The organism is Pantoea sp. LMR881, assembly GCF_027157825.1.
In the GTDB taxonomy this organism is placed as follows: Bacteria; Pseudomonadota; Gammaproteobacteria; order Enterobacterales; family Enterobacteriaceae; genus Pantoea; species Pantoea haifensis.
In genome coordinates this window covers 1,672,062-1,729,732 of record NZ_JAPVOK010000002.1, presented here as the reverse complement: position 1 = coordinate 1,729,732, position 57,671 = coordinate 1,672,062, and the positions used below count along the sequence as shown (strand labels likewise).

The 57,671-nt window shown below is 52.8% G+C and carries 34 protein-coding genes, 12 pseudogenes, 1 riboswitch and 1 other annotated feature (2 of these 48 cut by a window edge); of the genes and pseudogenes, 26 read left to right on the top strand and 20 right to left on the bottom strand.

Annotated features, from left to right (window positions below; genetic code table 11):
* Positions 1-317: the 5' portion of a two-component system response regulator ArcA gene (gene arcA, locus O3W44_RS09975; protein WP_215847679.1), read on the bottom strand. Its footprint begins 400 nt before the window's first position; only the first 317 of its 717 coding nucleotides appear in the window; its start codon is at positions 315-317; its stop codon lies beyond the left edge, outside the window.
* A gap of 596 nt (positions 318-913) precedes the next feature.
* Here arcA and O3W44_RS09970 point away from each other — a divergent pair.
* From O3W44_RS09970 to thrC, 5 genes and pseudogenes are all read left to right on the top strand, one after another.
* A pseudogene (locus tag O3W44_RS09970) lies at positions 914-1,616 on the top strand (tRNA/rRNA methyltransferase).
* Between the two features lie 185 nt (positions 1,617-1,801).
* Positions 1,802-1,870 (top strand): thr operon leader peptide, encoded by a 69-nt coding sequence (gene thrL / locus O3W44_RS24965; protein ID WP_442954665.1) that lies wholly within the window; start codon positions 1,802-1,804, stop codon positions 1,868-1,870.
* Positions 1,809-1,926: a sequence feature (Thr leader region), on the top strand. (Overlaps the previous gene by 62 nt.)
* Before the next feature lie 25 nt (positions 1,927-1,951).
* Positions 1,952-4,414: a bifunctional aspartate kinase/homoserine dehydrogenase I gene (gene thrA, locus O3W44_RS09965; protein ID WP_269292937.1), complete on the top strand. Its 2,463-nt coding sequence runs from the start codon at positions 1,952-1,954 to the stop codon at positions 4,412-4,414.
* Between the two features lie 2 nt (positions 4,415-4,416).
* Complete coding sequence (gene thrB / locus O3W44_RS09960; RefSeq protein WP_269292936.1) at positions 4,417-5,346, top strand: homoserine kinase; 930 nt, start codon at positions 4,417-4,419, stop codon at positions 5,344-5,346.
* A gap of 3 nt (positions 5,347-5,349) precedes the next feature.
* A pseudogene (gene thrC, locus O3W44_RS09955) lies at positions 5,350-6,635 on the top strand (threonine synthase).
* Between the two features lie 69 nt (positions 6,636-6,704).
* On the opposite strand, the gene yaaA reads toward thrC, so the two are convergent.
* The gene (gene yaaA / locus O3W44_RS09950; RefSeq protein WP_269292935.1) at positions 6,705-7,478 is read right to left on the bottom strand and encodes a peroxide stress protein YaaA; all 774 of its coding nucleotides are present in this window, start codon (positions 7,476-7,478) and stop codon (positions 6,705-6,707) included.
* A 209-nt stretch (positions 7,479-7,687) separates the two neighbouring features.
* Here yaaA and tal point away from each other — a divergent pair, with 209 nt between their 5' ends.
* From tal to nhaR, 7 genes and pseudogenes are all read left to right on the top strand, one after another.
* Complete coding sequence (gene tal / locus O3W44_RS09945) at positions 7,688-8,641, top strand: transaldolase (RefSeq protein ID WP_269292934.1); 954 nt, start codon at positions 7,688-7,690, stop codon at positions 8,639-8,641.
* 122 nt (positions 8,642-8,763) lie between these two features.
* Positions 8,764-9,351, top strand: a complete 588-nt coding sequence (mog, locus tag O3W44_RS09940) for a molybdopterin adenylyltransferase (protein ID WP_269292933.1) — start codon at positions 8,764-8,766, stop codon at positions 9,349-9,351.
* Positions 9,352-9,456: 105 nt separating this feature from the next.
* A pseudogene (locus tag O3W44_RS09935) lies at positions 9,457-10,753 on the top strand (MFS transporter).
* A 200-nt stretch (positions 10,754-10,953) separates the two neighbouring features.
* Complete coding sequence (dnaK, locus tag O3W44_RS09930; protein ID WP_269292932.1) at positions 10,954-12,864, top strand: molecular chaperone DnaK; 1,911 nt, start codon at positions 10,954-10,956, stop codon at positions 12,862-12,864.
* 104 nt (positions 12,865-12,968) lie between these two features.
* Positions 12,969-14,114, top strand: coding sequence for a molecular chaperone DnaJ (gene dnaJ / locus O3W44_RS09925; protein ID WP_269292931.1), 1,146 nt, complete (start codon positions 12,969-12,971; stop codon positions 14,112-14,114).
* A 164-nt stretch (positions 14,115-14,278) separates the two neighbouring features.
* Positions 14,279-15,457 carry a Na+/H+ antiporter NhaA gene (gene nhaA, locus O3W44_RS09920; protein WP_269292930.1) on the top strand — a complete coding sequence of 393 codons (1,179 nt, stop codon included), beginning with the start codon at positions 14,279-14,281 and terminating at the stop codon, positions 15,455-15,457.
* Positions 15,458-15,467: 10 nt separating this feature from the next.
* Positions 15,468-16,349 (top strand): annotated as a pseudogene (gene nhaR, locus O3W44_RS09915) (transcriptional activator NhaR); the annotation flags it as partial.
* A 69-nt stretch (positions 16,350-16,418) separates the two neighbouring features.
* On the opposite strand, the gene rpsT reads toward nhaR, so the two are convergent.
* A complete protein-coding gene (gene rpsT, locus O3W44_RS09910) occupies positions 16,419-16,682 on the bottom strand; it encodes a 30S ribosomal protein S20 (RefSeq protein ID WP_006117633.1) in 264 nt (87 codons plus the stop codon).
* A gap of 306 nt (positions 16,683-16,988) precedes the next feature.
* On the opposite strand from rpsT, the gene ribF reads away from it, so the two are divergent.
* The 9 genes from ribF to O3W44_RS09865 all read left to right on the top strand — a co-directional run bounded on the left by ribF (position 16,989) and on the right by O3W44_RS09865 (position 29,944).
* Positions 16,989-17,915, top strand: a complete 927-nt coding sequence (ribF, locus tag O3W44_RS09905) for a bifunctional riboflavin kinase/FAD synthetase (RefSeq protein ID WP_269292929.1) — start codon at positions 16,989-16,991, stop codon at positions 17,913-17,915.
* 29 nt (positions 17,916-17,944) lie between these two features.
* On the top strand, positions 17,945-20,761 hold the full coding sequence (gene ileS, locus O3W44_RS09900; RefSeq protein ID WP_269292928.1) for an isoleucine--tRNA ligase: 2,817 nt from the start codon (positions 17,945-17,947) through the stop codon (positions 20,759-20,761).
* Positions 20,761-21,267, top strand: a complete 507-nt coding sequence (gene lspA, locus O3W44_RS09895) for a signal peptidase II (RefSeq protein ID WP_269292927.1) — start codon at positions 20,761-20,763, stop codon at positions 21,265-21,267. The genes ileS and lspA overlap by 1 nt, the downstream gene beginning before the upstream one ends.
* Before the next feature lie 3 nt (positions 21,268-21,270).
* The gene (gene fkpB, locus O3W44_RS09890; protein WP_269292926.1) at positions 21,271-21,741 is read left to right on the top strand and encodes an FKBP-type peptidyl-prolyl cis-trans isomerase; all 471 of its coding nucleotides are present in this window, start codon (positions 21,271-21,273) and stop codon (positions 21,739-21,741) included.
* Positions 21,722-22,675, top strand: coding sequence for a 4-hydroxy-3-methylbut-2-enyl diphosphate reductase (gene ispH / locus O3W44_RS09885; protein ID WP_269292925.1), 954 nt, complete (start codon positions 21,722-21,724; stop codon positions 22,673-22,675). Before fkpB ends, ispH begins: the two co-directional genes overlap by 20 nt.
* A 220-nt stretch (positions 22,676-22,895) precedes the next feature.
* Positions 22,896-23,711, top strand: a complete 816-nt coding sequence (dapB, locus tag O3W44_RS09880) for a 4-hydroxy-tetrahydrodipicolinate reductase (protein ID WP_269292924.1) — start codon at positions 22,896-22,898, stop codon at positions 23,709-23,711.
* A gap of 468 nt (positions 23,712-24,179) precedes the next feature.
* Positions 24,180-25,328, top strand: coding sequence for a glutamine-hydrolyzing carbamoyl-phosphate synthase small subunit (carA, locus tag O3W44_RS09875; protein ID WP_269292923.1), 1,149 nt, complete (start codon positions 24,180-24,182; stop codon positions 25,326-25,328).
* 13 nt (positions 25,329-25,341) lie between these two features.
* Positions 25,342-28,563, top strand: coding sequence for a carbamoyl-phosphate synthase large subunit (gene carB, locus O3W44_RS09870; protein ID WP_269292922.1), 3,222 nt, complete (start codon positions 25,342-25,344; stop codon positions 28,561-28,563).
* A gap of 241 nt (positions 28,564-28,804) precedes the next feature.
* A complete protein-coding gene (locus tag O3W44_RS09865; protein WP_269292921.1) occupies positions 28,805-29,944 on the top strand; it encodes a porin in 1,140 nt (379 codons plus the stop codon).
* Between the two features lie 40 nt (positions 29,945-29,984).
* Here O3W44_RS09865 and O3W44_RS09860 read toward each other — a convergent pair whose 3' ends face one another.
* Entirely contained in the window at positions 29,985-30,362 is a 378-nt protein-coding gene (locus O3W44_RS09860) for a DUF805 domain-containing protein (RefSeq protein WP_269292920.1), read from the bottom strand.
* Positions 30,363-30,634: 272 nt separating this feature from the next.
* On the opposite strand from O3W44_RS09860, the gene folA reads away from it, so the two are divergent.
* Both folA and O3W44_RS09850 read left to right on the top strand, forming a co-directional pair.
* Positions 30,635-31,117, top strand: coding sequence for a type 3 dihydrofolate reductase (gene folA / locus O3W44_RS09855; RefSeq protein WP_269292919.1), 483 nt, complete (start codon positions 30,635-30,637; stop codon positions 31,115-31,117).
* A 92-nt stretch (positions 31,118-31,209) separates the two neighbouring features.
* Positions 31,210-33,093, top strand: coding sequence for a PhoX family protein (locus O3W44_RS09850; RefSeq protein WP_269292918.1), 1,884 nt, complete (start codon positions 31,210-31,212; stop codon positions 33,091-33,093).
* A 37-nt stretch (positions 33,094-33,130) separates the two neighbouring features.
* Here O3W44_RS09850 and apaH read toward each other — a convergent pair whose 3' ends face one another.
* The 6 genes and pseudogenes from apaH to lptD form a co-directional block, all read right to left on the bottom strand.
* Positions 33,131-33,988, bottom strand: a complete 858-nt coding sequence (gene apaH / locus O3W44_RS09845) for a bis(5'-nucleosyl)-tetraphosphatase (symmetrical) ApaH (protein ID WP_269292917.1) — start codon at positions 33,986-33,988, stop codon at positions 33,131-33,133.
* Between the two features lie 58 nt (positions 33,989-34,046).
* A complete protein-coding gene (apaG, locus tag O3W44_RS09840; protein WP_269292916.1) occupies positions 34,047-34,424 on the bottom strand; it encodes a Co2+/Mg2+ efflux protein ApaG in 378 nt (125 codons plus the stop codon).
* A gap of 3 nt (positions 34,425-34,427) precedes the next feature.
* Positions 34,428-35,249: a 16S rRNA (adenine(1518)-N(6)/adenine(1519)-N(6))-dimethyltransferase RsmA gene (gene rsmA, locus O3W44_RS09835; protein ID WP_269292915.1), complete on the bottom strand. Its 822-nt coding sequence runs from the start codon at positions 35,247-35,249 to the stop codon at positions 34,428-34,430.
* Positions 35,242-36,232, bottom strand: a pseudogene (pdxA, locus tag O3W44_RS09830) (4-hydroxythreonine-4-phosphate dehydrogenase PdxA). The gene rsmA and the pseudogene pdxA overlap by 8 nt, the downstream one beginning before the upstream one ends.
* Entirely contained in the window at positions 36,222-37,517 is a 1,296-nt protein-coding gene (gene surA, locus O3W44_RS09825) for a peptidylprolyl isomerase SurA (RefSeq protein WP_269292914.1), read from the bottom strand. Before surA ends, pdxA begins: the two are co-directional and overlap by 11 nt.
* 54 nt (positions 37,518-37,571) lie before the next feature.
* Positions 37,572-39,985, bottom strand: a pseudogene (lptD, locus tag O3W44_RS09820) (LPS assembly protein LptD).
* Positions 39,986-40,131: 146 nt separating this feature from the next.
* On the opposite strand from lptD, the gene djlA reads away from it, so the two are divergent.
* Positions 40,132-40,941, top strand: coding sequence for a co-chaperone DjlA (gene djlA, locus O3W44_RS09815; protein ID WP_269292913.1), 810 nt, complete (start codon positions 40,132-40,134; stop codon positions 40,939-40,941).
* Between the two features lie 125 nt (positions 40,942-41,066).
* Here the strand turns inward: djlA and rluA are convergent, their stop codons facing one another.
* The 3 genes and pseudogenes from rluA to polB all read right to left on the bottom strand — a co-directional run bounded on the left by rluA (position 41,067) and on the right by polB (position 47,179).
* Positions 41,067-41,726 carry a bifunctional tRNA pseudouridine(32) synthase/23S rRNA pseudouridine(746) synthase RluA gene (gene rluA / locus O3W44_RS09810; RefSeq protein ID WP_269294413.1) on the bottom strand — a complete coding sequence of 220 codons (660 nt, stop codon included), beginning with the start codon at positions 41,724-41,726 and terminating at the stop codon, positions 41,067-41,069.
* Positions 41,727-41,757: 31 nt separating this feature from the next.
* Entirely contained in the window at positions 41,758-44,664 is a 2,907-nt protein-coding gene (gene rapA, locus O3W44_RS09805; protein ID WP_269292912.1) for an RNA polymerase-associated protein RapA, read from the bottom strand.
* Between the two features lie 155 nt (positions 44,665-44,819).
* Positions 44,820-47,179, bottom strand: a pseudogene (gene polB / locus O3W44_RS09800) (DNA polymerase II).
* 168 nt (positions 47,180-47,347) lie between these two features.
* On the opposite strand from polB, the gene O3W44_RS09795 reads away from it, so the two are divergent.
* Positions 47,348-48,112, top strand: coding sequence for a DedA family protein (locus O3W44_RS09795; protein ID WP_269292911.1), 765 nt, complete (start codon positions 47,348-47,350; stop codon positions 48,110-48,112).
* On the opposite strand, the pseudogene thiQ reads toward O3W44_RS09795, so the two are convergent.
* From thiQ to sgrR, 4 pseudogenes are all read right to left on the bottom strand, one after another.
* Positions 48,109-48,808, bottom strand: a pseudogene (thiQ, locus tag O3W44_RS09790) (thiamine ABC transporter ATP-binding protein ThiQ). The gene O3W44_RS09795 and the pseudogene thiQ sit on opposite strands and share 4 nt — an antisense overlap.
* Positions 48,792-50,401 (bottom strand): annotated as a pseudogene (thiP, locus tag O3W44_RS09785) (thiamine/thiamine pyrophosphate ABC transporter permease ThiP). Before thiP ends, thiQ begins: the two co-directional pseudogenes overlap by 17 nt.
* Positions 50,377-51,362, bottom strand: a pseudogene (gene thiB, locus O3W44_RS09780) (thiamine ABC transporter substrate binding subunit). Before thiB ends, thiP begins: the two co-directional pseudogenes overlap by 25 nt.
* Before the next feature lie 45 nt (positions 51,363-51,407).
* A riboswitch (TPP riboswitch) is annotated at positions 51,408-51,512 on the bottom strand.
* Positions 51,513-51,546: 34 nt separating this feature from the next.
* A pseudogene (gene sgrR / locus O3W44_RS09775) lies at positions 51,547-53,207 on the bottom strand (HTH-type transcriptional regulator SgrR).
* Positions 53,208-53,462: 255 nt separating this feature from the next.
* On the opposite strand from sgrR, the gene O3W44_RS09770 reads away from it, so the two are divergent.
* Positions 53,463-54,629: an MFS transporter gene (locus tag O3W44_RS09770; protein ID WP_269292910.1), complete on the top strand. Its 1,167-nt coding sequence runs from the start codon at positions 53,463-53,465 to the stop codon at positions 54,627-54,629.
* A gap of 43 nt (positions 54,630-54,672) precedes the next feature.
* Here the strand turns inward: O3W44_RS09770 and leuD are convergent.
* The 3 genes and pseudogenes from leuD to leuB form a co-directional block, all read right to left on the bottom strand.
* Positions 54,673-55,277, bottom strand: a pseudogene (gene leuD, locus O3W44_RS09765) (3-isopropylmalate dehydratase small subunit).
* A gap of 3 nt (positions 55,278-55,280) precedes the next feature.
* Complete coding sequence (gene leuC, locus O3W44_RS09760; RefSeq protein WP_269292909.1) at positions 55,281-56,687, bottom strand: 3-isopropylmalate dehydratase large subunit; 1,407 nt, start codon at positions 56,685-56,687, stop codon at positions 55,281-55,283.
* Positions 56,688-56,691: 4 nt separating this feature from the next.
* Positions 56,692-57,671, bottom strand: the 3' portion of a protein-coding gene (gene leuB, locus O3W44_RS09755; protein WP_269292908.1) for a 3-isopropylmalate dehydrogenase. 112 nt of this gene lie beyond the right edge of the window; only the last 980 of its 1,092 coding nucleotides appear in the window; the start codon falls outside the window, past its right edge — the gene reads right to left on this strand; its stop codon occupies positions 56,692-56,694.

Genomic DNA, 57,671 nt, shown 5'->3' with positions numbered 1-57,671 from the left:
TTAAACGGTTTGGTGATGTAATCATCCGCGCCGATTTCCAGGCCAAGAATTTTATCTACTTCGTTATCACGACCGGTCAGAAACATCAGTGCTACGTTTGCCTGTTCACGCAACTCGCGCGCCAGCAGAAGGCCATTTTTGCCAGGCAGGTTGATGTCCATAATCACTAAATTGACGTCATTGTCGGTCAGTACCTGGTGCATTTCGGCACCATCGGTCGCTTCATACACCACATAACCTTCAGCCTCAAATATGCTTTTGAGGGTGTTACGCGTGACCAGTTCGTCTTCAACGATAAGAATGTGCGGGGTCTGCATATTTCGCTACCTAAAATTTGCCAACAAATCGAAAACAGGGCGTACAGCGGTTATTCGTTCCGTGTAGAGAGCGACATAGTGCGCTGAACCGTTGTACGAAATTATGTTTTGATAAACTTTCAATCAACGTCAACAACAGTGTTAGCTCAGCCAGTCAGGATGAAAATTGCATGCCCCGGGATGGCACATATCCTAACTGCATTAACAGCAACCTAACAGCACCAACAACATCCGATAAGCATAAAAACAACGCTTCGTTGACTTATATCAAGTGCAATTGTAGCACGTTAACACTTTTGTGAAAAACTTCTCTTAGAATGCCTGCTTAGCTCACAAAAAGCAGCATTTTTGCTACATTTTCATTGGGTGGTTAAATAACAGAAACCTTTGGGGATTAATATTTCATTAAGCTGAAATTTAAGGGTTTTATGTTATTTTTTATACTTATGCCTCGCCAGTGAGTAAATTTTGCCATACCCGCTATTTTTATAAGTTTTAACATTATTAACATTGTCTTTTCTTAAACGGCTATGCCGCTCAGGATCGCATCGACGTGTTACTCTATGGCGGAATATTAATAAACTAATGGAATTATCATGCGTTTCCCCCTGATTTTAGTTTCGCCCGCCCGGGCAGAAAATATCGGTGCTGCCGCCCGCGCAATGAAAACCATGGGATTTAGCGAACTGCGTATTGTTGCCAGCGATGCGTGGCAAGATCCCGCTGCACGGCGCGTGGCGCACGGTGCGGGGAGATTCTCGATAATGTGCAAACCTTTGACACCCTGGCGGATGCGCTGGCAGACATTGACTTCTCTGTAGCGACAACGGCACGCAGTCGCGCCAGGTTTCGCTATTACGCAACGCCAGCACAGGTTGAAACGCAACTTCAGGAAAAGCGCCAGTGGGTAAACAGCGTGGCATTGGTTTTTGGTCGTGAAGATAGCGGGCTGACTAACGAAGAGTTGGATCAGGTTGACCTGCTCACCGGTATTCCGATGGCCAATGATTACCCTTCGCTTAATTTAGGGCAGGCGGTGATGGTGTATTGCTATCAGCTTTCGGCGCTTAATCAGGTTGCCGCGCCTGTCGTGCAGCAGGCGGATGCTCAGCAGTTAAAAGCGTTGCGCCAACGACTTCAGCAGCTAATGGTGCAACTGGATGTCAGTGATGACGAGAAAATGTCGGACTGGATTAATCAACGCATCGGTTTGCTCGAACAGCGCGACAGCGCCATGCTTCACCGTCTGCTTCATGACATAGAAAAAAACTTATAGATAAATCATCGGGAAAAGCATGATTTTTTAGCCACAGATCGTAGGGAATCAGGCTAGCACAAACGATCTGCTCAGGTTTTTTTCAGATAACGAAAATGTGCGCATTGACCCCAAATGACATAATCGACAAATTCGTTGACTTAACCCGCACTTTGCTTTACTTCTGGAAGGCAGACGGACAAACAAAGACAGACAGAAATAAATCTAAATGCGTAACTTCAGCCTGAACAACACAATTATTACCACCACCATTACCACAGGTAACGGTGCGGGCTGACGCATACAGGAAAAACAGAAAAAAGCCCGCACCTGACCAGTGCGGGCTTTTTTTCGGCTCAAATTCAGGAGAGTTTACATCATGCGAGTGCTGAAATTCGGCGGGACTTCGGTGGCTAATGCGGAACGGTTTCTGCGTGTAGCCGACATTCTGGAAAGTAATGCGCAGCAGGGACAGGTTGCAACCGTGCTCTCAGCACCAGCCAAAATCACCAATCATTTGGTGGCGATGATCGAAAAGACCATCAGTGGCCAGGATGCCGTGCCGAATATCAGCGATGCCGAGCGCATTTTTGCTGATCTGTTACGCGGCTTAGCCGATGCGCAACCGGGCTTTGATTATGACCGTCTGAAAACCCGCGTTGATGTAGAATTTGCCCAGCTAAAGCAGGTGCTTCATGGCATCAGCCTGCTGGGACAGTGTCCGGACAGCGTCAATGCTGCCATTATCTGTCGGGGTGAAAAACTCTCCATTGCGATTATGGAAGCACTGCTGCAGGCGCGGGGATGGGGTGTCAGCGTCATTGACCCGGTCGAAAAACTTCTGGCGGTTGGACATTATCTTGAATCCACTGTTGATATCGCTGAATCTACCCGGCGTATTGATGCCAGCCGCATTCCGGTCGATAACATGATTTTGATGGCGGGTTTCACCGCCGGAAACGAGCGCGGCGAGCTGGTGGTGCTGGGCCGCAACGGCTCAGATTATTCAGCGGCCGTGTTAGCCGCTTGTTTACGCGCCGACTGCTGTGAAATCTGGACCGATGTTGATGGCGTTTATACCTGCGATCCGCGTCAGGTGCCTGATGCGCGCCTGCTCAAATCGATGTCTTACCAGGAAGCGATGGAGCTGTCCTACTTTGGCGCAAAAGTGCTGCATCCCCGTACCATCGCCCCGATTGCCCAGTTCCAGATCCCCTGCCTGATTAAAAATACCGCCAATCCCCAGGCACCGGGCACCTTAATTGGTGGCGAAAGCGTGCAGGATGACATGCCGGTAAAAGGCATTACCAACCTGAATAACATGGCGATGTTCAACGTCTCCGGCCCAGGTATGAAAGGAATGATCGGCATGGCGGCTCGCGTATTTGCCGCCATGTCGCGTACCGGTATTTCCGTGGTATTGATTACCCAGTCCTCTTCTGAATACAGCATCAGCTTCTGCGTTCCCCAGAGTGAGCAGGCGCGTGCGCGTCGCGTACTGGAAGACGAATTCTATCTGGAGCTAAAAGACGGATTGCTCGATCCTTTGGATGTGATTGAGGAGCTGGCGGTGATCTCTGTGGTGGGCGATGGCATGCGCACTTTGCGTGGCATCTCGGCCAAATTCTTCTCGGCGCTGGCGCGCGCCAACATCAATATCGTCGCGATTGCGCAAGGATCGTCTGAACGTTCAATTTCCGTGGTGATAAACAACGATGATGTGACAACTGGCGTACGCGTGGTTCATCAAATGCTGTTTGCGACCGATCAGGTCATTGAAGTGTTCGTGGTGGGCGTTGGCGGTGTGGGTGGGGCATTGCTCGATCAATTGCATCGCCAGCAGGCGTGGCTGAAGAAAAAACATATCGATCTGCGCGTTTGCGGTATCGCTAACTCGCGAGCGTTGTTAACTAACGTGCACGGTGTTGATTTAAGCAACTGGAAAGCGGCACTGAGCGAAGCCAAAGAGCCTTTTAATCTGGGACGCCTGATTCGCCTGGTTAAAGAGTATCACTTACTTAATCCGGTGATTGTTGACTGTACTTCAAGCCAGGCGGTTGCCGATCAGTATGCTGATTTCCTCGCCGATGGTTTCCACGTGGTGACACCTAATAAAAAGGCCAATACCTCGTCATGGAATTATTACCAGCAAATGCGTGCCGCTGCGGCAAAATCGCGCCGTAAATTCCTCTATGACACTAACGTGGGGGCGGGCCTGCCGGTAATTGAAAACCTGCAAAACCTGCTTAACGCGGGGGATGAACTGATTAAGTTTTCCGGCATTCTTTCAGGTTCGCTGTCGTTTATTTTCGGTAAGCTGGATGAGGGCATATCTCTCTCCGAAGCAACCAAAATGGCGCGTGAGATGGGCTTCACTGAACCCGATCCGCGTGATGATCTCTCCGGCACCGATGTGGCACGTAAACTGCTGATTCTGGCTCGTGAAGCGGGTTATCAGCTGGAGCTGAGTGACATTGAAATCGAACCGCTGTTAAGCGAAAGCCTGACCGGGATTAAAGATGTCGAAGCGTTTATGCAGCGTCTGCCGGAACTGGATAACGCCTTTGCGGCACGGGTAGCGAAAGCGCGTGACGAAGGTAAAGTGTTACGCTTCGTTGGCGCTATCGAAGAAGGCGGCGTATGCAGGGTAAAAATCGATGCCGTAGATGGCAATGATCCACTCTACAAAGTTAAAAATGGCGAGAACGCGCTGGCGTTTTACAGCCGCTACTATCAACCCATTCCGCTGGTATTACGCGGATACGGTGCGGGAAATGATGTGACGGCAGCCGGGGTATTCGCCGATCTGCTGCGCACGCTGTCGTGGAAGTTGGGAGTTTAATAATGATAAAAATTTATGCACCGGCCTCAATTGGTAACGTCAGCGTCGGCTTTGATGTGCTGGGTGCGGCAGTTTCGCCGGTGGATGGTTCATTACTGGGTGATTGTGTTTCTGTTGAAGCGGCAGAGAGTTTCAGTCTGACCAACGCGGGTCGTTTTGTCAGCAAGCTGCCCGACGATCCCAAAGAGAATATCGTGTATCAGTGCTGGCAGCGTTTCTGCGAAGCGATTGGCAAAACCGTGCCAGTAGCGATGACGCTGGAGAAAAACATGCCAATCGGCTCCGGGCTGGGCTCCAGTGCCTGTTCGGTGGTGGCGGGTTTGATGGCAATGAATGAGTTCTGCGGCAAGCCACTCAACGATACTGAATTGCTGACGCTGATGGGTGAGCTGGAAGGGCGTATTTCGGGCAGCGTACATTATGATAACGTTGCACCCTGTTTCCTGGGCGGTATTCAACTGATGCTGGAAGAGAACGGCATCATCAGCCAGGAGGTGCCGGGTTTTGACGACTGGTTATGGGTCATGGCGTATCCCGGCATTAAAGTCTCTACCGCTGAAGCGCGTGCGATTTTGCCTGCGCAATACCGTAAACAGGATTGCATCAAGCATGGGCGCTTGCTGGCTGGTTTCATTCACGCCTGCCATACGCGCCAGCCTGAGCTGGCCGCTAAACTTATGCAGGATGTGATTGCCGAACCGTACCGTACCAAACTGCTGCCTGGCTTTGCCGAAGCGCGTCAGGCTGCGCAAGATATTGGTGCGCTGGCGTGCGGAATTTCGGGGTCTGGTCCAACACTTTTCGCCGTTTGCAACCAAATGGAAACGGCCCAGCGGATGGCCGACTGGCTGAGCCAGCACTATCTGCAAAATGATGAAGGCTTCGTCCATATTTGCCGTCTTGATACGGCTGGCGCACGTAAACTGGGATAACGCATGAAACTCTACAATCTTAAGGATCACAACGAGCAGGTCAGCTTCGCCCAGGCGGTGAAACAGGGGCTGGGTTCGCAGCAAGGGCTGTTTTTTCCGCTCGAACTGCCAGAGTTCGAACTGACCGACATCGATGCCATGCTCGAAATGGATTTTGTCAGCCGCAGCAGTAAGATTCTCTCTGCCTACATCGGCGATGAAATTCCTGCGCATCAACTGGCGGAGCGTGTCAACGCCGCGTTTGCCTTCCCGGCCCCGGTTAAGCAGGTAAGCGATGATGTGGCCTGCCTGGAGCTGTTTCACGGCCCGACGCTGGCTTTCAAAGATTTCGGCGGTCGTTTCATGGCCCAGATGCTCTCTTACGTGAGCGGCAGCGATGAGCAGATTACTATTCTGACCGCTACTTCCGGTGATACCGGTGCAGCCGTTGCGCATGCTTTCTACGGTATGGAAAATGTGCGCGTGGTGATCCTTTATCCGCAGGGTAAGATCAGCCCGCTGCAAGAGAAGCTGTTCTGTACCCTGGGTGGCAACATTGAAACCATCGCGATCGATGGCGATTTCGATGCGTGTCAGGCGCTGGTGAAGCAAGCGTTTGACGATCAGGAACTGAAAAAGCGATTGGCCTGAACTCAGCCAACTCTATCAATATCAGCCGCCTGCTGGCGCAGATTTGCTACTACTTCGAAGCGGTGGCGCAGCTGCCACAAGAGAAGCGCAATCAGTTAGTGGTGTCGGTACCGAGCGGTAATTTTGGCGACTTAACGGCTGGCCTGCTGGCGAAATCGCTTGGCCTGCCGATCAAGCGGTTCATTGCTGCGACCAATGCTAACGATACCGTGCCGCGTTTTCTCGGCAACGGCGCATGGCAGCCAAATGCGACAGTAGCGACGCTGTCAAATGCGATGGATGTGAGCCAGCCGAATAACTGGCCGCGCGTGGAAGAGCTGTTCCGTCGCAAAACCTGGCGTTTAACCGATCTGGCTTACGGCGCGGTAACGGACGAGACGACCAAAGCCGCAATGCGTGAACTGGCGGCAATAGGTTATGTGTCTGAACCGCACGCGGCAATTGCCTGGCGTCTGCTGCGCGATCAGTTGCAGGAGGGCGAATATGGCCTGTTCCTGGGCACTGCACATCCGGCAAAATTCAAAGAGAGCGTGGAAGAGATTCTGGAGCAGAAGCTGACCATTCCCGATGAATTAGCTTCACGTGCTGATCTGCCGCTGCTGTCGCATCAGATGAAAAGTGATTTCGCTGCGCTGCGTGCATTTTTGCTGAAACAATAAGGGCAGGGGCCTTTGCACGGCCCCAACCCGATATTCCCCCGCAGGGCGGGGGAATAGCCCTCTCAGGCTTTACTGTTCCGCGCGTTTAAACACCAGTTCATTATCGCTGCTGCTGGCAGCATCAAACACATAGCCATCCACATCAAACTGCTTCAGCTGTTCGGGGGTTTGCAGACGCTGTTGAATGACATAGCGGCTCATCAGTCCGCGCGCTTTTTTGGCGTAGAAGCTAATCACCTTAAACTTGCCGTTCTTTTCATCCAGGAATACCGGTTTGATTAACCGCGCCTGTAATTTCGTCGGCTGGACTGATTTGAAATACTCATCGGATGCGAGATTAATCAGCACATCATCGCCTTGCTCTGCCAGCGCCTCGTTCAGCGTTTGAGTGATGATATCGCCCCAAAAGCGATAAAGATCGCTTCCAGCCGGTGTTGCCAGCTTGATCCCCATTTCCAGGCGATAGGGCTGCATTAAATCCAGCGGGCGCAGCACACCATACAGGCCAGACAGCATACGCAAGTGCTGCTGGGCGAAATCAAAATCATCGTCATTGAAACTTTCGGCCTGTAAGCCGGTATATACGTCGCCCTTAAAGGCCAGAATTGCCTGACGCGCATTATCAGGCGTGAACGCGGGCTGCCAGCTGTTAAAGCGTTCAGCATTGAGGTGAGCCAGTTTGTCGCTGATACCCATCAATGACGCAATATGTGCCGGTGATAGATCACGCGCCACGTCGATTAATTGTTGTGATTTTTCTAACAACGCGGGCTGGGTAAAACGCGGGGTTGCCAGCGGACTTTCATAATCCAGTGTCTTGGCAGGAGAAATCACCATCAACATATTTGCTTCCTCGTATAACCCCTGTTTTAACAGGGTATTGGCTTATTATTTGGCCTCGCAGTGTAACAAAAAAGCGGCAGCGATCGGCAAATCGCAGCTATTCGTTGGCGCTATCGTAAACGGCATTCGCTGACCTTGCGCCACCGTTAGTGCGTGATATTATCGCAACAGCCTTTTTCACCCTGACAGTTAACTAAGAGAAAAGAACCATGACGGACAAATTGAGTTCCTTGCGTCAACTGACCACCGTGGTGGCCGACACCGGTGATATCGCAGCCATGAAGCTGTACCAGCCGCAAGACGCGACTACCAACCCTTCTTTAATCCTCAACGCCGCGCAAATTCCTGAATACCGCAAACTGATCGATGAAGCGATTGCATGGGCGCGCGATCAAAGCAGCGATAAAGAAGAGCAGCTTCAGTTGGTTTCTGACAAGCTGGCCGTCAACATTGGTCTGGAAATTCTCAAACTGATCCCGGGTCGTATTTCGACTGAAGTGGATGCACGCCTCTCTTACGACACCGAAGGCAGCATCGCTAAGGCGCGCAGCCTGATCAAACTTTATAACGATGCCGGCATCAGCAACGACCGTATCCTGATCAAACTGGCTTCAACCTGGCAGGGCATCCGCGCAGCAGAGCAGCTTGAAAAAGAAGGCATCAACTGTAACCTGACGCTGCTGTTCTCCTTCGCTCAGGCGCGTGCCTGTGCCGAAGCGGGCGTGTTCCTGATCTCTCCGTTTGTTGGCCGTATTCTTGACTGGTACAAAGCGAATACCGACCAGAAAGAGTACGCCGCGCATGAAGATCCAGGCGTGGTGTCTGTGTCTGAAATCTATAACTACTACAAGCAGCACGGTTATGAGACGGTGGTCATGGGTGCCAGCTTCCGCAATGTTGGCGAAATCATTGAGCTGGCAGGCTGCGATCGTCTGACTATTTCTCCGGCTTTGCTGAAAGAGCTGGCAGAAAGTGAAGGCACTATTGAGCGTAAACTGAGCTACAGCGGCGAAGTAAAAGCGCGTCCAGCGAAAATGACGGAATCTGAGTTCCTGTGGCAGCACAACCAGGATCCTATGGCTGTGGCAAAACTGGCGGAAGGCATTCGTAACTTTGCCGTTGACCAGGGCAAACTTGAGAAGATGCTGGCAGAACTGCTGTAATCTTGCGCCGTGGCGGCATCTGCCGTCACGGTTTCCCTTTCCGTCCCTTTCGCTTTGTATTATCCTTCCGCTATTCCCCTTTTACTCCGCCACAGTGCGGTAAATTACAGCGAACCAAAACAATGAACACATTACGCATTGGGTTGATCTCCGTATCCGATCGCGCCGCAAATGGTATTTATCAGGATCAAGGCATTCCTGCGCTGGAAAGCTGGCTGAACAGCGCCATCAGCACAGCGTTTGAGGTCGAAACACGCTTAGTGCCCGACGAGCAGCATATGATTGAACAGGCCATTTGTGAGCTGGTTGATGAACGCTTTTGTCATTTGGTGTTGACCACCGGCGGCACAGGCCCGGCCCGTCGTGACGTTACGCCGGACGCCACGCTGGCTGTCGCTGACCGTGAGATGCCTGGCTTTGGCGAGCAGATGCGCCAGATTAGCCTGCAATTTGTGCCCACAGCGATTTTATCGCGTCAGGTTGGCGTGATCCGTAAACAGTCTTTAATTCTGAACCTTCCGGGCCAGCCGAAATCGATCAAAGAAACGCTGGAAGGGGTAAAAGATCAGCAGGGCAAGGTCATTGTTCCAGGAATTTTTGCTGCTGTACCTTATTGTTTACAGCTTCTGGAAGGGCCATACGTTGAAACTCAGCCCGATGTTGTAGCAGCTTTTCGCCCTAAAAGCGCGATACGTGAGATAAATAACTAAATATTCTGCTTTTCAGGCATAAGCTATAGCCTGGCTGGTGTGGTAAAAGATTGACGGTATAGTAAGCGAAGCTTTACATCCGTTCTCTTTTGCCTCTGGAATATTATGGAATCGAATCACACTCAGCGCCTGAGCGGCCAGGATTACAAAACCCTTTCTTTAGCCGCCCTTGGAGGCGCGCTGGAATTCTACGACTTCATCATCTTTGTGTTCTTCGCTGCGGTGATTGGCGAGCTTTTTTTCCACCCGATATCCCTGAATGGCTGCGCCAGTTGCAGACATTTGCCATTTTGCCGCAGGCTATCTGGCCCGTCCGCTGGGGGCATAGTAATGGCGCATTTTGGCGATAAAGTGGGTCGCAAAAGATGTTCAGCCTGAGTATCTTACTCATGGCGCTGCCAACGCTGGCGATGGGTGCATTACCGACCTATCAAACGCTTGGCATTGCTGCGCCGTTATTGATGCTGCTGATGCGCGTGTTACAAGGCGCAGCTATCGGCGGTGAAGTGCCGGGAGCCTGGGTTTTTGTCGCTGAACATGTGCCGCAAAAGCGCGTCGGGTTTGCCTGCGGAACACTGACTGCGGGGCTGACCGCCGGGATTCTGCTCGGTTCGCTGGTCGCCACAGCCATCAACAGCACCTTATCGCCAGCGGCGATTGCCGAAAGCGGCTGGCGTATTCCGTTCTTTCTTGGCGGCATTTTTGGCTTGATCGCCATGTATCTGCGCCGCTGGTTGCATGAAACGCCGGTATTTCAGCAGATGCAGCAACGTAAAGCACTGGCGGACACCTTGCCACTGAAAACCATTCTGGCCAGCCACAAGCGTGGCATTGCGGTCTCTATGCTGCTCACCTGGCTGCTTTCTGCCTGTATTGTGGTGGTGATTTTGATGTCACCGACGTTAATGCAAAAGCAGCACGCTGTACCGGCGGCGCTCAGTTTACAGGCCAACAGCCTGGCCACCGTGATGTTGCTGGCCGGTTGTGTCATAGCCGGTTGGTTAGTTGATCGTTTCGGTGCAGCGCGCGCATTAATAGGGGGTCGCTGTTGCTGGCAATTTGCAGCTGGAATTTCTATCACCAGCTTGATAATGGCGTGCAGGCACTCTTTTTCAGCTACGGCCTGGCGGGACTGAGCGTTGGCGTGGTGGGTGTTGTGCCTTTTGTTATGGTCAGCGCCTTTCCTGCTGCGGTACGTTTTACCGGCATCTCCTTTTCCTACAACGTTGCTTACGCCATTTTCGGCGGGCTGACACCCATTTTCGTCACGCTTATTTTACGACTGACCCCGCTGGCACCAGCATGGTATGTGCTGGCACTGGCGCTGATCGGGGTGCTGGTGGGGCTTTATCTGCACAGCCAACAGGGCCGTGCAAGCATCATGAGTGAGGTAAGCGCCTGACTTTTCGGTTACGCCCAGGTTTTTTTGCAAAATTTTTTTCATTTAACCCTTGATGCGCTTCGAAGCGGCCCCATTTAGTTGTCATCGAGCGTTGTGAGCGTTTGAAAAAAAGCATGTGACGGCAGTTGAAAGCAAACAACCCGCCCGCATAACAGGTTCACAACCCAAATTGGCAAAGAATTTAAGTGGGAGACGTTTAGATGGGTAAGATTATTGGTATTGACCTGGGCACAACTAACTCTTGTGTTGCGATCATGGATGGCACTAAAGCTCGCGTGCTGGAGAACGCCGAAGGCGATCGTACCACGCCTTCAATTATCGCTTACACCCAGGATGGCGAAACGCTGGTTGGTCAACCAGCTAAACGTCAGGCTGTTACTAACCCGCAGAACACCCTGTTCGCGATCAAACGTCTGATCGGTCGCCGTTTCCAGGACGAAGAAGTACAGCGTGATATTAAAATCATGCCGTACAAAATCACTAATGCAGACAATGGTGATGCCTGGCTGGAAGTAAAAGGTCAGAAAATGGCACCACCGCAAATTTCTGCAGAAGTGCTGAAAAAAATGAAGAAAACCGCGGAAGATTACCTCGGTGAACCCGTAACTGAAGCGGTTATCACCGTTCCAGCTTACTTTAACGATGCACAGCGTCAGGCCACCAAAGATGCAGGCCGCATCGCGGGTCTGGAAGTGAAGCGTATCATCAACGAACCCACCGCTGCTGCACTGGCTTACGGTCTGGACAAAGGCCAGGGTAACCGCACTATCGCGGTATACGACCTGGGCGGTGGTACGTTCGATATCTCTATCATTGAGATCGACGAAGTTGACGGCGAAAAGACCTTCGAAGTTCTGGCGACTAACGGTGATACCCACCTGGGTGGTGAAGACTTCGACAGCCGCCTGATTAACTATCTGGTTGCAGAATTTAAGAAAGATCAGGGCATCGATCTGCACAACGATCCGCTGGCAATGCAGCGTCTGAAAGAAGCGGCAGAGAAAGCAAAAATTGAGCTTTCTTCTGCGCAGCAGACTGACGTTAACCTGCCGTACATCACTGCAGATGCGACCGGTCCTAAGCACCTGAACATCAAAGTAACGCGCGCTAAGCTGGAGTCACTGGTTGAAGATCTGGTTGCACGTTCTATTGAACCGCTGAAAGTGGCGCTGCAGGATGCTGGCCTGTCAGTATCTGACATCAATGATGTCATTCTGGTGGGTGGTCAAACACGTATGCCGCTGGTTCAGGCAAAAGTAACGGAATTCTTCGGCAAAGAGCCACGTAAAGACGTGAACCCGGACGAAGCAGTTGCCGTAGGTGCTGCGGTTCAGGGTGGTGTACTGGGTGGTGACGTTAAAGACGTACTGCTGCTGGACGTAACCCCGCTGTCGCTGGGCATCGAAACCATGGGTGGCGTGATGACGTCGCTGATCAGCAAAAACACCACCATCCCGACTAAGCACAGCCAGGTGTTCTCAACAGCTGAAGACAACCAGAATGCCGTGACCATTCACGTGCTGCAGGGTGAGCGTAAGCGTTCAGGTGATAACAAATCACTGGGCCAGTTCAACCTCGACGGTATTCAGCCAGCACCACGCGGTATGCCACAGATTGAAGTGACTTTTGACATCGATGCTGACGGTATTCTGCATGTGTCGGCTAAAGACAAAAACAGCGGTAAAGAGCAGAAAATCACCATCAAAGCCTCTTCAGGTCTGAACGACGAAGAGATCGAAAAAATGGTGCGTGAAGCGGAAGCGAACGCTGAGTCTGACCGTAAGTTCGAAGAGCTGGTACAGACGCGTAACCAGGGCGACCAGATTGCTCACAGCACGCGTAAGCAGCTGGAAGAAGCTGGTGACAAACTCTCAGCTGACGACAAAGCGCCAATCGAAGCGGCACTGGCTGCGCTGGAAACTTCACTGAAAGGTGAAGATAAAGCGGACATCGAAGCCAAAATGCAGGCGCTGATGGAAGTTTCCAGCAAACTGATGGAAGCTGCGCAGCAGGCTCAGGCAGGCGCAGCAGATGCGGGCGACGGGTCAGCGAAGAAAGATGACGATGTTGTTGACGCTGAGTTCGAAGAAGTTAAAGACAACAAGAAATAATTGCCCCTGACCGGGCGCGACGGTTGGCCTGACAACCGTTGAAACCAGCACGGGCGTAGGAGTTCTCTCCACGCCCGTGCGATCATGTTAAGGGCTAAATAAAAATGGCGAAGAGTGATTACTACGAGATTTTAGGCGTCGCCAAATCCGCAGACGAGCGTGAAATCAAAAAGGCTTACAAACGCCTGGCAATGAAATTTCACCCGGATCGTAATCCCGGGGATAAAGAAGCCGAAGCAAAGTTTAAAGAGGTCAAGGAAGCCTACGAAATTCTGACTGACGCGCAAAAGCGTGCAGCCTACGATCAATACGGTCATGCAGCGTTTGAACAAGGCGGCATGGGCGGCGGTGGATTCGGTGGCGGCGGCTTTGGCGGCGGCGGCGCAGATTTCAGTGATATCTTTGGCGACGTATTCGGTGACATCTTTGGTGGTGGACGCCGTCAGCGCGCATCCCGTGGCGCCGATTTACGCTACAACATGGAGCTGACGCTGGAAGAAGCGGTACGCGGCGTGTCCAAAGAGATCCGCATTCCAACGCTGGAAGAGTGTGAGGTTTGCCACGGCAGCGGCGCGAAAGCGGGAACCAAACCGCAAACCTGTTCAACCTGCCATGGTGCAGGTCAGGTGCAGATGCGTCAGGGCTTCTTCACCGTGCAGCAAGCTTGCCCAACCTGTCACGGTCGTGGCTCGGTAATCAAAGATCCGTGCAGCGCGTGTCACGGTCATGGACGTGTAGAGAAGTCAAAAACACTGTCTGTGAAAATCCCGGCAGGCGTGGATACGGGCGATCGTATTCGCCTGAGTGGTGAAGGTGAAGCGGGCGAACATGGCGCACCAGCGGGCGATCTTTACGTTCAGGTTTCGGTGAAGAAACACCCTATTTTCGAGCGCGAAGATAATAACCTTTACTGCGAAGTACCGATCAACTTCGCGATGGCGGCACTCGGCGGCGAAATTGAAGTGCCGACGCTTGATGGTCGCGTGAAGCTGAAAGTGCCGTCTGAAACGCAAACCGGCAAACTGTTCCGTATGCGTGGTAAAGGCGTGAAGTCAGTGCGCGGCGGCGCAGTAGGTGATTTATTGTGTCGCGTTGTGGTAGAAACCCCGGTTAGCCTCAACGAGAAACAGAAAAACCTGCTGCGTGAACTGGAAGAGAGCTTTGGCGGCCCGACCGGCGAACACAACAGTCCGCGCTCAAAAAGCTTCTTTGATGGCGTTAAAAAATTCTTTGACGATCTGACGCGTTAAGTTTTTTTAGCGGGAAAAAGCCAGCGCAGTGCGCTGGTTTTTTTTATTCTTTTCCATAACTCGTAATTTACGTGTGATCACTCATAAATAACCTGTTTTTTTCGAGCTATCATTGTCGTTACTCTGGGAGTCTTTGATTTCCCTCTGGACAAGGACAATGGTGAATGAATATCAGACTCAAAAAATTCCTTAACAGCGACGCAACAGGTGGGGTGGTATTAATTATCGCTGCGGCACTGGCGATGTTTTTAGCGAATAACAGCACTACTCAGCAAGCTTACGCCGACATGCTGGCCATTCCGGTACAATTCCGCTTTGGCGAGCTGAACATCAGTAAAAATCTGCTGTTGTGGATCAATGATGCGCTGATGGCACTGTTTTTCTTGATGGTTGGACTGGAGGTGAAGCGCGAGTTAGTTATGGGCGCGCTGGCTAAACGTGAACAGGCTATTTTCCCGCTGATTGCGGCGCTGGGAGGCATGCTCGCGCCGGGTCTGATTTTCTTACTGTTTAATGGCGCCGATGTAGACACCCGCAGTGGCTGGGCCATTCCAACGGCAACCGATATCGCTTTTGCGCTGGGGGTGCTGGCATTATTAGGCAGCCGTGTACCGCCTGCTTTAAAGATCTTCCTGATGGCGCTGGCGATCATCGACGATCTCGGTGCCATCGTGATTATCGCGCTGTTTTACACCTCTGATCTCTCTCTGTTTTCACTGAGCATTGCCGCAGCAGCGATTGTGGTTTTGGCGGTTATGAACCTGCTGAACGTACGCAATACCGGACTTTACCTGCTGGTCGGCATAGTGCTGTGGACCGCTGTACTGAAGTCAGGCGTACATGCCACCTTAGCCGGGGTTGTCGTGGGCTTCCTGATCCCGCTGGCGAAAAAAGAGGGACGTTCGCCCGCCATTCATCTGGAGCATGCGCTGCATCCGTGGGTACGCTGGCTGATCTTACCGCTGTTTGCCTTCGCAAATGCGGGTGTGTCTCTGGATGGCGTCTCATTTAACAGCCTGTTCTCTCTGCTGCCACTGGGGATTGTTGCAGGGCTACTGATTGGCAAACCATTAGGCATTACGTTATTTTGCTGGCTGTCGGTAAAAACGGGCCTGGCTAAATTACCGGCGAACACCGATTTTCGCGATATTGCTGCGGTGGGCGTGTTGTGTGGCATCGGTTTTACCATGTCGATTTTTATTGGTTCACTGGCCTATGGCGACAGCAATGCAGAACTCATCACTCTGGCGAAACTGGGCATCTTAATCGGATCGGTTCTTTCTGCCGTATTGGGTTATCTGATCCTGTGGCGACGCCTGGCGCAGCGCAGCGTGAGTCATTGAGAACGCAGCTATGCCACATATTAACTACAACCATCTTTATTACTTCTGGCACGTCTGCCGCGAAGGCTCTGTTGCTGGCGCGGCCGAAGTGCTGTTTCTGGCACCGCAAACCATCACCGGTCAAATCAAGGCGCTTGAAGAGCGCCTTCAAGGCAAGTTGTTCCGGCGTCAGGAAGGGGGATTAGTGCCCACCGAACTGGGCCAGTTAGTGTTTCGCTATGCCGACCGCATGTTTATGCTGAGTCAGGAAATGTTGGATATCGTTAACTATCGCAAAGAGTCGCACCTGCTGTTTGATGTGGGGGTTGCAGATGCGCTTTCTAAGCAGCTGGTCAGCAAAGTATTAGAAGCGGCGGTGGTGTCGGATGAGAAGATCCACCTGCGCTGTTTCGAATCGACGCATGAAATGCTATTAGAGCAGCTCAGTCAGCATAAACTGGATATGATCCTGTCGGACTGCTCGATCGACTCCACGCAGCAGGAGGGGCTGTTCTCGGTAAAACTGGGTGAATGCCCGATCAGTTTTTGGTCAACGCAGTTGCCGGAATTGCCTTTTCCGGCGTGTCTGGAAACGCGCCGTTTATTGATTCCAGGCCGTCGTTCAATGCTGGGGCGTAAGATCCTTAACTGGATCAGCAGTCAAGGTTTGCAGGTAGAAATTCTGGGTGAGTTTGATGATGCTGCCTTAATGAAAGCCTTTGGCGCCCAGCAAAATGCCATCTTTGTCGCGCCAAGCCTGTATAGGCAGGATATCTATCAGGGTGACGAAATCGTTGAGATTGGTCGGCTGGATGCGGTGCTGGAAGAGTATCACGTCATTTTCGCGGAACGCATGATTCAGCATCCGGCGGTACAGCGTATTTGCCATCGCGATTTTAGCGCGCTGTTTGCGTTACGATCAGCAGACGAAAAAAACCGGCTTAGCGCCGGTTCTTTCAACAAAGCGATTAACAACGGGCAATTAAGCCAGTTTGTTGATCTGTGCAGTCAGGTTTGCTTTATAACGTGCAGCTTTGTTTTTGTGGATCAGACCTTTAGCAGCCTGACGGTCCACGATTGGTTGCATTTCGTTGAATGCGTTCTGCGCAGCAGCTTTGTCGCCTGAAGCGATCGCCGCGTATACTTTCTTAACGAAGGTACGCATCATAGAGCGGCGGCTTGCGTTATGCTTACGGCGTTTCTCAGATGTTACGGCGCGTTTCTTAGCTGATTTGATATTAGCCAAGGTCCAACTCCCAAATGTGTTCTGTATAGACAAATCAAAGGCCGAGGACTATGCCTTTTGAACCTTCTTTTGTCAATGGATTTGTGCAAATAAGCGGCGTTTTATAGACGACACTCGGTTACGTATTTGATGGCGCAAGATTCTACCAGCTTCCCCTGCCTGAATACAGTATTTCGCGACAAAATTCTTCTGCCGACCCGCTGTGACAGTAAATGAGCCTCATAAAGCAGGAAAGGCGTGCTGACGGGTTAACCTTCGCCGGTTTCAAGGGTATAATCCGCCGATTTCCATCGGTTTGAGTCAGCCATGAAGTTTATCCGCGGTATTCATAATCTTAACGAGCAGCATCGCGGCTGCGTTCTGACCATTGGTAATTTCGATGGCGTGCATCGCGGTCATCAGGCCCTTCTCTCCCAGCTGCGCGAAGAGGGACGCAAACGACATTTGCCGGTGATGGTCATGCTGTTTGAGCCGCAGCCGCTTGAGCTGTTTGCAGGTGAAAAAGCACCGGCTCGCCTGACGCGCCTGCGTGAGAAGCTTAAGTATTTGGCTGAAGCGGGCATTGATAACGTGCTGTGCGTGCGTTTCGATCGCCGCTTTGCTGCCCTGTCAGCGCAAGGTTTTATCTCGGAGCTGCTGGTTAAAAAGCTGGGCGTAAAATTCCTCGCGGTTGGCGATGATTTCCGCTTTGGCGCTGGTCGTCTGGGCGATTTCCTGTTATTACAGAAAGCCGGTGCAGAATATGGCTTTGATGTCATCAGCACGCAAACTTTCTGTGACGCTGGCAAGCGAATCAGCAGTACCGCAGTACGTCAGGCATTGGCTGAGGATGATTTTGCGTTGGCGCAATCGCTGTTAGGTCATCCTTTCAGTATTTCAGGCCGCGTAGTGCACGGTGATGCACTGGGACGCACGCTTGGTTTTCCTACCGCGAACCTTCCACTACGCCGCGTCGTCTCGCCGGTGAAGGGCGTTTTTGCGGTTGAGGTTCATGGTTTGACATCGCAACCGCTCCCGGGTGTGGCTAATATTGGCACGCGCCCGACGGTAAAAGGTTTACGCCAGCAGCTTGAAGTTCACCTGCTTGACATCAATATGAACCTATACGGTCAGCACATTGACGTGGTGCTGAAGAAGAAATTACGAAACGAGCAGCGCTTTGCCTCACTGGAGGCGTTGAAAGAACAAATTGCGAAAGATGTGGTAACGGCCCGGCAGTTCTTCGGGCTTTAACCTGAGCAAAAAACGGAATCGAGAATCTGATGAGTGACTATAAATCTACCCTGAATTTGCCGGAAACGGGGTTCCCGATGCGTGGCGATCTGGCCAAACGCGAACCGGGGATGCTGCAACGTTGGTATGATGACAACCTTTACGGCATCATCCGCGAAGCCAAAAAAGGGAAAAAAACCTTTATCCTGCATGATGGCCCTCCTTACGCGAACGGCAGCATTCATATCGGTCACTCCGTTAACAAGATTCTGAAAGACATTATCGTTAAGTCGAAAGGCATGGCGGGTTATGACTCGCCTTACGTTCCAGGCTGGGACTGCCACGGTTTGCCTATCGAGCACAAAGTTGAGCAGATGATTGGCAAGCCGGGAGAGAAAGTCTCTGCGGCTGAGTTTCGTGAAGCGTGCCGTAAATATGCCGCCGAGCAGGTCGAAGGGCAAAAAGCGGACTTCATTCGTCTCGGTGTGTTAGGCGACTGGGATCGGCCTTACCTGACGATGGATTTCAAAACCGAAGCCAACATCATCCGTGCGCTGGGTAAAATCATCGGTAATGGTCACCTGCATAAAGGTGCGAAGCCGGTGCACTGGTGTCTGGACTGCCGCTCAGCACTGGCTGAAGCCGAAGTTGAGTATTACGACAAAACGTCGCCATCTATTGATGTGATGTTCAACGCTATCGATAGCGATGCGGTACGTAATGCGTTTGGCGCGTCGCAGGTTAACGGCCCAATCTCTCTGGTTATCTGGACCACCACTCCGTGGACCATGCCAGCAAACCGTGCGATTTCACTGCATCCTGAATTTGAATACCAGTTGGTAGAGATTGACGGACGTGCGCTGATCCTGGCCAAAGATTTGGTTGAAAGCGTACTTAAGCGTGCTGGCGTGAGCGAATGGACCGTGCTGGGTGAATGCAAAGGCGCGGCACTTGAACTGCAAAAATTCCAGCATCCGTTCCTCGATATTCAGTCGCTGGTGGTATTAGGCGAGCACGTTACGCTCGACGCCGGTACGGGTGCCGTTCACACTGCGCCAGGCCACGGCCCGGATGACTATGTGATCGGCCAGAAATATGGTATCGAAATCGCAAACCCGGTTGGCCCGGATGGCGCTTATCTGCCCGGTACGTATCCAACGCTTGACGGTATTAACGTTTTTAAAGCCAACGACATTATCGTTGAGCTGCTGAAAGAGAAAGGCGCACTGCTGCACGTTGAGAAACTGCTGCACAGCTATCCACACTGCTGGCGCCATAAAACGCCCATCATCTTCCGTGCAACGCCTCAGTGGTTTATCAGCATGGATCAGAAGGGTCTGCGTGCTCAGTCACTGCAAGAAATTAAAGGCGTACAGTGGATCCCGGACTGGGGCCAGGCACGTATCGAATCGATGGTGGCTAACCGTCCCGACTGGTGTATTTCACGCCAGCGTACCTGGGGCGTGCCGATGGCGCTGTTCGTGCATAACGAAAGCGAGCAGCTGCATCCCGACACGCTGGCGCTGATGGAAAAAGTCGCACAGCGTGTTGAGCAAGATGGCATTCAGGCGTGGTGGGATCTTGATCCGCGTGAGCTGATGGGTGATGACGCCGATCACTACCGTAAAGTACCCGATACGCTCGACGTATGGTTTGATTCCGGATCAACCAGCTACTCTGTGGTGGATGCGCGTCCGGAATTTGGTGGTCAGGCACCCGATATGTATCTGGAAGGATCGGATCAGCATCGTGGCTGGTTTATGTCCTCGCTGATGATCTCTACGGCGATGAAAGGCAAAGCGCCTTATCGCCAGGTACTGACGCACGGTTTCACCGTTGACGGCCAGGGCCGTAAAATGTCGAAATCGATCGGCAACACCGTATCGCCGCAGGACGTGATGAACAAATTGGGTGCAGACATTCTGCGTCTGTGGGTGGCATCGACCGATTATTCTGGCGAAATGGCGGTTTCGGATGAAATCCTTAAGCGTTCGGCTGATGCATATCGGCGTATTCGTAACACTGCGCGTTTCCTGCTGGCTAACCTGAGTGGCTTCAATCCGGCTACCGATTTGGTTAAGCCAGAAGAGATGGTGATCGTTGATCGTTGGGCGGTGGGTCGTGCACAGGCGGCGCAGACGGATATCGTTGCCTCTTACGAGAACTACGATTTCCATGAAGTGATTCAGCGACTGATGCAGTTCTGCTCAGTGGAAATGGGATCCTTCTATCTCGACATCATTAAAGATCGTCAGTACACCGCGAAGGGCGACAGCCTGGCGCGCCGCAGTTGCCAGACGGCGCTGTGGCATATCGTTGAGGCGCTGGTGCGCTGGATGGCGCCCATCATGTCCTTTACTGCTGACGAAATCTGGGGTTACCTGCCGGGCGATCGCGCTAAATATGTCTTCACTGAAGAGTGGTATGAAGGCCTGTTTGGTCTGGCAGAAAACGAAGCCTTGAATGATGCCTATTGGGATGAGCTGCTGAAAGTACGTGGCGAAGTTAACAAGGTGATCGAGCAGGCGCGTGGTGATAAACGCATCGGTGGCGCACTGGAAGCAACGGTCACGCTGTATGCTGAGCCTGAACTGGCGGCTAAGCTGCAAGCCTTGGGTGATGAGCTGCGCTTTGTGCTGCTTACCTCGGGTGCGCAGGTCGCGGATTATGCCTTAGCGACCGATGAAGCACAGCAGAGCGAACTGTTAAAAGGTCTGAAAGTGGCGCTGCGCAAAGCTGAAGGCGAGAAATGCCCACGCTGCTGGCATTACACTACAGATGTCGGCCAGAACCCGGAGCATATTGAGGTGTGCGGTCGTTGTTACACCAACGTAGCCGGTAACGGTGAAGAGCGTAAATTTGCCTGATGCGTAAACCTATTTTTTCAACCGGATTGCGCTGGCTTTGGCTGGTGCTGGTGGTCATCGTTGTCGACTTTGTCAGTAAGCAATGGGTGATGAACAACATGATGCTGCACGAAACGCAGCCGCTGATGCCGTTTCTCAACCTGTTCTACGCCCACAACTATGGTGCAGCATTCAGCTTTCTGGCTGACAAAGGCGGCTGGCAGCGTTGGTTCTTTGCGGGCATTGCTATCGCCATTGTGGTGGCATTGCTGGTGATGATGTATCGCAACGCGGCCCAACAGAAGATCACGAATATTGCCTATGCGCTGATTATCGGTGGCGCGGCGGGTAACTTATTTGATCGTTCTTATCACGGCTTTGTGGTTGACTTCATCGACTTCTATGTTGGCAACTGGCACTTTGCCACCTTTAATATTGCTGACTGCGGCATCTGTATTGGTGCCGCGTTGGTGGTGCTGGAGGGCTTTTTTAGCCCAACCAGCAAACAGGCAAAACAGAAAGGGTAAGTCATGACTGAGTCTGTACAGCGCGACAGCGCGGTGTTGGTGCATTTCGCGCTGAAGCTGGAAGATGGCTCCACGGCGGAATCAACCCGTGCTAACGGCAAGCCTGCGCTGTTTCGTCTGGGCGATGGCAGCCTCTCCGCGGCGCTTGAGCAGGCGCTGTTGGGGTTAAAAGCGGGTGAAAAGCACAACTTTACGCTGGCACCGGAAGACGCATTCGGTGGCGTCAGCCCCGATCTCATTCGCTATTTTTCCCGTCGCGATTTTATCGATGCCGGTGAACCGGAAGTCGGTGCCATCATGCTGTTTAGCGGCAGGGGCGGCAGCGAAATGCCGGGCGTGATCCGTGAAGTTTCCGGTGATTCTATCACCGTTGATTTCAACCATCCGCTGGCAGGCCATCGCGTTCAGTTTGATATTGAAGTGCTGGAGATTGATCCGGCACTGGAGGCGAACGATGCAAATTCTGCTGGCTAACCCGCGCGGCTTCTGCGCTGGCGTTGATCGGGCAATCAGTATTGTCGAGCGTGCACTGGAAATGTACGGTGCGCCAATCTACGTGCGTCATGAAGTGGTGCATAACCGCTATGTGGTGAACAGTTTGCGTGAGCGTGGCGCGATCTTCATCGAACAGATTAGCGAAGTGCCGGATGACGCCATTTTGATCTTCTCTGCACACGGTGTGTCGCAGGCAGTGCGTGCGGAAGCGAAGGCACGCAACCTGACCATGCTGTTTGATGCCACCTGTCCGCTGGTAACCAAAGTGCATATGGAAGTTGCGCGCGCCAGTCGTAAAGGTGTGGAAGCGATTCTGATCGGTCATGCCGGTCATCCTGAAGTGGAAGGCACTATGGGGCAATACAATAACCCCAACGGTGGCATGTATCTGGTGGAGTCGCCGGAAGATGTCTTTAAGCTTCAGGTCAAAGATGAGAACAACCTCAGCTTTATGACGCAAACTACGCTGTCGGTGGATGATACCTCAGACATCATTGATGCGCTGCGCCAACGCTTTCCGGCAATTATTGGCCCGCGTAAAGATGACATCTGTTATGCGACCACTAACCGTCAGGAAGCGGTACGTACGCTGGCGCGTGACGCTGCCGTGGTGCTGGTGGTTGGCTCGAAAAACTCCTCTAACTCCAACCGTCTGGCTGAACTGGCGCAACGTGCGGGTAAACTTGCGAAGCTGATCGACTCCGCAGACGATATCCGGGAAGAGTGGGTTAAAGGCGTGGATTGCATTGGCGTCACGGCAGGTGCATCTGCCCCCGATATTCTGGTTCAGCAGGTTATTCAGCGTTTGCGCGAACTTGGCGGCGAAGCGGCAATTGAGCTGATTGGCCGTGAAGAAAATATTGTGTTTGAAGTCCCCAAAGAGCTGCGTGTCGATGTTCGCAACGTGCAGTAACAAAGAGTTCAGATGAATAAAAAGGCCGACACTGTTCGGCCTTTTTGTTGTTTAGCGTCAATGAACGTCAGACCAGACTGCTGAGATTGCTTTTACTGATAATCCATTGCGGCTGGCATAAAAATTCTTATTATCCCGGATTAAAAGTGGCGTGGCTGTTAACTCACCGTTAACCTGAACACGCTTTGCATGCATAGTTTTGTTTTAGGAATGAATAAATATGAAAAATATCCGCATCGCCATTGTGGGCGCACCGGGTCGTATGGGACGTAATCTTATTCAGGCAACTCAGCAGGCAGAAGGCGTGGAACTGGGAGCGGCGCTGGCGCGTCCGGGTTCATCGCTGGTTGGCAGTGATGCCGGGGAACTGGCAGGCACAGGTAAAGCAGGCGTTATCATCGCTGACGATCTGTTGAGCGTAATCAACGACTTTGATGTCCTCATCGACTTTACACGTCCCGAAGGCACGCTGGCGTATATGGCCATCTGCCGTGAGCATAAAAAAGCGATGGTGATTGGAACGACCGGTTTTGACGAAGCAGGTAAAGCGGCGATCCGTGCTGCTGCTGAGGAGATTGGCATTGTCTTCGCGGCTAACTTCAGCGTCGGGGTCAATCTGGTCCTGAAGCTACTGGAGAAAGCGGCGAAAGTCATGGGTGATTACGCCGACATTGAAATTGTCGAAGCGCACCACCGTCATAAAGTAGATGCGCCATCTGGCACTGCCCTGGCAATGGGGGAGGCGATTGCCGATGCCATGAACTGGAAACTGGATGAGCATGCTGTCTATGCGCGTGAAGGCCACACCGGTGAGCGCAAGGCACAGACTATTGGTTTTGCCACCGTCAGAGCAGGCGATATTGTCGGTGAGCATACTGCGATGTTTGCAGATATTGGCGAGCGTGTAGAGATTACCCACAAGGCTTCAAGCCGTATGACCTTTGCAAAAGGTGCAGTTAAGGCGGCATCTTGGTTAAAAGATAATAAATCTGGCCTTTTTGATATGCGTGATGTGCTGGATTTATCGATGTTGTGAGTGTTGTGAACCATCGTGATGTGGTTATTTCAATCATTAATCTATTGATTGATAAGGGGCAATATTTTTATTGCCCTAAATTTTATCTAAAATAGCCATTATTTTGATTTTATGGCCTGTGATCTGCATATTATGATCTTTACTTCGCATAAACCCACTGAAAAATGATAAATTTGACCAAATGGTCAAAATTAACGACCCGTTTCGCTAACTTCCTTGTTTATGCAGCCTGGCAAACGATTATTTCATCGAGTTTTTCGCTCTTTTTGCTGCTTATCCCTGTTTTAATCTCTATAAGCCCGAAAAATACAAAAAAATAGTGTTACAGGGTAGACAAGCTTCAAGGCGATCATTAGAATGCGCGCAATTTGCCAAAAATCGACAGTTCAGGCGGTTTTTGCCTTGATTCAGGCCAGTATTTTGAATTAATATGCAAATATTGTGACTGTTTATTCCCTGGAGGATGTTTTGATTAAGTCAGCACTCTTGGTTCTGGAAGACGGAACCCAATTCCACGGTCGGGCCATCGGGGCAACGGGGTCGGCAGTGGGGGAAGTCGTTTTCAACACGTCGATGACCGGTTATCAAGAAATCCTCACTGATCCTTCCTATTCTCGCCAAATCGTAACTCTCACTTATCCCCATATCGGCAATGTTGGCGCGAATGCCGCCGACGAAGAATCCAGCCAAATTCATGCTCAAGGCCTTGTTATCCGCGATCTGCCGCTGATCACCAGCAACTTCCGTAGTGAAGAGGGCTTATCAGCCTACCTGCAGCGCAATAATATTGTCGCCATTGCCGATATCGATACCCGCAAGCTCACCCGCTTGCTGCGTGAAAAAGGGGCGCAGAACGGCTGCATCATTGCGGGCGATAACCCTGATGCGGCGCTGGCCCTGCAAAAGGCACAGGCTTTTCCTGGCCTGAAAGGGATGGATTTAGCAAAAGAAGTGTCAACCACCGAAAGCTACGCCTGGCAACAGGGCAGCTGGACGCTGGAAGGTGCGCTGCCGGAGCAGAAAAAAGCGGAAGAACTGCCTTATCACGTTGTCGCTTATGATTACGGCGTGAAGCGTAACATCCTGCGCATGCTGGTGGATCGCGGTTGCCGCCTGACAGTAGTACCGGCGCAAACGCCAGCTGAAGAAGTACTGAAAATGAATCCGGATGGCATTTTCCTCTCTAACGGTCCTGGCGACCCGGAGCCGTGTGATTATGCGATCAGCGCAATTCAGGCTTTCCTGCAAACAGAGATCCCGGTGTTTGGTATTTGCCTCGGTCATCAGCTACTGGCGCTGGCAAGCGGTGCGAAAACCGTCAAGATGAAACTGGGTCACCACGGTGGCAACCATCCGGTTAAAGATTTTGATAACAATACTGTGATGATCACCGCACAGAACCATGGGTTCGCCGTTGATGACAGCAATTTACCCGCTAACTTGCGCGTCACGCATGTTTCTCTGTTTGACCAGACGGTTCAGGGTATTCATCGCACCGACAAACCGGCTTTCAGCTTCCAGGGACACCCCGAAGCGAGTCCGGGCCCGCACGATGCGGCGCCGCTGTTTGATCACTTTATTGAATTGATTGACGCATTCCGTTCGAAAGCGAAGTAATCAGGAGCTAATCATGCCAAAACGTACAGACATAAAATCCATCCTGATTCTTGGCGCCGGTCCGATTGTGATCGGCCAGGCCTGTGAATTTGACTACTCCGGTGCGCAGGCGTGTAAGGCGTTGCGTGAAGAGGGTTATCGCGTCATCCTGGTTAACTCTAACCCGGCAACCATTATGACCGATCCGGAAATGGCCGATGCGACCTATATCGAGCCCATTCACTGGGAAGTGGTGCGCAAAATCATTGAAAAAGAGCGCCCGGATGCGGTGCTGCCGACCATGGGCGGCCAGACGGCACTGAACTGTGCGCTGGAGCTGGAACGTCAGGGTGTGCTGGAAGAGTTCGGCGTAACCATGATTGGTGCAACCGCAGATGCCATCGACAAAGCTGAAGATCGCCAGCGTTTCGACAAAGCAATGAAAAGCATCGGGCTGGAAACTGCGCGTTCCGGCATTGCACATACCATGGAAGAGGCACTGGCCGTTGCGGAAGATGTCGGCTTCCCCTGCATTATTCGTCCCTCTTTTACCATGGGCGGCACGGGGGGCATCGCTTACAATCGTGAAGAATTCGAAGAGATCTGCGAACGCGGCCTCGACCTGTCGCCAACCAATGAGCTGCTGATTGATGAATCGCTGATTGGCTGGAAAGAGTACGAGATGGAAGTGGTGCGTGATAAAAACGACAACTGCATTATCGTCTGCTCAATCGAAAACTTCGACGCGATGGGCATTCACACCGGTGACTCCATCACTGTCGCGCCTGCACAAACCCTGACTGACAAAGAATATCAAATCATGCGTAACGCCTCGATGGCGGTACTGCGTGAAATTGGTGTAGAAACAGGCGGCTCCAACGTGCAGTTTTCGGTCAACCCGAAAAATGGCCGTCTGATTATCATTGAGATGAACCCGCGTGTATCACGTTCTTCGGCACTGGCGTCTAAAGCGACAGGCTTCCCGATTGCGAAAGTCGCCGCCAAGCTGGCAGTGGGTTACACCCTTGATGAACTGATGAATGACATCACTGGCGGTTTGACGCCAGCATCGTTCGAGCCGTCAATCGACTACGTCGTGACCAAGATCCCGCGTTTTAACTTCGAGAAGTTTGCCGGTGCCAACGATCGCCTGACCACGCAGATGAAATCTGTAGGTGAAGTGATGGCGATTGGCCGTACTTTCCAGGAGTCGATGCAGAAAGCCCTGCGCGGTCTGGAAGTTGGCGCAAACGGTTTTGATCCGAAAGTAAACCTCGACGACGCTGAAGCCTTAACCCGCATTCGCCGCGAACTGAAAGATGCAGGTTCTGATCGTATCTGGTATATCGCTGACGCATTCCGCGCCGGAATGTCAGTGGATGGTGTGTTTAACCTGACCAACATTGATCGCTGGTTCCTGGTGCAGATTGAAGAGCTGGTTCGTCTGGAAGAGCAGGTTGCGCGTGAAGGCGTAAACAGCCTTGATGCTACCTTCCTGCGTGCCCTGAAGCGTAAAGGTTTTGCCGATGCGCGTCTGGCAGCCCTTGCCGGTGTGGCAGAGAGCGAAGTGCGTAAATTGCGTCAGCAATTCAACCTGCATCCGGTTTACAAGCGCGTCGATACCTGTGCCGCAGAGTTTGCGACCGATACCGCTTATATGTACTCAACCTATGAGGAAGAGTGCGAAGCAAATCCAAATCAGGATCGTGACAAAATCATGGTGCTGGGCGGCGGTCCAAACCGTATCGGCCAGGGCATTGAGTTCGATTACTGCTGCGTTCATGCGGCCCTGGCGCTGCGTGAAGACGGTTACGAAACCATTATGGTGAACTGTAACCCGGAAACCGTTTCGACCGATTACGACACCTCTGACCGCCTCTATTTTGAGCCGGTAACGCTGGAAGATGTCCTGGAAATCGTGCGTATCGAGAAGCCGAAAGGCGTTATCGTACAGTACGGTGGTCAAACCCCACTGAAGCTGGCGCGTGCGCTGGAAGCCGCAGGCGTGCCTGTGATTGGTACCAGCCCGGATGCGATTGACCGTGCGGAAGACCGCGAGCGTTTCCAGCAGGCGGTTGATCGTCTGAACCTGAAACAGCCTGCGAACGCCACCGTTGCGACGCTGGAACAGGCGGTAGAGAAAGCGGCCGGCATCGGTTATCCGTTAGTGGTGCGCCCATCTTATGTACTGGGTGGACGCGCAATGGAAATCGTTTATGACGAAACTGACCTGAAGCGTTATTTCCAGACGGCCGTATCGGTATCAAATGATGCGCCGGTGCTGCTGGATCGCTTCCTTGATGATGCAGTAGAAGTTGATGTCGATGCCATTTGCGACGGTGAGCGCGTACTGATTGGCGGCATCATGGAACACATTGAGCAGGCGGGGGTTCACTCAGGTGACTCGGCATGTTCGCTGCCCGCTTACACGCTGAATCAGGATATTCAAAATGTCATGCGCCAGCAGGTAGAAAAACTGGCTTTCGAGCTGAACGTGCGCGGTCTGATGAACGTACAGTTTGCAGTGAAAGACAACGAAGTCTATCTGATTGAAGTCAACCCGCGTGCTGCCCGTACTGTGCCGTTCGTTTCTAAAGCAACAGGCGTGCCGCTGGCGAAAGTGGCTGCCCGCGTCATGGCAGGCAAAACCCTGGCTGAGCAGGGCGTCACGAAAGAAGTGATCCCACCGTACTATTCGGTGAAAGAAGTGGTGTTGCCGTTCAACAAGTTCCAGGGTGTTGACCCTATCCTTGGTCCAGAGATGCGTTCCACCGGTGAAGTCATGGGGGTAGGACGCACGTTTGCTGAAGCGTTTGCTAAAGCGATGCTGGGAGCACAGAGCAACATGAAGAAAACCGGGCGTGCGCTGTTGTCGGTGCGTGAAGGCGATAAAAAACGTATCGTTGATCTCGCCGCGAAGCTGCAAAAGTTTGGTTTTGAGCTGGATGCGACGCACGGTACAGCCGTCGTGTTGGGTGAAGCGGGAATCAATCCGCGTCTGGTGAACAAGGTGCACGAAGGTCGTCCACATATTCAGGATCGTTTGAAAAACGGTGAATATGCCTACATCGTGAATACCACCGCTGGTCGTCAGGCAATCGAAGATTCCAAACTGATTCGCCGCAGCGCGCTGCAATATAAGGTGCATTATGACACCACCCTGAACGGCGGCTTCGCCACGGCGATGGCGTTAAACGCCGATCCGACCGAGCAAGTCATCTCTGTTCAGGAAATGCATGCGCAAATAAAAAACTAACCTGAACCCGTAAACGGCTCCTGTGGGAGCCGTTTTTTTAGGGTAAGAATAAGGCAGGTGAGGCAGTTTTAACTGCCATATCATTATCTGAATTCAGATAATTTGACTTAGTTTTTAACAGTTTATGCGAAAAAACCCTCTCCGCACAAATCTATAAAGCCAAAACCTCTCTTTTCAATAATTAGCACTGTAATATTTCGCCCGCTCATTACTGGAGCATTAACAGAGATATTTATAAAAAATGAAAATGCGTGCTTTTTCACTGAGTGCAGTGGCTGCCCTCATGTCGTTGCTGCCATTTACCAGCCAGGCAGAAATTACTCTTCTTAAGCAAGATCCACAGGCAGGCGATCCGTTGAGTCGCTTGAATTTTGCGGTTGGCGGCAGCATTCGTGCGCAGTTCAATCATCAAACGGGCGTCAATGATAAGTCATACAAGCGTAACGGCTTTGATGGGGGAACGCGTTTCCGTTTCGGTGCTGATTACTTTCTGTTCGATGATGTCAGCTGGACAAGCTATTACGAAGTCGGCGTGAACATTCCGGCCCTGTTTAGCTGGGATAATCACTACGCCGACGGTGCCAATGACACCACGCGCCGCCAGCTGTATACCGGTCTGAAAAGCAAAACCTGGGGACAGTTGACCTTTGGACAACAGAACAGCGTTTACTATGATGTCGTCGGTGCAAAAACGGATATCTGGGATTACGACATGCTGGCCCAGGCGCCAGGCAACGGCATCAATGGCGACTACGACGGATCCTATCGTTCACGTAAGCAACTGAAATACAAAAACAGCTTTGGTGCACTGGATATCTACGCCTCATATCTGTTCAACGATAACGAATACCTGCCGGGCAATGGCCTGCGCTACAAGCGCAAAGGTGGCGGATCGCTGGGGGTTGATTATCACATTACCGACGATCTGACGTGGGGAACCGCGTGGAACTACACCCGCGCCGCAATGCGTAATCCAAATAATGGCGACAGCAAAGATTACGATCAAAACATTGTGGGTACCGCATTAAACTGGACGCCAGGTAACTGGACGCTTTCAGCTGGCGGCGGTTGGTATCAAAACTTCCTGACCACCAGACAAACCAATGTGCACAATTACTTCGCGGATGATGCCTGGGGAATTGAATACTACGCAGGCTATAAAATCCCGGTTAAACAGTATGGGCTAAAAGCGGTGCAGCCTTACTTTATGGGTGACCGACTGGAATATACTAAAGGGCGTCAGTATCAGCGCATCGATAACGGTGTAGGCGTCACTTTGTTCCTCGATTACGGTTTCCGCGTCGATTACGAGCATGTGTTCACCTCAAGCAGCGACAATCTGGGCGATATGAATCTGGTGCGTCTGCGCTACGATTTCTGATTTGCTTAACAGTAGCGGCTCCGCAGGGAGCCGTTTTTTATTACTGAGGAGGCGCGGGGAAGTGTAACGGATCAGCGCCGAAGCGGTTGGGACCCTGGCTACCTTTGAAGCAGAAACAGACGAGCAACAACAGCGAGCCGATAAGCGGTAGCAGCACCAGTAGCAACCACCAACCCGAACGGTCTAAATCATGCAGCCGTCGCACTGACACCGTGATAGTGGGAACTAAAACCGCCAGCGAATAGATAAAGGAGAGCAAACCTTCATCCTGAAAAATATTAAGTCCCAGTAACGCATCAACGATCCCCAACATCACTGAAATCAGCACGTTGATTAAAACGAATATCCAGAAAGTCTTACGGCGGCAGCGGCCTTTTATAACCGCATACTGCTTCAAAACAGAAAGATAATCATTCACCCAGACGCCCTTAGTCGTGTGAAAAGAGCGCCTATAATATTAGGCTTTGCTTTAGTCGTCACGGCAGAGAGGAAGAGACCTCTCCTTGTGCCAGCTATCTGCTTTTAACTGGCGGCTTGATTCAGCAGACGGGAAAAATACGGTTTAAAACTCTGTCCAGTAACAAAAATACGGTGGCAAAAAAGCTTTACGCAAATACACCTTTCTCACTATCGACGAAAGTTTCGCCTTTACGTATGATGGCGCCAATTTTTTCCAGTGAGTCTTTTAACATGATTAGTCTTATCGCGGCATTAGCAGCGGATCGCATTATCGGTATGGAGAACGCCATGCCGTGGGACCTGCCTGCAGATTTGGCGTGGTTTAAGCGCAACACACTGAAAAAGCCAGTGATTATGGGGCGACTGACGTTTGAATCAATTGGTCGGCCGTTGCCGGGGCGCCTGAATATTGTTGTAAGCAGCAAGCCTGGTAACGCAGAAGGCGTCACCTGGGTAACATCGCTGGATGAAGCGGTGCAGGCAGCAGGCGATGCCGAAGAGATTATGGTAATCGGCGGTGGGCGGATCTATGAGCAGATGTTGGATCGTGCCGATCGTCTGTATCTGACCCATATTGACGCTGAAGTTGAAGGTGATACGCAGTTCCCGGATTACGAGCCGGATGAGTGGCAATCTACCTTTAGCGAATTCCACGATGCAGATGAGCAGAATTCCCACAGCTACTGCTTTGAGATCCTTGACCGTCGCCGTTAAGTTTTTTGTCCTGCCTGTTTGTAACAAAGCCGTCATATTGCTTCTTTAGCATTGCTTCTTCTCTGGGATAAATACAAAGGAAGCAATGCATTATGAAAAGCAAATTAGAAGATTTAAGCGCCGACCGTCTGCGCGATCCTGTTCGTCGTAAATTGCTTGCCGGTTCAGGTGCCGTTGGCCTGGCGGGTTTTCTTAGCGGCGGTTTGAGCTTTTCTGGCAGCGTCATGGCGAAAGGCGAGCTGGGCGGCAGTCCGCTGTTAGGTTTTAAAGGGATTGCTGCTTCAACAGCCGATGAGATTGTCGTGGCGGCGGGTTATCGTGCTGATGTGCTAATTTCATGGGGCGATCCGCTGGTCAATGGAGCCGCTGCATTTGATCCTCAGGGTAATAACAGCGCCGCAGATCAGGAAAAGCAGTTCGGTGATAACAACGACGGCATGAGCTTTTTCGCGATTGATGAAAATCGTGGCGTGATGGCTATCAACAACGAATATGTCAACGAGCAGTATCTTTTTGCCCACGGTGGCAGCAAAGCCACCAGCCTGGAAGATGTCAAAAAATCCCAGGCGGCGCACGGTGTTTCAATTGTAGAAGTGAAGCGGGGCGACGATAACCGTTGGCAGGTTGTGCGTCCGTCAGGCTATAACCGACGCATTACCGCGACAACTGAAATGCGTTTCTCCGGCCCGGCAGCGGGCGATAAAGCCTTACAGACCAGCGCCGATCCCAGTGGCATGAAGGTATTTGGTACGTTTGGTAACTGTGCTAACGGGAAAACCCCCTGGGGCACCTATCTCACCTGCGAAGAAAACTACGACACCTATTTTGGTACTAAGCAGGCAGATTTCACGCCTGACGCACAGCAGAAACGCTATACGCTTAATGCCGCCGAACCCGAGCGTAACTGGTCTGACTTCGACGATCGCTTTGATGTGGCTAAAAATCCCAATGAATTTAATCGTCACGGCTGGATCGTTGAAATCGATCCGATGGACCCGAACGCTGTACCGGTAAAACGCACTGCACTGGGACGGTTTAAACATGAAAATGCAGCCGTCACGGTCGCTAAAACCGGGCAGTTAGTGGTTTACATGGGAGACGATGAGCGCGGTGAATATATCTATAAATATGTTTCTGCCGGTAAGGTGACGCCCAATGATGCGCAGGCGAATGGTGATTTGCTCGACAAGGGCACGCTCTATGTAGCCACCTTTAGCGGCGATGAAAATGGCACGCCATTAAAGGGAACAGGACGCTGGCTGGCACTACAGTGGGGAGAAAATGGACTCACTGCAGAGAAAGGCTTCCACAGCCAGGCGGATGTCGTGATTAACGCGCGCGCAGCTGCCGATGTGGTAAATGCCACGCGAATGGATCGCCCAGAGTGGATCGCCGTTAACCCGCATGATGGCCGCGCCTACTGCACCTTAACTAACAACAGCAAGCGTGGCGATGAAGGAATGCCAGTTAATGCTGCGAACCCGCGACCCAAAAATATCTACGGCCAGATTATTCGCTGGGATGAAAAGGGCGACGCGACGTCACTCACTTTCGACTGGGATATTTTTGTCTTGTGCGGTAATCCGATTGCTCACCCGGAGGGCATTTACCGAGGCACGCCGAACATCACCGCCGAAAACACCTTTAACAGCCCGGATGGGCTGGGATTTGATGCGCAGGGACGACTCTGGATCCTGACGGACGGGAAATACAGCAATGAGGAAGATTATCAGGGACAGGGTAATAATCAGATGCTGGTGGGCGATCCAAACACAGGCGAAATTCGTCGGTTCATGGTGGGGCCAAAATCATGCGAGCTGACTGGCATTGCCTTCACGCCAGACTACAAAACGCTGTTTGTAAATGTGCAGCATCCGGGAGAAGAGGGCGACTCACATTTCCCGCATAACAGCCCGCGCCCACGTTCATCGGTAATTATGGTGACCCGTGAAGATGGTGGCGTTGTCGGCGCCTGATAAATGTATAAGCTGGTCGCAAAGACCAGCATTAACATTACGAAGCGGGAGGCGTCAGGCTCTCGCTGCTTTCCAGTGCATGTTCGCGGTTTGATGCCTGCACGTAATAGCGTTGCTCTTCCCAGTGCAGCAGGGTCAGCGTACCGCCCCAGCAGCAGCCGGTATCCAGACCAATAATCCCTTCTGGCGTACCTTTGCCTTCCAGCGAGGCCCAGTGACCAAACACAATGGTGTAATCGCGTGCAACCGGCCCTTCAATGTTGAACCACGGTTTTAACGGCGGCGGTGCGGAATCTGGCGTATCTTTGCAGATCATATCCAGCTGACCATTCGGAAAACAGAAGCGCATGCGGGTCAGGGCATTGGTGCTAAAACGCAGCCGCGACAGACCGCTTAATGCTTCATTCCAGTTATTGGGCATATCGCCGTACATGGCATCAAGAAACAGCGGATAGCTATCGCTGGAGAGCACGGCTTCCACTTCACGGGCGCATTTTTTTGCAGTCTCGATATCCCACTGGGGCGTGATACCGGCATGGCCCATCACCAGTTTTTTCTCTTCATCAACCTGTAGCAGCGGTTGGCGACGCAGCCAGTTGATTAACTCGTCGGCATCGTCAGCTTCCAGCAGCGGTGTCAGGCGATCTTTGGGTTTATTGCGGCTAATGCCTGCGTAAACGGCCAGAAGATGGAGATCGTGGTTGCCAAGTACCAGTCGTACACAATCGCCCAGCGATTTGACGTAACGCAACACGTCCAGAGAGCCGGGGCCGCGCGCCACCAGGTCTCCGGTTAACCACAGCGTATCTTGCCCTGGGTTAAAACTGACCTGCTTCAGCAGCGCACGTAATTCGTTATAACAACCGTGAACATCGCCAATCAGGTATGTGCTCATAGACATTTATCCGAAATAAAATCGTTCGTCCGGCATAGCCGGACGAAAGGAAAGCAAATCAGTGAATGTGAGTTTGTATCGCGAGGCGGAAAACCGGGATCTCAACGTGAAATTCATCGCCTTGTTCGTCGATCATCACGTAATGCCCTTGCATGGTGCCCATCGGTGTTTCCAGAATGGCACCGCTGGTGTACTGAAATTCACTGCCTGGCGCAATGTGTGGTTGTTCGCCCACCACACCTTCACCCTGAACTTCAGTTTCCCGGCCATTACCGTTGGTGATAAGCCAGTAACGGCCCACTAATTGCACGGATGTGCGGCCCATGTTGCGCACCGTAACGGTATAAGCGAAGACGTAGCGTTCATCCTCTGGTGAGGATTGCGATTCAACGTACAGGCTTTGAACATGGACATATACGCGGGCCGATTCACTCATGACTCACTCCTGCGCTTCACCCTGATGGTTAGCCAGCCAGTTGGCTAACTGACAATACTGCGCAACCGAAATATTTTCGGCACGCAATGTAGGATCAATGGATAACTCTTCCAGCGCACCCGCCGCAACCATATGGCTAAGGCTGTTACGCAACGTTTTGCGACGCTGACCAAATGCTTCGGTAGTGATACGGCTCAGTAAACGCACATCACTTACCGGATACGGTGGCTCGTTAAACGGTACCAGGCGCACGACAGCTGAATCGACTTTAGGTGGTGGTGTAAACGAGTGTGGCGGCACTTCCAGCACCGGGATCACCTTACAATAATATTGCGCCATTACGCTCAGGCGACCGTACGCTTTGCTGCCTGGACCAGCAACCAGACGGTTCACCACTTCCTTCTGCAACATGAAGTGCATATCTTTAATCGAACCAGTATAGCTGAAAAGATGGAACATCAGCGGGGTCGAAATATTGTAGGGCAGATTGCCAAACACGCGCAGCGGCTGGCCTTTTTCCTGCGCCAGCGCAGCGAAATCAAACGTCATCGCATCTTGCTGGAAAATAGTCAGCTTAGGCCCTAAAAACGGATGGGTCTGCAGACGCGCAGCCAGATCGCGATCCAACTCCACGACCGTTAAGCTATCGAGGCGTTCGCCTACCGGCTCCGTTAACGCGCCGAGACCGGGGCCAATCTCCACCAGCGCCTGATCGCGCTGTGGGTGAATGGCAGAGACAATGCTGTCGATAATGTATTGATCGTTCAGGAAGTTTTGCCCGAAACGTTTACGGGCATAGTGCCCCTGATGGACGCGATTATTCATTACTGCTCTTGATCATAGTGATGGCGAGGTTAAGCGCCGTGATAAAGCTGCCCGGCTCAGCCTGTCCCAGCCCGGCTAATTCTAGCGCGGTGCCGTGATCGACCGAAGTCCGGATAAAGGGCAGGCCAAGGGTGATATTCACCGCGCGCCCAAAGCCCTGAAATTTTAGCACCGGTAAGCCCTGATCGTGATACATCGCCAGCACGGCATCGGCGTGTTGCAGATATTTCGGCTGGAACAGGGTATCCGCAGGCAGCGGGCCGGTAAGTTGTATGCCTTGCTGGCGCAGTTCGTTAAGCGCGGGAATCAGAGTATCGATCTCTTCACGTCCCATATGCCCCCTTCACCCGCGTGTGGATTCAGCCCACAAACGTAGATATGCGGTTGAGGAATAGCGAACTTATGTTGCAGGTCGTGATGCAGAATAGTGATCACTTCGTGCAGGCTGTCACGGGTAATCGCGGCAGAGACATCTTTCAGCGGCAAATGCGTAGTTGCCAGGGCAACACGCAACTCTTCCGTTGCCAGCATCATCACAACCCGATGACCACCGGCCCGGTCAGCAAAGAATTCAGTATGGCCGGTAAAAGGGATGCCAGCATCATTAATCACGCCTTTGTGCACCGGCCCGGTTATCAGCGCAGCAAATTCACCGCTCAGACAGCCGTCACAGGCACGTGCCAGCGTCGCCAAAACATAATTGCTGTTCGCCACGCATAATTCGCCAGGCTTAACCGGCTGCGGCGTTTCAATCGGCAACACCGTTAGAGTACCGGCCTGCTGTGGTTGCGCAGCAACATTAGGCTGATAATCACGCAGCGTCAGCGGCAGCCCAAGTTGAGCGGCGCGCTGGCGGAGCAATTCAGGGAAGCGCAGACCACCAGTTCAACTGGCCAGTTTCGCTGGGCCAGTTGAACGGTGAGATCGGGACCAATCCCGGCAGGCTCGCCGGGTGTGATCACTACTCGGAAATTACTGAGCATTGTTGTCCAGAATTTTCACGTAAGCGCCGGCACGCTGTTCCTGCATCCAGGTTTGTGCTTCTTCAGCGAACTTACGGTTAAACAGCAGGCGATAGGCTCGCTCTTTCTGAGCGGCATCGGTTTTATCGACCTGACGCGTATCGAGCAGTTGAATCAAATGCCAGCCAAAGGAGGAGTGAACCGGTTGGCTGGTCTGGCCTTTTTGCAGGCGCAGCAGCGCATCACGAAAGGCAGGATCGTAGGTTTCCGGGGTATTCCAGCCGAGATCGCCGCCCTGATTCGCTGAACCGGGATCGTCAGAGAACTGTTTCGCAGCCGCCGCAAAGGTCGTTTTACCACTGCTGATATCTGCGGCAATTTGCTGCAGTTTGGCCCGCGCCTGCTCATCGGTCAGCACCGGTGATGGCTTCAACAAAATATGACGCGCATGCACTTCCGTCACAGAAATGTTTTTGCTCTCACCGCGCAGATCATTTACGCGCAAAATGTGGAAGCCAACGCCGGAGCGGACAGGACCAACAATATCGCCTTTCTTCGCCGTCGCTAACGCCTGGGCAAACAGCGTTGGCAGCTCTTCGATTTTGCCCCAACCCATATTGCCGCCTTTCAGCGCCTGGGGATCAGCAGAGTAAGTCACCGCGAGCTTGCCGAAGTCAGCACCGTTTTTCAGTTCGCCGACTAACTGCTTCGCCAGTGCTTCCTGATCGTCAACCTGTTGCTGTGTCGGGTTTTCCGGCAGCGGCAGCAGAATGTGGCTAATGTTCAGCTCGGTACCCTGGGTATTCTGCGAAGCGATCTGCGTTGATAAGGTATCCACTTCCTGCGGCAGAATAGTGACGCGACGGCGCACTTCGTTGTTACGCACTTCGGTAATCAGCATCTCTTTGCGAATCTGCGCACGGTATGTGTTGTAGTTCATGCCGTCGTAAGCCAGACGGCTACGCAGCTGATCGGTGCTCATGCGATTCTGTGCAGCGATGTTCTGAATGGCCTGGTCCAGTTGCTGATCGGTAATTTGTAGACCGGCTTTTTCGCCCATTTGCAGAATGATGTTGTCCATGATCTGACGTTCCAGAATCTGATGGCGCAACGTTTTGTCATCTGGCAATTGCTGACCTGCCTGCTGTGCCTGAGACTTGACCGTGCTCATCATACTGTCCACGTCACTCTCAAGAACCACACCGTTATTGACCACGGCTGCAACTTTATCAACCACTTGTGGTGCTGCGAACGCGGTGTTGGCGCTTAACGCCACACCAAGAATCAGCATTCTCCAGTTCTTCATACTTTATCCATAGTTGTTTCCGCACTGCGGGATTGCCTGTCAAACATCACAACATCAGAAAGCACGCTGGTAAGGGATGATGCCCTGACGCAGCATTTGATTGGTGCCTAAGCCATAATTAGAACTCAGACCACGCAGCTCAATGTTGAATGAGATTTGGTTATCGTACTTGCTGTCTTCGTTTTCCCAGCCGTTAATTTTGCGTTCGTAACCCAGGCGAATGGCGTAACAGCATGAGCTGTATTGCAGGCCAACCAGCTGCGATGCAGGTCTGGTGTTGCGCGTATCATAATAATAAGCGCCTACCACAGACCAGGCATCAGCAATCGGCCAACTGGCGGTCGCACCGACCTGAGAGATACCATTTTTGTAGATTGGGTTATCTACTAAACCGGCATTATTCAGCGCGGTAGCCACATATTCCGGGCTGCTGTAGCGATAGCTCAGCTGCACCATACGATCGGCATCGCGGCGATACTCCAGTACGGCATTCCCCTGAGCGACGTTATCCAGCTTGGTGTCATATTGCACACCACCTCGAACACCCCAACGATCGCTTACTTTCCAGTAAGTATCACCTGCCCAGATCAAGCTGCCGGTGTCATCTTTATCGTTGGTCTGGTTAACACCTGTGCGCGAAGGGGTAAACGAGTAGATTTGACCTACAGAAACGTTAAAACGTTCAACCAAATCGTTATCATAAATACGTGTGGTCACACCGGTTGCGACTTCATTAGAGGATGCAATGCGATCCAGTCCGCTGTAAGTGCGATCGCGGAACAAACCCGTGTAATCAGTTTGCAGCAGCGTAGAGTCGTAAGGATAGATATCGCTTTGGTTGCGATAAGGAATGTAAAGGTACTGAACGCGCGGTTCCAGCGTTTGGGTATAGCCTTCATTCCAGTCCATATCACGGTCAAACACCATGCGACCATCGACTTTGAACTGGGGCAGAGTGCGGTTAACAGAGCTTTTCAGGGCACCACTGACACTGCCATCACGTCCTGCAATGTTGTTATTGTAATAATCAACGTTGTCTTGTTCGTAATGTGTCGCCAGGAATTTTGCTTCAGTGTCCAGGCTTGCCCAGCCGTTTGACAATGGCAGGTTCAGTGTCGGCTCAACATGCAAACGTGTAGCTTCTGGATAACGATCGCTGACGTTAGTGAATTTCACTGCCTGCGCATAAATGCGGCCATCAAAAGGACCAATATCATTTTGATAGAAGTTAACATCTAACTGCGGCTGGGCCCGATAGACGTTGCTGCTACTGGTATTTCCAAATACCGGAAATCTTTACTCGACAGCGTGGCGTCCCAGTTGGTTTCAAAGTAGCCCACGCTGAATTTCTGCGTAGCATAACCGTCGGTTGAGCTGTAGTACTGCGAGTCGAGATCGTTGAAGTAGTATGCATCGCTGACTTTGGTGTAGTCAGCATTGAAGCGCCAGTGCTGATCGTAAACGCCTGCATGACGCCAGTAAAATAACCAGCGATCGGAACTGTCATCTTGCGCAATGCCCCGTACCGCTTTGTCTTTGTCGTACTGATCGTCTGAGGCCAGATAATCAAACTCAACCAGGCCAGCACCCACTTCGGTCAGATAGCGGAATTCATTTTGCCACTGCATGCCGCGCTTACTCATATAGTGCGGCGTGATTGTGGCATCGGCTTGTGGTGCGATATTCCAGTAATAGGGCAGCACAAATTCGAAACCGTTGCTGCTGCCATATTTTGCATTCGGGATCAAAAAGCCTGAGCGGCGACGATCGCCAATAGGCAATTGCAAATAAGGGCTGTAGAAAATGGGCACTGAGCCTAATTTGAAGCGAGCATTCCAGATCTCAGCAACCTCTTCTTCGCGATCCTGAATCACTTCGGAACCCACTACGCTCCAGCTGTTCTGGCCCGGCAAACAAGAGGTAAAACTGCCATTTTCCAGAATGGTATAGCGGTTATTACCGCGCAGCTTCATTTGATCTGCCGTTCCGCGTCCCTGACGTCCGACCATTTGATAGTCGCCGTTCCAGACATTGGTATCTTTGCTGTTCAGATTTGACCAGGCTTTCGGACCTTTCAGGATGACCTGATTGTCGTCGTAGTGCACATTACCGAGGGCGTCTACGGTACGAACCGGCGTCGTTTGCCCTTCCTGCTGGCGCTGATGAAGTTGAACTTCATCGGACTGCAGTCGGCTGTTGCCCTGCTCAATGTTCACATTGCCGGTAAATACCGCGTCATCAGGATAATTACCCCTGGCAGAATCCGAGTTAATGGTAACGGGCAGCTCATTGGTGGTGCCACTCACCAGCGGACGGTTATAGCTCGGCACGCCTAACATACACTGCGACATCAAATCGTCGGCGAGGGCATGCTGACTGGTAACGGCGGCACCGATCAGGGTGGCCAGCAGGGTAGGTATACGTTTTTTCATACGCGGTATCGAGAATTCCATGAAAACTGGCATCATGCCGACAATCGGGTCAGAGACTAACTTACTGCCCGGCGTTGCGCCAGTGTTAATCCTTGTCTGTCCGCGTTGCCGTTAGGCGCTGAGATAAATGACAGGTATGATAATGCAATTTTCAGCCGCAAGCATGGCGAATTGAGGAGTTTATGCGCTACTGGGGAAAAGTTGTAGGTCTGCTATTAGGATTAATTTCTGGCGCAGGCTTTTGGGGAATTGTGATCGGATTGGTCATTGGTCACTTGATTGACAAAGTTCGCGGCGCACAGGGCAAGGCTTACTTCTCAAACAATCAAACGCGACAGACGCTGTTTTTCAGTACCACTTTTCAGGTGATGGGGCATTTAACCAAGTCAAAAGGGCGCGTTACCGAAGCTGATATTCAGATTGCTTCCTTATTAATGGATCGAATGCAGCTGCATGGCGAATCGCGTACCGCAGCACAGCGCGCCTTCCGTGAAGGCAAGCAGAGCGAGTATCCGCTGCGCAGCAAGCTGCGTGAATTACGTAGCGCCTGCTTTGGTCGTTTCGATCTCATTCGGATGTTTCTGGAAATTCAAATTCAGGCAGCCTTTGCTGACGGTTCTCTTCATCCGAATGAGCGTCAGGTGCTGTATGTGATTGCGGAAGAGCTGGGGATCTCACACGCTCAGTTTGATCAGTTTTTGCGTATGATGGAGGGCAGCCAGCAGTTTGGCGGCGGCCAGGGTTCATCGTATGGCGGCTATCAGCAGCAGCGCGGACCGACCCTGGAAGGCGCATGCAGCGTGTTGGGCGTGAAAAGTAGCGATGATGCAACCACCATTAAACGCGCCTACCGTAAGCTAATGAGCGAACACCATCCCGATAAGCTGGTAGCAAAAGGATTGCCGCCAGAGATGATGGAGATGGCGAAGCAAAAAGCGCAGGAAATTCAGGCAGCTTACGATCTGATTCGCAAAGAAAAAGGATTCAAATAATTCAGGCTGGCTGATGTGCCATTTCAGGCCAGAGCAGTGCTCGCACGCCTCAGGTACGCGCCGGGTGCTGTGCGCTGGCCGTACCTGAACTGACGGCGACGTTGACGCCTGAATAAGGCTGGTGGTCAAAAATCGGCTGGCTGGCGAAACGTCATCGCATTACCAAACTTTGGATGCGTAATGGTCAGCGACTCAGCGTGCAGCAGTAGCCTTGAGGCCATCGCTTTTGCTTCGGGGTGGGCATAAAAACCATCCCCTAAAATCGGATGCCCCAACGCCAGCATATGCACACGCAGCTGGTGCGAGCGTCCGGTGATGGGCTTCAACAACACCCGTGCACTGTTGTCTGCTAAATATTCCAGCACCTGATATTCAGTTTGTGCAGCCTTACCTGTTTCAAAACAAACCTTCTGCTTCGGGCGATTTGGCCAGTCGCAAATCAGCGGCAAATCGACCAGCCCTTTTTCTTCAGCCGGATGACCCCAGATACGTGCCACGTAGGTTTTTGACGGCTCGCGCTCGCGAAACTGGCGTTTCAGTTCGCGTTCAGCCGCTTTGGTCAGCGCAACCACAATCACGCCGCTGGTCGCCATGTCGAGACGGTGCACAGATTCCGCTTGTGGATAATCGCGTTGAATGCGCGACATCACACTGTCTTTATGCTCTTCCAGTCGGCCGGGAACAGACAGCAGGCCGCTCGGTTTATTCACCACCATAATATGCTCATCCTGATAAAGGATATGCAGCCATGGCTCAAGCGGCGGATTATAAGGTTCCATGCATATTTCCAAAAAGGGGCCGTTCGGCCCCTGAATTTTACTGGTGGGTAACAACAATCAGACGCAGGGCATCCAGGCGCCAGTTGGCCTGGTCGAGATGCTCCAGCACCTTTTGACGGTTGCTTTCTAACGCTTCAACCTCATCGTCACGAATATTCGGGTTGACCGCTCTTAACGCTTCCAGACGCGCCAGTTCTGCGCCTAGTTTTTCATCCGCCTCGCGACGCGCTGCGTCAATCACCGCGCGGGCTTCGCTCACCACTTTCTCTTCAGCCTGAGTCAGAATGGCATGCACTTCCTGCTGCACGGCATTGACCAGCTTGCTGCCGGTATGGCGATTGACTGCATTCAACTGACGGTTGAAGCTTTCAAACTCCACTTTGGCCGCCAGGTTAGTACCGTTGCGATCCAACAGCAGACGAAGTGGCGTCGGTGGCAGGAAACGGGTCAGCTGCAGATTCTTCGGTGCCTGCGCTTCCACCACGTAGATCATCTCTACCAGCAGTGTGCCAACAGGCAGGGCTTTATTTTTTAGTAGCGATAAAGCACTGCTGCCGGTATCACCGGACAGGATCAGATCGAGGCCATTACGGATCAACGGATGTTCCCAGGTAATAAACTGGGTATCTTCGCGTGATAGTGCCTGATCGCGGTTAAATGTAATGGTGCAGCCATCTTCCGGCAGGCCTGGGAAATCAGGCACCAGCATATGATCGGAAGGCGTCAACACGATCAGGTTATCGCTGCGGTCTTCCTGATTGATGCCGACAATATCAAAAAGGTTAAGGGCAAAATTCACCAGCTCGGTGTCATTGTCCTGCTCGCCAATCGCATTTGCCAGAGCCTGCGCCGCTTCACCGCCGTTAGAGTTCAGCTCCAGCAGACGATCGCGACCCTGTTCGAGTTGCAATTTCAGGGCGTCATGCTGCTTGCGACACTCAACAATAAAGGCGTCGAAGCCTTCGCTGTTTTCCGGCGTGGCAAGGTAGTTAACCAACTGTGAATGCACGCTATCGTAAATGGTGCGGCCAGTCGGGCAGGTATGCTCAAATGCATCTAGCCCTTCGTGATACCAGCGCAACAGCACGGCCTGAGCCGTTTTTTCCAGCCACGGCACCAAAATCTGAATGTCATGTGACTGGCCGATACGGTCAAGACGACCGATACGCTGCTCCAGCAAATCGGGGTTCGCAGGCAAATCAAACATCACCAGACGGCTGGCGAACTGGAAATTACGGCCTTCAGAACCGATTTCTGAGCAGAGCAGAACCTGCGCGCCATTCTCTTCTGAAGCAAACCACGCGGCTGCACGGTCACGTTCAATGATCGACAGACCTTCATGGAACACGGCAGCACGAATACCTTCACGCTCGCGCAGCACCTGCTCCAGTTGCAGCGCAGTGGCAGCTTTGGCGCAAATCACCAGCACTTTTTCTTTGCGGTTACTGGTGAGATAACCCATGAGCCACTCAACGCGTGGATCGAAGTTCCACCAGGTGCCAGTGTCGCCTTCGAATTCCTGATAAATCTGCTCCGGGTAGAGCAGGTCACGGGCGCGCTCTTCTGCGCTTTTGCGGGTGCCCATGATGCCAGAGACTTTGATCGCCGTTTGATACTGCGCAGGCAGCGGCAGGCGGATCTGATGCAGTTCGCGTTTCGGGAAACCTTTCACGCCGTTACGCGTGTTACGGAACAGGACACGGCTGGTGCCGTGGCGATCCATTAACATCGATATCAGTTCTTTACGCGCGTCCAGCTTGCCGTCGCGATCGCTGTTCGCCACCTGGAGCAGCGGCTCAATATCTTGCTCACCCACCAGTTCGTTGATGATATTCATCTGCTCTTGTGAGATCGCTTTGTCGGCCAGCAATGACGAGACGGCGTCTGCAACCGGGCGGAAATGCTGTTGCTCTTCAACAAACTGCTCGAAGTCGTGGAAGCGATCGGGATCGAGCAAACGCAGACGGGCAAAGTGACTTTCCATCCCCAGCTGTTCTGGCGTTGCGGTCAGCAGTAACACGCCCGGTGTTTTTTCTGCCAGTTGCTCAATGACCTGATATTCACGGCTCGGTGCGCCTTCTGACCACGCCAGATGGTGCGCTTCGTCCACCACCAGTAAATCCCACTCGGCGTCAGCCAGCAGTTCAAGACGCTGTTTGTTGCGACGAACAAAATCGAGTGAGCAGATAATTAACTGTTCAGTATCAAACGGGTTATCGCTGTCGTGCTGGGCTTCGGTGTAGCGGTCGTCATCAAACAGTGCAAAGCGCAGGTTGAAGCGACGCAGCATTTCCACCAGCCACTGATGCTGCAAGGTTTCCGGTACCACAATCAGCACACGTTCAGCGCGTCCCGCCAGCAGTTGCTGCTGAATGATCATGCCGGCTTCAATGGTTTTACCGAGGCCGACTTCATCTGCCAGCAGCACACGTGGCGCATGGCGGCGGCCAACATCGTGCGCAATGTGTAACTGATGCGGGATCAGGTTAGTGCGCATGCCGCGCAGTCCACTGACTGGCAGTCGATATTGCGCACTCTGGTATTTACGCGCGCGGAAGCGCAGCGCAAAGCGATCCATACGATCAAGCTGTCCGGCAAACAGGCGATCCTGCGGCTTACTGAACACCAGTTTGCTGTCAAGCATCACTTCACGCAGCATCACCGCGCGCTCATCGGTATCGAGGCGCGTGCCGATATAGGTCATCAGGTCATTATCGTTGCGAACCTCGTCAACGTGCATCTGCCAGCCTTCATGGCTGGTGACGGTATCACCCGGATTAAAGATGACGCGCGTGACGGGCGAATCGTTGCGGGCATAGAGACGGTTTTCGCCTGTGGCCGGAAAGAGCAGCGTGACCATGCGCGTATCAATCGCGACGACCGTTCCTAATCCCAGTTCGCTTTCCGTATCACTAATCCAACGCTGACCTAATGTAAAAACCATATATTTTTTAGCTCGAATTTTTTAACGTTTTTGAAGGTGTTCCCAATGCTCAGGCAATAGCATTTCATCCAGACGATAAGGTCTGGTGAACGTGTCAGAGCGGTGAGTTTCGGGAAGGGCGCTATGGTACTGGATGACAGGCCGTTCGTCACCTGTCAAAAAAGCCCCAACTGACCCGTAATCAGTGTAGCAAAGTCATCATCGACAAAGGCAAAATGCCATCGGCGACCGGCTGTAATTGCTTGCTGACATAATGATCATAGTCGAGTGGTGTGATACGCGCTTCCAGTGGCTCTGGTCCTGCAGTTGCCATGACATAGCGAATCCGCCCGCCTTTTTGATACTGCAAGGGGCGGCCTAGTTTGCGATTTTGCTCATCAGCCAGACGCGCCGCACGCACATGTGGCGGCACGTTGCGTTCATACTCGCTTAAGGGGCGGCGCAGGCGTTTTTTATAAATCAGCTGATCGTCAAGCTCACCCGCCAGCAGCCGGGCGACAGTCTGGCGGATGAAATCCTGCCAGGGCTCGCGATGAAAAATACGGCTGTAGAGTGATTGCTGAAACTGCTGCGCCAGCGGCGTCCAGTCGGTACGCACCGACTCCAGCCCTTTAAACACCATGCGTTCGCTTTCACCCTCTTTGATCAGTCCCGCGTAACGTTTTTTGCTGCCCTGTTCGGCACCGCGAATGGTTGGCATCAAAAAGCGGCAAAAGTGGTTTTCATACTCCAGTTCCAGCGCGCTGTGTAAGCCGTAGGCTTTTTGCAGATGGTCGCGCCACCATTCATTGACCTTTTGCGCCAGTCGGTAACCAATCGCAGCCGCGTCCTCTTCACTGTGCGCTGATTTGAGCCAGACAAAAGTTGAATCGGTATCACCATAAATCACGTCATAACCTTCAGCCTCAATCAGTTCGCGCGTCTGCTGCATAATCGCATGACCGCGCAGCGTAATTGATGAAGCCAGGCGCGGATCAAAAAAGCGGCAGGCACGGGTGCCCAGCACGCCATAAAAAGCATTCATGATGATTTTCAACGCTTGTGACAGCGGCTTATTACCCTGTTTCTTAGCGGCTTCGCGGCCTTGCCAGATTTGTTCAACCATCGCGGGCAGGCAGTGCGTCTGGCGTGAAAAGCGCGCTTCACGAAAACCCGCAATCGAATCCGCATCGTCCGGGTGCGCTAACCCTTCAATCAGCCCCACCGGATCGATCAGAAAGGTACGAATAATTGAGGGATAAAGGCTTTTATAGTCGAGCACCAGCACTGAATCATACAAGCCAGGGCGTGAATCCATTACATAGCCGCCGGGGCTGGCTTCGGGTGCCACTTCGCCCAGGTTTGGCGCGACAAAGCCCGCGCGATGCATCCGCGGAATATAGAGATAGTTGAAGGCGGCGACTGAGCCGCCGTGGCGATCAACCGCCAGGCCGTTAACCGCTGCGCGCTCCAGCAAAAACGGCATGATCTCGGTTTTCTGAAAAATACGTGTTACCAGTTCACAATCTTTCAGGTTATAACGCGCCAGCGCAGGCTTATCGTTGGCGAAGCGCCAGTTAATCTCTTCCATCCGCTGCCACGGATTATCAATAGCCTTACCTTCACCCAGCAGCTGTTGCGAGACGGATTCGAGGCTGAACGATGGAAAATCCCAGAAGGCCGATTTAAGGGCATCAATGCCGTCAATGATCAAACGTCCTGTTGCCTGCGCAAAAAATACGCCGGGCTTAAAGCCATGCTCACGCCATTCCAGTGGGGTTTGCTGGCGACCCAGCCGCAGCGGAATCGCGTAGCGGTCGGCATGTTTCTGCAACATACGCAGGTCAAACTGCACCACATTCCAGCCAATAATGACGTCAGGATCGTGCCGGGCGAACCAGGCGTTTAACGCTTCAAGCAACTGCGGGCGGCTGTCGAGATAAATCAGTTCAAAGTCGAGCTGGCTGGCGTCACCGTTTGGCGGCCCCAGCATATAAACCTGGCGCTGACCGCAGCCTTCCAGCCCAATACAGTAAAGTTCACCATGCTGAGTGGTTTCGATATCCAGCGATACCCACTTTAACGGCGGGCGGTAATCGGGGTGAGGCTTAAGGCGCGTGTTGATCACGCTTTCGCCTTGCAGGTCACCGCTAAACCACAGGGGCGCAGTAATAAAACGCTCCATCAGAAAGCGTTCAGGCGGGCGGATATCCGCTTCATAAACAGGTATGTTGTTTTCGCGCAGCTGCTTCTCAATCCATTGCAGCTGGCGGTGCTGTCGACAATAAAGGCCAAACACCGGGCGACGGCTAAAATCTTTTAGTTGTAACGGCTGAATACGCACCTGCCGTTCGCCCTGCAGTAGCGTTTCTACCCGTGACTGGTATTCGCAGGGAATGAAGGCAACGGACTCCTGAGCAGGCAGCACCACGCGCTGTGGGCCTTGATCAGTCGCCAGCCACAAAACAATTTCGGTGCCCTGTGCGCTGTCGCGCCAGTGGCGGGTAAGCAGGAAACCTGCACGGGGCGTAGTCACACATTCTCCGAAGTAGGCTGACGGCAGGAGCGAAAGAGCCCAAAGTATAACATGGTTATTTATACAGTTCTGCTGCCAGCATTTGTCAATATCAGCGTACAATTCTTGCCTTGACGCTTTGCCGCAGGCTCAGGACAATCCAGCCTTCTGCTTTTTTTGAGGAAGGTTATGGAAGCCTGGGTTCAACACCTGTTTACGCAGTCGCTGGAGTGGGCGCTGTTTGCCGTTGCACTGGTGACGTTTCTTGAGTCGCTGGCGCTGGTCGGGTTATTACTGCCCGGCACGGTACTAATGGCCAGCCTTGGGGCGCTGGTGGGCAGTGGGCAGATCGGTCTTTATCCGGCCTGGGCAGCAGGCTTTGCCGGGTGTTTACTTGGCGACTGGGTCTCTTACGCTATTGGCTGGAAATTTCAGGGGCCGCTGCACCGCTGGAAATATCTGCAAAAATACAGAGGCTTGCTTAATAAAACCGAACACGCGCTGCATCAGCACAGTATGTTTACCGTGCTGGTTGGACGATTTGTTGGTCCAACACGTCCACTGATCCCGCTGGCGGCAGGCATGCTGGAATTACCGGTGCGTAAATTTTTGCCGCCGAATCTTATCGGCTGTGTTTTTTGGCCGCCGCTCTATCTGCTGCCCGGTATTTTAGCGGGTGTAGCCATTGATGTGCCTGAAGAGGCGCAGGGTGACAGTTTCAAATGGCTTTTGCTGCTGGTAGCCGTGCTGGTATGGCTGGGGATCTGGCTGTGCTGGCGCTGGTGGCGCAGCGGAAAAACGAGGGACTGGGCAACCGCTTATTTGCCGCCTGAGCGTTTGCGTTGGCTGGCACCGCTCGGTTTTGTGATTGCGGCTGGCGCACTGGTTGCCATTCAGTTTCATCCGATGATGCCCATTTTCCGGGGTCTGCTGTGGCAGGTCTTTTTTAATTAACGGCGCGGGATGCCGAGCACATCGGCTTCCCGGGTCTCACCAGACAGCAACTGTTCGGTTGCGCCATCCCAGTAAATCCGCCCGTCAACCACCACCACGCTGCGTGGCGCAATCTGCTGGGCATCTTCAAGGCTGTGTGACACCATCAGCAAAGTTATGTCGCGCGTTTCGCATACCGAGCGCACCAGTTGCAACATCTCGCCGCGCAGGGCGGGATCGAGAGCGGAAAACGGCTCATCCAGCAGCAACAGTGGCTTATCGCGCAGCAGACAGCGAGCCAGCGCCACACGCTGGCGTTGCCCCCGACAACTGGCCCGGCAAGCGCGCCAGCAGATCGCTGAGTCCAACCTGTTGTGCAATCTCCACCAGTTGCTGCTGCTGGGCGGCGTTCAGTTTGAGGCCGGGGTGCAATCCCAGCGCCATGTTTTGCTGCACGCTGAGATGGGGAAACAGGTTGTTTTCCTGAAACAGCATTGAGACCGGGCGCTTCGCCGGAACGCTGTGGGTATGATCGTCGCCGTTAATATGCAGGCTTCCCCGACTTACCGGAAGGAAACCGGCAATCAGGTTCAGCAGCGTACTTTTTCCTGCGCCACTGGGGCCGAGAATCGCCAGTCGTTCACCGCGCGTCGCGTTAAGACTAAAACGCATCGGCAAATGCTGATAAAGGTAGGTGAGGTTATTGAGTGTCAGCATGGCGGCCCGGTAATTTTTCCATCAAAGTGAACAGCAGCAGGCAGAGTAACAGCAACAGCAGGGCAGTGACTGCACCATCCGCGCCGCGATAGGAACCTATCTGTTGATAAAGGTAGAAGGGCAGCGTGCGAAAATCTGCATTACCAAACAGCGCCACCACACCAAAATCGCCAATGGATAACACGCAGGCAAACGCCAGCGCCTGTGCTAAAGGCCGCTGCAAGGCACGCAGTTCAATCAGGCGCAGCCGGTTCCAGCCGCTAATGCCAAGCGAGCCACATAAGTGGCTATAGCGTTCGGCAAGATCGCGCATGGGATTTTCCAGCACTTTAAGCGCATAAGGGATCGCGATCAGCGCGTTAGTAAAAATCACCAGTCCATCAGCAGAGGTCGGCAGGCCAACCGTGGCGTTAAAAAGCAGGAAAAAACCGGTCGCCAGCACAATACCGGGCATCGCCAGAATCAACATGCCGCTGGTATCGATAATCTGTGCGGCAACGTTGCGCTGGCGTAAGCGCAGTTCACGGCTGCTCCACAGCAGCATCAGGGTGAGCAGCACACACAGCAGGCCCGCTCCCAGAGCAATGCGCAGCGAGGTAAATGTGGCTTGCCATAACGCCGGTTGCATCAGCGCACCGCGCAGGCCGCCGTGTAACCCATCAACCATTACCGCCAGCAGCGGCGGCAACAGCAGCAGCAGGGATAAAACAATCATCACGCTATCACTCAGGCGCGCTAAAACAGAATCCTGCGGATCGCGCCAGCCGCGCAGTTGACCATTGCCAGTGGGAATTGCCTTGCTAAAACGCTGGCTCAACAGCACCAGCGCCAGGCAACAGGTCAGTTGAATCAGTGCCAGCAGCGCCGCACGACCGGGATCGTAGTCGTAACTCAGTGCCTGAAAGATGGCGAGTTCGATGGTAGTGGCCTGCGGTCCGCCACCCAGCGTTAGCACGGTGGCGAAACTGGCAAAGCACAGCATAAAAATGAGTGCGCCAGTCGGCAGTAACTGGCGACGCAGCCACGGCCACTCCAGCAGGCGGAAGTGATGCCAGCCGCGCAGATTAAGCTGCGCCGCTAACTGGCGCTGTTCGGCTGGAATACTCTCTAACGCTTGTAACAACAGGCGCGTCGCCAACGGCAGGTTGAAGAAAACGTGCGCCAGCAAAATGCCTTGCAGGCCATAAGGGGAGAAGGTGTAATCAATGCCCGCTAACTGACAAAGCTGGGCCAGCCAGCCAACGCGACCATACACCGTTAGCAGGCCAAATACGGCGACCAGCACCGGCAGCACCAGCGTCATGGCGCACAGACGCAGCAGCAGCCGACGGCCCGGAAAACGTCGCCGGTAGAGGGCCCGTGCCAGCGCAATCGCGGGCAGCAGCGACAGCAGCGCAGAGAGCAGCGCCTGCCCAAAGGAAAAGGCAACCACGTGGTGGAGATAATCATCTTGCAGCACGCTACGCCAGTGAGTTTCTGGCGCGGCAATCCACAGCGATGAAAAGGCCAGCAGCGCCACACTGCACAGCAGCAGCGTGGCGAGTGCGCCAGGATCAGCCAGCAGGGGATCAGTGGCTGACGGCGCGTTGCCATGCATTAATCCATTGTGAACGGTGGCTGGCGACATCCTGTGCCGAATATTGCAGCGCGGTGGCAGGCAAGCTGAGCGTCGCGAAGCCAGCAGGCAAATCGGTTTTGATTACCGGATACATCCAGTTGCCGGTTGGAATGCTGTTCTGGAAAGCCGGGGAGACCATGAAGCGCATAAACTGCTGCGCCAGTTTGGGCTGTTTGCTGCTGGCTAACTGCGCGGCAACTTCAACCTGGAGATAATGGCCTTCAGTAAAAGGCGCGGCAGCATAGTGATCTTTTTCTCTTCAATAAGATGGTAAGCCGGTGAGGTGGTGTAACTCAGCACCAAATCCCCTTCACCTTTCAGGAACAGGCCGTAGGCTTCGCTCCAGCCCTTGGTCACGGTTACCGTTTTTTGTGCCAGCTTTTGCCACGCCTGGGGTGCCTGATCGCCATACACTTTTTGCATCCACAACAGCAAGCCTAACCCTGGCGTGCTGGTACGCGGATCTTCGTAAATGACGCGCCATTTTTCCGGGCTTTCAACCAGCTCTTTCAGGCTTTTTGGCGGATTTTTCAGTTTGTTTTTGTCATAGACAAAAGCGAAGTAGCCGTAATCAAACGGGATGAAGGTTTTATCCTGCCAGCCGCCGGGCAATTGCAGTGCGCCAGTATCCACATCGCTGGCGGCAAACAGCCCCGTCTGCTGGGCGGCCTGCACTAAATTGTTATCGAGTCCCAACACCACGTCAGCTTTGCTGTTCTTGCCTTCCATGCGCAGGCGATTAAGCAGCGACACGCCATCTTCCAGCGCGACATATTTCAGTTCGCAGTGACACTGCGCTTCAAATGCTTTTTTTACTGCCGGGCCGGGGCCCCAGTCTGCGGAGAATGAATCGTAGGTGTAGACGGTTAAGGTGGGTTTCGCCGCAAAGACAGAGGCTGATAACAGCAGCAGCACAGGCAGGGCTTTCTTTAACACTTTGCGCTCCTTGAGGAGAATTGTTGAGTGAGTCGCAAAGGATCTGAGCGTTCTGACCTCAAATCCCTACGTCGGTATTAACCGAATCAGGTTCGACGGGTATCTCTCAGCCGCTTGCAACCTTCACAAACAGCACCCCGTTGAGAACGACACATTCTAGTCATTTCAGCGCAAAGGGCAAGGTTCACAGCTCCGGCGGAGCAAACCAGGCTGATTTAAAATCAAACCAGCCGAGCGTATTCATGCGCACGCCGCGCATACTACGCTGGCCCTCCAGCAGCAGCCAGTGATGAAACAGCGGATGTAATCCCCCTTCTTCGACCAGACGCTTACTCCACTCCGCCAGCGGAAGGTTCTTTTTACGCCAGCGCGCAGCGTCACCGTGCCAGTCAATGGGCAGACAGTGATGTAACAGCGGGATCTCATACAGCTGGGCGAAGAGAGAATATTCCAGCGGCAAAGTGAAGTTTACGCTGCCCAGCCAGATATCGCTTTCTGCTTCGCCCTGATGCCAAATTTCATAACTCACTTCCTGCGTGACCAGCTCGACATTGTGCTGCGCCAGCAGAGGACGCAACGCATTTGCAATGCCTTCATGTTCCACATGCTGGCTATACCAGGTTAGCGTCAGTCTTTTCAGACTGGCAGGCTTTTCAACCGGGGTTAAATCACGGCGATGATGCCAGCGCGGCAGCAATCCGTAAGCCGGGAACCAGTAGCGTTGATAGCCAATTTCGGCATGATTAAGCAAGGCGATCGGGTTAAATAAATAGCTTACCCAACGGCGAATGGCGTCATCGCTGCCCTGGCGCGAACGCTGGTCGAACAGTAAATAATAACATCCCTCTTCGAGGCGGCTTTCTTCCTGTTTCTCGTCAGCCGTCTCGCCCTGCAAGCGTACTCCGGCATACACCAGCTCATCGCTGATATCAGGCAGTACCCATATTGAGACATCATCAATTAACGCGCGAAAGCCAAAATAATCATCAAAGGCGGCAATTTTTAGCTGGCTTTGCTGGTTGCGAACCACGCTATACGGGCCGGTCCCGATGGGCTGGCGGGCAAAGTCGCGCAGTTCAGGCCATTCGCGAGGCAGAATCATCGCGCTTACGCTGCCAAGCAGCCACGGCAGCCAGTCATCGGGCTGACTGAGAGTGATATCAAGCGTCCAGGGTGCGGGCGTGCTGATATGTTGAAGATGGGAAAACAGCGGCTGGCTGCGCAGGCGTTCAAGACTGCTAATGACATCAGCCATCTCCAGCTCGCGGCCATGATGAAAGCGGATCGCCGGACGCAGAAAAAGCGCCAGTGCAGCGGTGAGTTTTGCTGCCAGTGGTGGGCAATATCCGCTTCTGTTTCCCCCTTTTCCTCATTTATGTGTGTCAGGCCGCTAAAAATTTGTCGCGCCAAATGGGTTTCTGAACGGCGCAGCGGCGAGCCGGGTAATAAATTTAGCAGCGGACGATAGTAGAGAACGCGCAGAATATGTTTACCCTGGCGAAAACTGCGGCCCAGATGGGCGCTGATCATCTGTCGTACCTGAGTTTTGTCACCCACCAGCTGTACAAGCTGATCGATGCGGTCCTGCTCCAGCAGATCTTCTGCACGCTGCTGCTGAAGTGCCAGGCCAGTATAACAAAACGTGAGCAGCGAACGCTTGCCGCGTCCCGCTTCTGCTTGCCAGATCAGCCAACCCGCATCCTGCATGGCGTTGAGTAAATTACGCATATGGCGACGCGAACAGTGCAAGACATGCGCTAATTCGCTCAGCGTCGTTTCCTGCGTTTGCCCCTGGCAGCTCTGCCATAAACGGATGAATTGCTGTTTCAGGCGTGATGAGGACATGAAAAGAGGAACTCCCTGTTAAAAGTGCTCTGTTTTTCCTGCCTCATATTAGAGGCAAAATCTGTTTCATGGAAAGAGCGGGAGGCATTCCGCGGAATGGCGCTCTGTCCATGATCGTGCAGCTTAGTGCGATCCTTTCTGAGTAGGGGTGCAATTACACCGCCAGCAGATTTTCTCTGCTGGCTTTTTTCATGTTGCACTGTATCGTCTACCCTTCTTTTTCCTCTGTTTTTTCATTCTGTAAGGGACTTCGGTATGAACTCGCCGCGCAGTAATAACTCGGTTTATCTGGCGTTTATGGTGGCCTCTTTCATGATTGGCGTAGCCGGTGCCTTACAGGCCCCTACGCTCAGTCTGTTCCTCACGCGAGAAGTCCAGGCCCGACCTTTCTGGGTGGGGCTGTTTTTTACCATCAATGCCGTGGCGGGCATTGTGGTCAGTATGCTGGTGGCTAAACGTTCAGACAGCGTAGGCGATCGTCGCCACATCATTTTATTCTGTTGCCTGATGGCGCTGTGCAACGCTCTATTATTCGCTTTTAGTCGTGATTACCTGACGCTTATCACCTTAGGCGTGCTGCTATCCGCTTTAGCCAGCGTATCAATGCCGCAGATATTCGCGCTGGCGCGTGAATATGCTGACCAGTCAGCGCGTGAAGTGGTGATGTTCAGCTCGGTAATGCGCGCCCAACTGTCGCTGGCGTGGGTGATCGGGCCGCCACTGTCGTTTACGCTGGCGCTTAATTACGGCTTCGTCACGCTGTTTATGGTCGCGGCGGCGCTGTTTTTGACCTGTACTTTACTCGTCTGGCTGACCTTACCGTCTGTTCCGCGCGCAGAGACGATGATGCACACCGGCGGCATGCCGATCAGCGGCTGGCGCGATCGCGACGTTCGCCTGCTTTTTATCGCCTCGGTGACGATGTGGACCTGCAATACCATGTACATTATTGATATGCCGCTCTATATCAGCAGTACCCTGGGATTACCGGAAAAACTGGCGGGCTTACTGATGGGGCTGGCAGCCGGACTGGAAATTCCGGTGATGTTGCTGGCGGGCTATTTTGCTAAGCGCACAGGGAAACGCAATTTGATGCTGCTGGCGGTGGCAGCAGGTATTCTTTTCTATCTCGGATTAGTGCTGTTTAGTTCACGTCAGGCACTGCTGATTTTGCAACTGTTTAACGCTGTGTTTATTGGCATCATTGCGGGCATTGGCATGCTGTGGTTCCAGGATTTAATGCCGGGACGCCCCGGTGCGGCAACCACAATGTTTACTAATTCTATCTCCACCGGCATGATTTTAGCGGGAGTGATTCAGGGAACCCTCAGCGATCATCTTGGGCATGTTGCGGTGTACTGGCTGGCGCTGGCTTTGGCGACTGCCGCTTTTGCTATGTCCGCCCGGGTACGTAACGTATAAAAAAGGGCGACCCGCTGGTCGCCCCTGATTGCCTGCTTAATGATTAACGCAGGTAAGCCGGTTGATTCTGTTCATATTGCGCAATCGATGCTTCGTGTTGCAGCGTCAAACCGATGCTGTCGAGGCCGTTGATCATGCAATGAAGGCGGAAGCTGTCGAGCTCAAACGAATAAGTTTTGTCGCCTGCCTTCACGGTTTGCGCTTCGAGATCAACAACGAAGCGGATGCCCGGCTGAGCGGCAACCAGCTTGAACATCTCATCGACTTCTTCATCGCTCAGCTTGATTGGCAGCAGTTGGTTATTGAAGCTGTTGCCATAAAAGATGTCAGCGAAGCTCGGCGCAATGACTACGTGGAAACCAAAATCGGTCAATGCCCAGGGGCGTGTTCACGTGAGGAACCACAACCAAAGTTTTCACGCGCCAGCAGAATACTGGCTCCCTGATAAGCGGGCTGATTCAGTACGAAACTGGCGGTTGGCACTGTTCCGGCGTCATCGTCGAAGCGCCAGTCGTGAAACAAGTGCTGACCAAAACCGGTGCGCGTCACTTTCTGCAGAAACTGTTTAGGAATAATGGCATCGGTGTCGACGTTAGCGGCATCCAGCGGCGCAACAATTCCGGTATGTTGGGTAAATTTCTTCGCCATGACTCAGGCTCCTGTCGTCAGTTCACGGATGTCAGCAAAGTGGCCGGTGACCGCAGCTGCCGCAGCCATTGCCGGGCTAACCAGATGGGTTCGACCGCCACGGCCCTGACGACCTTCAAAGTTACGGTTACTGGTGGATGCACAACGCTCGCCGGGATTCAGGCGGTCATTGTTCATGGCCAGACACATAGAGCAGCCAGGCAGACGCCACTCAAAACCCGCGTCGAGAAAAATTTTATCTAAGCCTTCCGCTTCCGCTTGCGCCTTCACCGGGCCTGAGCCTGGAACCACCATAGCAATTACCCCCGGCGCGACTTTGCGTCCTTTGGCGACAGCCGCAGCAGCGCGCAGATCTTCAATACGTGAGTTAGTGCAGGAACCGATAAAGACTTTATCAATAGCGACGTCGGTCAGCTTAATGCCAGGCTGCAAATTCATGTAAGCCAGTGCTTTTTCTGCTGAGGCGCGCTCAACCGGATCGGCAAACGAAGCCGGGTTCGGGATCGCCTGATCAACTGCAATCACCTGGCCGGGGTTGGTTCCCCAGGTGACTTGTGGGGCAATCTCTTCAGCATGCAGTGTAACAACCGCATCAAATTTGGCATCGCTGTCTGACTTCAGGGTGCGCCAGTATTCAACTGCCTGCTCCCATTTTTCACCCTGCGGCGCAAACTGACGGCCTTTCAGGTAGTTGAACGTCGTCTCGTCTGGCGCGACCAGGCCCGCTTTTGCACCCATTTCGATCGCCATGTTGCACAGCGTCATACGACCTTCCATGCTCAGAGCTTCGATGGCTGGACCACAAAATTCCACGACATGTCCGGTGCCGCCTGCACTGCCGGTTTTACCTATAATCGCCAGCACAATATCTTTTGCGGTGATGCCCTGAGTGGCTTCGCCCAGCACTTCGATTTTCATGGTTTTCGCGCGGCCTTGCTTCAGCGTCTGGGTCGCGAAAACGTGTTCAACTTCTGACGTGCCGATGCCGAATGCCAGTGAACCAAAGGCGCCGTGGGTTGCCGTATGTGAGTCACCACAAACGATCGTCATACCTGGCAAGGTCATGCCTTGTTCCGGACCGATGACGTGTACGATGCCCTGAAACGGGTGATTCAGGTCATATAACTGCACGCCAAATTCAGCGCAGTTTTTAATCAACTCTTGCATCTGAATACGTGCCATCTCACCCGAAGCGTTAATGTCTTTGGTTTGGGTGGAGACGTTATGATCCATGGTCGCGAAGGTTTTTTCCGGCTGACGGACTTTACGTCCGTGAGCGCGCAGACCATCAAAGGCCTGCGGCGAAGTCACCTCATGGATCAGGTGACGATCGATATAGAGTAACGGTGTTTCATTCGGCGCTTCGTGAACGACATGTGCATCAAATAACTTCTGATATAACGTTTTCATTGTTTTATTTTTCCTCGGCGATAAAGCGGGCAATAATGCTGCCCATCTCATCTGTGCTGACCGCTGGGCCATCACCGGCTAAGTCTTTGGTACGGAAACCTTCTTCCAGCGCACGGCTGATGGCACGCTCAATGCTGTCAGCGGCATCATCAGCATTCAGGCTGTAGCGCAGCAGTAATGACAGCGACAGGATCTGTGCAACCGGGTTAGCAATATTTTGTCCGGCGATATCAGGTGCAGAGCCGCCCGCAGGTTCGTAGAGACCGAAACCGTCTTCATTCAGGCTGGCGGACGGCAGCATACCCATTGAACCGGTGATCATTGCGCATTCATCAGAAAGAATGTCACCAAACAGGTTAGAGCAGAGCAACACGTCAAACTGTGAAGGATCTTTGATCAACTGCATGGTGGCGTTGTCGATGTACATATGGCTCAGTTGTACATCCGGGTATTCTTTGGCGATTTCGTTTACGATTTCGCGCCACATCACTGAGGTTTGCAGAACGTTGGCTTTATCGACCGACGTGACTTTGCTACGACGCTTGCGCGCAGATTCAAAGGCGATACGGGCGATACGCTCAATTTCAAAACGGTGATAAACCTCAGTGTCAAAAGCGCGTTCGTGTGGGCCGCTGCCTTCACGTCCTTTCGGCTGACCGAAATAGATGCCGCCGGTCAGTTCACGCACGCACAAAATATCGAAACCTTTTGCGGCGATATCGCTGCGCAGCGGACAGAAGGCTTCCAGTCCGCTATACAACGCAGCAGGGCGCAGGTTGCTGAACAGCTTAAAATGTTTACGCAGAGGCAACAGCGCACCACGCTCTGGCTGAGAAGCCGGCGGTAAATGTTCCCACTTTGGACCGCCCACAGAGCCAAAAAGAATGGCATCAGCCTGTTCGCAACCGGCGACCGTTGCAGGCGGCAGGGGTTCGCCATGACGATCAATGGCAATGCCACCGACATCATATTCGCTGGTGGTGA

Coding starts and splice junctions, on each gene's coding strand:
- fkpB (WP_269292926.1), top strand. CDS start 21,271: ATGACTGAGTCTGTACAGCGCGACAGCGCGGTGTTGGTGCATTTCGCG.
- tal (WP_269292934.1), top strand. CDS start 7,688: ATGACGGACAAATTGAGTTCCTTGCGTCAACTGACCACCGTGGTGGCC.
- rsmA (WP_269292915.1), bottom strand. CDS start 35,249: ATGAATAATCGCGTCCATCAGGGGCACTATGCCCGTAAACGTTTCGGG.
- dapB (WP_269292924.1), top strand. CDS start 22,896: ATGAAAAATATCCGCATCGCCATTGTGGGCGCACCGGGTCGTATGGGA.
- nhaA (WP_269292930.1), top strand. CDS start 14,279: ATGAATATCAGACTCAAAAAATTCCTTAACAGCGACGCAACAGGTGGG.
- thrB (WP_269292936.1), top strand. CDS start 4,417: ATGATAAAAATTTATGCACCGGCCTCAATTGGTAACGTCAGCGTCGGC.
- O3W44_RS09795 (WP_269292911.1), top strand. CDS start 47,348: ATGGAAGCCTGGGTTCAACACCTGTTTACGCAGTCGCTGGAGTGGGCG.
- folA (WP_269292919.1), top strand. CDS start 30,635: ATGATTAGTCTTATCGCGGCATTAGCAGCGGATCGCATTATCGGTATG.
- rapA (WP_269292912.1), bottom strand. CDS start 44,664: ATGGTTTTTACATTAGGTCAGCGTTGGATTAGTGATACGGAAAGCGAA.
- O3W44_RS09850 (WP_269292918.1), top strand. CDS start 31,210: ATGAAAAGCAAATTAGAAGATTTAAGCGCCGACCGTCTGCGCGATCCT.
- O3W44_RS09865 (WP_269292921.1), top strand. CDS start 28,805: ATGAAAATGCGTGCTTTTTCACTGAGTGCAGTGGCTGCCCTCATGTCG.
- lspA (WP_269292927.1), top strand. CDS start 20,761: ATGCGTAAACCTATTTTTTCAACCGGATTGCGCTGGCTTTGGCTGGTG.
- ileS (WP_269292928.1), top strand. CDS start 17,945: ATGAGTGACTATAAATCTACCCTGAATTTGCCGGAAACGGGGTTCCCG.
- ispH (WP_269292925.1), top strand. CDS start 21,722: ATGCAAATTCTGCTGGCTAACCCGCGCGGCTTCTGCGCTGGCGTTGAT.
- dnaJ (WP_269292931.1), top strand. CDS start 12,969: ATGGCGAAGAGTGATTACTACGAGATTTTAGGCGTCGCCAAATCCGCA.
- carB (WP_269292922.1), top strand. CDS start 25,342: ATGCCAAAACGTACAGACATAAAATCCATCCTGATTCTTGGCGCCGGT.
- ribF (WP_269292929.1), top strand. CDS start 16,989: ATGAAGTTTATCCGCGGTATTCATAATCTTAACGAGCAGCATCGCGGC.
- apaH (WP_269292917.1), bottom strand. CDS start 33,988: ATGAGCACATACCTGATTGGCGATGTTCACGGTTGTTATAACGAATTA.
- leuC (WP_269292909.1), bottom strand. CDS start 56,687: ATGAAAACGTTATATCAGAAGTTATTTGATGCACATGTCGTTCACGAA.
- apaG (WP_269292916.1), bottom strand. CDS start 34,424: ATGAGTGAATCGGCCCGCGTATATGTCCATGTTCAAAGCCTGTACGTT.
- djlA (WP_269292913.1), top strand. CDS start 40,132: ATGCGCTACTGGGGAAAAGTTGTAGGTCTGCTATTAGGATTAATTTCT.
- thrA (WP_269292937.1), top strand. CDS start 1,952: ATGCGAGTGCTGAAATTCGGCGGGACTTCGGTGGCTAATGCGGAACGG.
- O3W44_RS09770 (WP_269292910.1), top strand. CDS start 53,463: ATGAACTCGCCGCGCAGTAATAACTCGGTTTATCTGGCGTTTATGGTG.
- yaaA (WP_269292935.1), bottom strand. CDS start 7,478: ATGTTGATGGTGATTTCTCCTGCCAAGACACTGGATTATGAAAGTCCG.
- mog (WP_269292933.1), top strand. CDS start 8,764: ATGAACACATTACGCATTGGGTTGATCTCCGTATCCGATCGCGCCGCA.
- dnaK (WP_269292932.1), top strand. CDS start 10,954: ATGGGTAAGATTATTGGTATTGACCTGGGCACAACTAACTCTTGTGTT.
- surA (WP_269292914.1), bottom strand. CDS start 37,517: ATGAAGAACTGGAGAATGCTGATTCTTGGTGTGGCGTTAAGCGCCAAC.